At 62.8% G+C, this 57,671-nt stretch carries 34 protein-coding genes (2 of these 34 cut by a window edge); 16 read left to right on the top strand and 18 right to left on the bottom strand.

Annotated elements, in window-relative coordinates; all coding sequences use genetic code 11:
• Positions 1-210: the 3' portion of a transposase gene (locus B0D71_RS31995; RefSeq protein ID WP_240635653.1), read on the top strand. The gene continues 96 nt to the left of window position 1, outside the view; only the last 210 of its 306 coding nucleotides appear in the window; its start codon lies beyond the left edge, outside the window; its stop codon occupies positions 208-210.
• Positions 207-1,043, top strand: a complete 837-nt coding sequence (locus B0D71_RS28325; RefSeq protein WP_240635652.1) for an IS3 family transposase — start codon at positions 207-209, stop codon at positions 1,041-1,043. Before B0D71_RS31995 ends, B0D71_RS28325 begins: the two co-directional genes overlap by 4 nt.
• A 129-nt stretch (positions 1,044-1,172) precedes the next feature.
• Here B0D71_RS28325 and B0D71_RS28320 read toward each other — a convergent pair whose 3' ends face one another.
• The gene (locus B0D71_RS28320; protein ID WP_103397658.1) at positions 1,173-2,510 is read right to left on the bottom strand and encodes a lysine N(6)-hydroxylase/L-ornithine N(5)-oxygenase family protein; all 1,338 of its coding nucleotides are present in this window, start codon (positions 2,508-2,510) and stop codon (positions 1,173-1,175) included.
• 134 nt (positions 2,511-2,644) lie between these two features.
• Positions 2,645-3,127 carry a sigma-70 family RNA polymerase sigma factor gene (locus tag B0D71_RS28315; protein WP_103397657.1) on the bottom strand — a complete coding sequence of 161 codons (483 nt, stop codon included), beginning with the start codon at positions 3,125-3,127 and terminating at the stop codon, positions 2,645-2,647.
• Positions 3,128-3,512: 385 nt separating this feature from the next.
• Between B0D71_RS28315 and B0D71_RS28310 the strand changes: the two genes are divergently transcribed.
• From B0D71_RS28310 to B0D71_RS28300, 3 genes are read left to right on the top strand one after another with little or no spacing between them, the layout of a single operon-like run.
• Positions 3,513-4,685, top strand: a complete 1,173-nt coding sequence (locus tag B0D71_RS28310) for an efflux RND transporter periplasmic adaptor subunit (protein WP_103397656.1) — start codon at positions 3,513-3,515, stop codon at positions 4,683-4,685.
• Complete coding sequence (locus B0D71_RS28305; protein ID WP_103397655.1) at positions 4,686-6,659, top strand: MacB family efflux pump subunit; 1,974 nt, start codon at positions 4,686-4,688, stop codon at positions 6,657-6,659.
• Between the two features lie 7 nt (positions 6,660-6,666).
• The gene (locus tag B0D71_RS28300; protein WP_103397654.1) at positions 6,667-8,061 is read left to right on the top strand and encodes an efflux transporter outer membrane subunit; all 1,395 of its coding nucleotides are present in this window, start codon (positions 6,667-6,669) and stop codon (positions 8,059-8,061) included.
• A 131-nt stretch (positions 8,062-8,192) separates the two neighbouring features.
• Here B0D71_RS28300 and pvdP read toward each other — a convergent pair whose 3' ends face one another.
• Positions 8,193-9,812 carry a pyoverdine maturation tyrosinase PvdP gene (gene pvdP / locus B0D71_RS28295; RefSeq protein ID WP_103397653.1) on the bottom strand — a complete coding sequence of 540 codons (1,620 nt, stop codon included), beginning with the start codon at positions 9,810-9,812 and terminating at the stop codon, positions 8,193-8,195.
• Between the two features lie 242 nt (positions 9,813-10,054).
• On the opposite strand from pvdP, the gene pvdM reads away from it, so the two are divergent.
• The 5 genes from pvdM to B0D71_RS28270 all read left to right on the top strand — a co-directional run bounded on the left by pvdM (position 10,055) and on the right by B0D71_RS28270 (position 18,019).
• A complete protein-coding gene (gene pvdM, locus B0D71_RS28290; protein ID WP_103397652.1) occupies positions 10,055-11,404 on the top strand; it encodes a pyoverdine-tailoring dipeptidase-like protein PvdM in 1,350 nt (449 codons plus the stop codon).
• Positions 11,405-11,434: 30 nt separating this feature from the next.
• The gene (pvdN, locus tag B0D71_RS28285; protein WP_103397651.1) at positions 11,435-12,715 is read left to right on the top strand and encodes a pyoverdine-tailoring periplasmic protein PvdN; all 1,281 of its coding nucleotides are present in this window, start codon (positions 11,435-11,437) and stop codon (positions 12,713-12,715) included.
• Positions 12,716-12,744: 29 nt separating this feature from the next.
• Complete coding sequence (gene pvdO, locus B0D71_RS28280) at positions 12,745-13,644, top strand: dihydropyoverdine dehydrogenase (protein WP_103397650.1); 900 nt, start codon at positions 12,745-12,747, stop codon at positions 13,642-13,644.
• Positions 13,645-13,825: 181 nt separating this feature from the next.
• A complete protein-coding gene (locus B0D71_RS28275) occupies positions 13,826-15,475 on the top strand; it encodes a cyclic peptide export ABC transporter (protein WP_103397649.1) in 1,650 nt (549 codons plus the stop codon).
• A 126-nt stretch (positions 15,476-15,601) separates the two neighbouring features.
• Entirely contained in the window at positions 15,602-18,019 is a 2,418-nt protein-coding gene (locus B0D71_RS28270; protein WP_103397648.1) for a TonB-dependent siderophore receptor, read from the top strand.
• A 194-nt stretch (positions 18,020-18,213) separates the two neighbouring features.
• On the opposite strand, the gene B0D71_RS28265 is transcribed toward B0D71_RS28270, so the two are convergent.
• The 4 genes from B0D71_RS28265 to B0D71_RS28250 all read right to left on the bottom strand — a co-directional run bounded on the left by B0D71_RS28265 (position 18,214) and on the right by B0D71_RS28250 (position 20,347).
• Entirely contained in the window at positions 18,214-18,489 is a 276-nt protein-coding gene (locus B0D71_RS28265) for a hypothetical protein (RefSeq protein WP_103397647.1), read from the bottom strand.
• A gap of 89 nt (positions 18,490-18,578) precedes the next feature.
• Entirely contained in the window at positions 18,579-19,085 is a 507-nt protein-coding gene (locus B0D71_RS28260) for a PaaI family thioesterase (protein WP_103397646.1), read from the bottom strand.
• A 66-nt stretch (positions 19,086-19,151) separates the two neighbouring features.
• Positions 19,152-19,688, bottom strand: coding sequence for a glyoxalase superfamily protein (locus tag B0D71_RS28255; RefSeq protein WP_103397645.1), 537 nt, complete (start codon positions 19,686-19,688; stop codon positions 19,152-19,154).
• A 209-nt stretch (positions 19,689-19,897) separates the two neighbouring features.
• Positions 19,898-20,347, bottom strand: a complete 450-nt coding sequence (locus tag B0D71_RS28250; protein WP_103397644.1) for a hypothetical protein — start codon at positions 20,345-20,347, stop codon at positions 19,898-19,900.
• A 452-nt stretch (positions 20,348-20,799) separates the two neighbouring features.
• Here B0D71_RS28250 and B0D71_RS28245 point away from each other — a divergent pair, with 452 nt between their 5' ends.
• Positions 20,800-21,081 (top strand): DUF6124 family protein, encoded by a 282-nt coding sequence (locus tag B0D71_RS28245; RefSeq protein ID WP_103397643.1) that lies wholly within the window; start codon positions 20,800-20,802, stop codon positions 21,079-21,081.
• 192 nt (positions 21,082-21,273) lie between these two features.
• On the opposite strand, the gene B0D71_RS28240 is transcribed toward B0D71_RS28245, so the two are convergent.
• The 7 genes from B0D71_RS28240 to B0D71_RS28210 form a co-directional block, all read right to left on the bottom strand.
• Positions 21,274-22,239 carry an alpha/beta hydrolase gene (locus B0D71_RS28240; RefSeq protein WP_103397642.1) on the bottom strand — a complete coding sequence of 322 codons (966 nt, stop codon included), beginning with the start codon at positions 22,237-22,239 and terminating at the stop codon, positions 21,274-21,276.
• Between the two features lie 261 nt (positions 22,240-22,500).
• Entirely contained in the window at positions 22,501-34,305 is an 11,805-nt protein-coding gene (locus B0D71_RS28235; RefSeq protein WP_103397641.1) for an amino acid adenylation domain-containing protein, read from the bottom strand.
• The gene (locus tag B0D71_RS28230; protein WP_103397640.1) at positions 34,302-37,400 is read right to left on the bottom strand and encodes a non-ribosomal peptide synthetase; all 3,099 of its coding nucleotides are present in this window, start codon (positions 37,398-37,400) and stop codon (positions 34,302-34,304) included. Before B0D71_RS28230 ends, B0D71_RS28235 begins: the two co-directional genes overlap by 4 nt.
• 11 nt (positions 37,401-37,411) lie before the next feature.
• Positions 37,412-38,470, bottom strand: a complete 1,059-nt coding sequence (locus tag B0D71_RS28225; RefSeq protein WP_103397639.1) for a TauD/TfdA family dioxygenase — start codon at positions 38,468-38,470, stop codon at positions 37,412-37,414.
• A 52-nt stretch (positions 38,471-38,522) separates the two neighbouring features.
• Complete coding sequence (locus tag B0D71_RS28220) at positions 38,523-47,756, bottom strand: non-ribosomal peptide synthetase (protein ID WP_103397638.1); 9,234 nt, start codon at positions 47,754-47,756, stop codon at positions 38,523-38,525.
• A 244-nt stretch (positions 47,757-48,000) separates the two neighbouring features.
• A complete protein-coding gene (locus B0D71_RS28215) occupies positions 48,001-48,735 on the bottom strand; it encodes a thioesterase II family protein (protein WP_103397637.1) in 735 nt (244 codons plus the stop codon).
• A gap of 236 nt (positions 48,736-48,971) precedes the next feature.
• The gene (locus B0D71_RS28210; protein ID WP_103397636.1) at positions 48,972-50,144 is read right to left on the bottom strand and encodes an MFS transporter; all 1,173 of its coding nucleotides are present in this window, start codon (positions 50,142-50,144) and stop codon (positions 48,972-48,974) included.
• Positions 50,145-50,400: 256 nt separating this feature from the next.
• Between B0D71_RS28210 and B0D71_RS28200 the strand changes: the two genes are divergently transcribed.
• Both B0D71_RS28200 and B0D71_RS28195 read left to right on the top strand, forming a co-directional pair.
• Entirely contained in the window at positions 50,401-52,224 is a 1,824-nt protein-coding gene (locus B0D71_RS28200; RefSeq protein WP_103397634.1) for a glycoside hydrolase family 15 protein, read from the top strand.
• 311 nt (positions 52,225-52,535) lie between these two features.
• Positions 52,536-52,925, top strand: a complete 390-nt coding sequence (locus B0D71_RS28195) for a hypothetical protein (protein WP_103397633.1) — start codon at positions 52,536-52,538, stop codon at positions 52,923-52,925.
• On the opposite strand, the gene B0D71_RS28190 is transcribed toward B0D71_RS28195, so the two are convergent.
• Positions 52,897-53,928 (bottom strand): GlxA family transcriptional regulator, encoded by a 1,032-nt coding sequence (locus tag B0D71_RS28190; protein WP_103397632.1) that lies wholly within the window; start codon positions 53,926-53,928, stop codon positions 52,897-52,899. The genes B0D71_RS28195 and B0D71_RS28190 overlap by 29 nt on opposite strands.
• A gap of 88 nt (positions 53,929-54,016) precedes the next feature.
• Between B0D71_RS28190 and inhA the strand changes: the two genes are divergently transcribed.
• The gene (gene inhA / locus B0D71_RS28185) at positions 54,017-54,703 is read left to right on the top strand and encodes an isonitrile hydratase (protein ID WP_103397631.1); all 687 of its coding nucleotides are present in this window, start codon (positions 54,017-54,019) and stop codon (positions 54,701-54,703) included.
• A gap of 267 nt (positions 54,704-54,970) precedes the next feature.
• Here inhA and B0D71_RS28180 read toward each other — a convergent pair whose 3' ends face one another.
• Together B0D71_RS28180 and B0D71_RS28175 are read right to left on the bottom strand one after the other, a co-directional pair.
• Positions 54,971-55,771 carry an aminoglycoside phosphotransferase family protein gene (locus B0D71_RS28180; RefSeq protein WP_103397673.1) on the bottom strand — a complete coding sequence of 267 codons (801 nt, stop codon included), beginning with the start codon at positions 55,769-55,771 and terminating at the stop codon, positions 54,971-54,973.
• A 7-nt stretch (positions 55,772-55,778) separates the two neighbouring features.
• Positions 55,779-56,267: an SRPBCC family protein gene (locus B0D71_RS28175; RefSeq protein ID WP_103397630.1), complete on the bottom strand. Its 489-nt coding sequence runs from the start codon at positions 56,265-56,267 to the stop codon at positions 55,779-55,781.
• A 198-nt stretch (positions 56,268-56,465) separates the two neighbouring features.
• On the opposite strand from B0D71_RS28175, the gene B0D71_RS28170 reads away from it, so the two are divergent.
• On the top strand, positions 56,466-56,867 hold the full coding sequence (locus B0D71_RS28170; RefSeq protein ID WP_103397629.1) for a GFA family protein: 402 nt from the start codon (positions 56,466-56,468) through the stop codon (positions 56,865-56,867).
• Between the two features lie 78 nt (positions 56,868-56,945).
• Complete coding sequence (locus B0D71_RS28165; protein ID WP_103397628.1) at positions 56,946-57,350, top strand: lysozyme inhibitor LprI family protein; 405 nt, start codon at positions 56,946-56,948, stop codon at positions 57,348-57,350.
• A 140-nt stretch (positions 57,351-57,490) separates the two neighbouring features.
• Here B0D71_RS28165 and peaD read toward each other — a convergent pair whose 3' ends face one another.
• Positions 57,491-57,671, bottom strand: partial view of a quinohemoprotein amine dehydrogenase subunit beta gene (gene peaD, locus B0D71_RS28160; RefSeq protein ID WP_103397627.1) — the end only. The gene runs 938 nt beyond the window's last position; the window shows 181 of its 1,119 coding nt (coding positions 939-1,119); its start codon lies off the right edge, out of view — the gene reads right to left on this strand; it ends in the stop codon at positions 57,491-57,493.

The following is a 57,671-nucleotide window of genomic DNA, read 5'->3' as shown; positions in this document are numbered from 1 at the left end:
CTGGATATTGGGCCCACCGCTTTACGGCGCTGGGTCGATCAGGTTCGCAAGGAACGCGAGGGACAGCCAGTCAAAGGCACCAAGGCGATTACCGAGGATCAGCGCCAGATCCAGGAGTTAAAAGCCAAGATCAAGCGCATGGAGATGGAAGCCGAGATCTTAAAAAAGGCTACCGCTCTCTTGATGTCGGATCCCGATCGTTTTCGATGATTGCGGAGCTTAGAGAGTCATTCCCGACCGCCTTGCTGTGTCGTGTTTTCGATGTGAAGCGCAGCAGCTTTTATGAGTGGCTTCAGCGGCTCGCCAAGCCGCAGGTCAGACGCGAGGAGCTCAAGCTGAAAGTGGTTGAGCTTCACAGCGAAAGCCGTGAAGCCATGGGCTCCAGGATGATCAGCAAGGGCCTGAATTCGCAAAACATAGCGGTCGGAAGGAGTCTTGTCAGAGCGCTGATGAGGGAGGCAAACATTGTCAGTAAACAACGCCAGCCGCATCCATTCAGGTCCAAGGGGGTTGAAGCATTTGTTGCGCCTAATCGACTCAAACGCAACTTCAAACCGACTGCTGTTGATCAGGTCTGGTGTGGCGACGTTACCAGTTTGATGGTGGGCAAGCGCTGGGTTCACCTGGCCATCGTAATTGACCTGTTTGCTCGTCGAGTCATTGGCTGGGCATTCTCTCTAGTCAATGACGCCAACTTGGTCAGCAAGGCGCTACGCATGGCGACAGAGGTACGAACCTGCCCGCCGGGGCTGATGTTCCACTCGGATCAGGGCTGTCAGTACACCAGCCGCAAGTTTCAAGAAGAACTGGCCCGCCACGGCATTTTGCAAAGCATGAGTCATCGCGGACAGTGCTGGGACAACGCTCCAACAGAGCGTTTTTTCGGCACACTGAAATCAGAATGGGTTCCCCGCAGCGGCTACAGCATGGTCGAGGAAGCAAAAACCGACATGGTGCGCTTCTTCATGTACTACAACCGCACCAGGCTCCACAGCTATAACAACTACCTGTCGCCAATAGCTATGGAGCAAAAAGCGGCATAAACACCGTAATCGGTGTCCGGGATTACTTGACCAGTTCAAGCCGGCTCCTACAGGGAATATTCGTTGCGACGCAAATCTACTGTAGGAGCCGGCTTGCCGGCGATGACACCCTCGCGGACGCTACAAATCTCAGCTGGCCGTCGCCAACAACAAATCCACCACCGACCGCCCATGCCCGCGATGCTTGCCGTGCTCATACAAGGAGCCGGCAATTTCATCGGCACGGATCGGCAGGATCGACAGCAAGGTATCGCTCAGACCATGGCTGGCCTGGCAGAAGCCCTGCATGTAGAGGCCGGCCTTGCAGCGTTCATCAGTGATCAGCTTGTAGTTGCGATCGACCTCGAAATCACCCAGGTACTCTTCCAGCGGCGCCAGCAACTTGCGGTGCATCTGCCGCTCGTAACCGGTGGCCAGGACAACGGCGTCGTAGTGACGAACCGAGACCTCACCGGTGGCGTTGTTGCGCAACACCAGGTCGATGCCGCGCTCGCTGGCCGTGGCTTTTTCGATAGTGGTCAGGGTGTGGAACGCATGACGGGCGATGCCCGAGACTTTCTGCCGGTAGAAAATGCCGTAGATGCGCTCGATCAGATCGATGTCCACCACCGAATAGTTGGTGTTGTGGTACTCGTTCACCAGTCGCTCGCGCTCGCTGTCGGGCTGCTGGAACACCAGGTCGGTGAACTCCGGCGAGAACACTTCATTGACGAAGGGGCTGTCGTCGGCTGGCTTCAGTGCCGAGCCGCGCAGGATCATGTCCACCTGCACCGACGGGAAGCTGTCGTTCAAATCGATGAAGGCTTCCGCCGCGCTCTGCCCGCCACCGATGATCGCAATGCTCATCGGCTGGTTGTTTACGCACGGCTGTTTGGCCATCTGCGCCAGATACTGCGAATGGTGGAACACCCGGCCATCATCCTTGAGCGCCTTGAACACCTCGGGAATACGTGGCGTGCCACCGGCGCTGACCACCACCGAACGGGTAGTGCGCACATGCTGGTGCCCGCTCGTATCGCGGGAAATCACCCGCAGCGCCTCGACCTGATGGTTGTGCAGCACCGGCTCGATGGTCAGTACTTCCTCGCCGTAACGGCTTTGCGCGGTGAACTGCCCGGCGACCCAGCGCAGATAGTCGTTGTACTCCATGCGGCACGGATAGAAGGTGCCCAGGTTGATGAAGTCCACCAGGCGCCCATGGGCCTTGAGGTAATTGACGAACGAGTAAGGGCTGGTCGGATTGCGCAGGGTCACCAGGTCCTTGAGGAAGGAAATCTGCAACTCGCTCTGGGTGACCAGGGTGTTGCCGTGCCAACGGTAGTCGGCCTGTTTGTCGAGAAACAGCACATCCAGGTTGCCCTGGCTCGCCCCGCGCTCTTGCAACGCGATGGCCAGTGCCAGGTTCGACGGGCCGAAACCGACGCCGATCAGGTCGTGAACGAGGGGCGATGCAATTGCCTGTGTCATTTCCAGTGTCCTCTGGATGTTCCCCTCAAAAGCGGGGGCATTGAACCTAAGTGACCTGACCGGCCTTGGGCAGGACAACAGGTCGTCTGTTGAGTAGGAACGAGGACAATGAAAAGAAATTTAGCCGTACGGGTTCAGTGGGCATCCCACAGTCGCATTCGTGTACGGCAATGCTTCATGGCATTAACAATGTGCTTTTCGACCAGGGCTTTGGAAATACCCAGTTGCCCGGCGATTTCCGAATGGGAAAGGCCCTCGATCTTGCGCAGCAGAAAGCTCTCGCGGCACAGCCGTGGCAGTTCCGCCAAGGCACGCTGGAGCATGTCCAGGCGCTGGCCGTGATCGAGGACCTTGTGCGGCGAAGGCGTAAAGCAGCTTTCTTCGCTGTCGAGTACGTCCAGCGGCTCGGCGCGCCGCAAGGCGTTGCGTCGGTGGTCATCGATGACCAGATTCAAGGCGGTGCGATAAAGGAATGCGCGGGGCTGCTCGATCGGCGCATCGCTGGTCCGTTCCAGCACGCGCAGATAAGCGTCATGAACCACATCTTCGGCCACCTGGCGGTTGCCCAGCTTGGCGTTCAGGAAACACACCAGCTCGCGATAGTAGTTTTCCAACATGACTCCCGTCCGCACGGGGGTGCGGTTTCATTCCTTGAGCCCTTTGTACGACCGCTGAAACAAGCAGTGGCACGATAGTGGCAGTTCGAGTCGCGTAATTTATAGTAATTCTCATATAGATTTAAAGTGCTGCGTCGCCTTGCCCGACAAATAGTCTCGATCCATGTAGGAGCGAGCTTGCTCGCGATGGTCGTGAACGAAGATGCGTACTTTCTGATTTAACGTGTCGTCCTTGCGGCCATCGCGAGCAAGCTCGCTCCTACAGTGGTTTGTGTCGTCGCCTAAATTCCGCGCTCGGTTCATCGTTAACAGGACAGCTCCCCGTCTGCGCCCCGGTCTCCCCGCCGCTAAACGACGGGCCGATTTTCCTAGGCCGGAACCCTGCATGAAACGTCCCCGACAGACCCGACGCGCCCTGCTCGCAGCACTTTGCCTGATCCCTGTAGTTGCCGTCGCCGCCTGGCAATTCATCCCGCCGGGACGCGACCAGCTCGCCACCGTCCAGGTCAGCCGCGCCGACATTGAAAGCAGCGTCACGGCATTGGGCACCCTGCAACCGCGACGCTACGTCGACGTTGGCGCCCAAGCCTCCGGGCAGATCCACAAGATCCATGTGGAAGTCGGTGACGTGGTCAAGGAGGGCCAGTTGCTAGTGGAGATCGACCCTTCCACGCAACAGGCCAAACTTGATGCCGGGCGGTTCTCCATCGAAAACCTCAAGGCGCAGCTGCAGGAACAACGGGCGCAACACGAACTGGCCCGGCAGAAATACCAGCGCCAACAGAACCTCGCCGCTGGCGGTGCCACCCGTGAAGAAGACGTGCAGACCGCCCAGGCTGAATTGCGCGTGACCCAGGCGCGCATCGACATGTTCCAGGCACAGATCCGCCAGGCCGAAGCCAACCTGCGCAGCGATCAGGCGGAGCTGGGCTACACGCGGATCTATGCACCTATGGCCGGCACTGTGGTCGCGCTGGATGCCCGGGTCGGCCAGACCCTCAACGCCCAACAGCAGACGCCGCTGATCCTGCGCATCGCCAAGCTGTCGCCCATGACCGTATGGGCCGAGGTCTCGGAAGCCGACATCGGCCACGTCCAACCCGGCATGCACGCCTGGTTCACCACCCTGAGCGGCGGCACCCGACGCTGGACCAGCACCGTGCGGCAGATCCTCCCCGTCCCGCCCAAGCCGCTGGACCAGACCAGCCAGGGCGGCGGCAGCCCCGCCAGCACCAGCAAAAGCGGGAGTGCCCGCGTGGTGCTCTACACCGTGTTGCTGGATGTCGACAACGCCGACAACGCGTTGATGGCGGAAATGACCACCCAGGTGTTTTTCGTCGCCAACCAGGCGCAGAACGTCCTCACCGCGCCGATCGCCGCCCTGCAGGCGGGCGCTCAGCCAGACCTGCAGACCGCGCAAGTGGTCGCCAGCAATGGCAGCATCGAACAGCGCAACGTGCGCACCGGCATCAGTGACCGCCTGCGGGTGCAGATCCTCGATGGCCTGCAAGAAGGCGATCACCTGCTGATCGGCCCGGTCGACGGGAGTGGCGGCTGAATGCAGACGCCCCTGATCGACCTTTCGGACATCCGCAAAGCCTACGGCGGTGGCGACGCGCCTGAAGTTCACGTATTGCGCGGCATCGACCTGTCGATCCATGCCGGTGAGTTCGTGGCGATAGTCGGCGCTTCCGGTTCCGGCAAATCCACGCTGATGAACATCCTCGGTTGCCTCGACCGCCCGACCTCGGGCGAGTACCGCTTCGCCGGGGAAAACGTCGCCGCCCTGGACAGTGACGAACTGGCCTGGCTGCGTCGTGAAGCCTTCGGTTTCGTGTTCCAGGGCTATCACCTGATTCCGTCGGGTTCGGCCCAGGAAAACGTCGAGATGCCGGCCATCTACGCAGGCACCCCGGCCGCCGAACGCCACGCCCGCGCCGCCGCCCTGCTCGACCGTCTCGGCCTGGCTTCGCGCACCGGCAATCGCCCGCATCAGCTCTCCGGCGGGCAACAGCAGCGGGTGTCGATTGCCCGTGCACTGATGAATGGCGGCCACATCATTCTGGCCGACGAACCCACCGGTGCGCTCGACAGCCACAGCGGCGCCGAGGTCATGGCCTTGCTCGACGAACTGGCGAGCCAGGGCCACGTGGTGATCCTCATCACCCACGACCGCGAAGTGGCGGCCCGGGCCAAACGCATCATCGAGATCCGCGACGGCCTGATCATCAGCGACAGCGCCCGGGACAACCCTGCCGCGCAACACTCGGCCAACCCGGGTGCGCTACAGGCCGTCGACCTGCGCAAGCGCCTGAGCGAAGGCGCAGAAGCCACTGGCGCCTGGAAAGGCGAATTGGTCGATGCCGTGCACGCGGCGTGGCGGGTGATGTGGATCAACAAGTTCCGCACCGCGCTGACCCTGCTCGGGATCATCATAGGCGTCGCCTCGGTGGTGGTGATGCTGGCCGTGGGCGAAGGCAGCAAGCGCCAGGTGATGGCGCAGATGGGCGCGTTCGGTTCCAACATCATTTACCTCAGCGGCTCGGCGCCCAACCCGCGCACGCCGATGGGCATCGTCACCCTCGATGAGGTCGCGGCGATTGCCAGCCTGCCCCAAGTGATGCGGATCATGCCGGTCAACGGCCAGGAGGCCGGGGTGCGCTTCGGCAACCTCGATCACATGAGCTATGTCGGTGGCAACGACACCAACTTCCCGGCCATTTTCAACTGGCCGGTGGTCGAAGGCAGCTACTTCACCCACGCCGATGAACAAAACGCCGCAGCGGTCGCGGTGATCGGCCACAAGGTGCGGACCAAGCTGCTCAAGGACGTGGCCAATCCGATCGGCCAGTACATCCTGATCGAAAACGTACCCTTCCAGGTGGTCGGCGTGCTCGCGGAAAAAGGCGCCAGCTCCGGCGACTCCGACAGCGACGACCGCATCGCCATCCCCTACTCCGCCGCGAGCGTGCGCCTGTTCGGTACTCACAACCCGGAGTACATCGCCATCGCCGCCGCAGACGCACGCAAGGTCAAGGAAACCGAAAAAGCCATCGAGCAACTGATGCTGCGCCTGCACAACGGCAAGCACGATTTCGAACTGACCAACAACGCGGCGATGATCCAGGCCGAGGCACGCACGCAAAACACCCTGTCGCTGATGCTCGGCTCGATTGCGGCGATTTCGCTGCTGGTGGGCGGGATCGGTGTGATGAACATCATGCTCATGACCGTGCGCGAACGTACCCGCGAGATCGGTATCCGCATGGCCACCGGCGCCCGCCAGCGCGACATCCTGCGCCAGTTCCTCACCGAAGCGGTGATGCTCTCGGTGGTGGGCGGCCTCACCGGGATTGCCCTGGCGCTGATCGTTGGAGGCGTGCTGATTTTCAGCGAAGTCGCAGTCGCCTTCTCTCTGATAGCGGTGCTGGGCGCCTTCGGCTGCGCCCTGGTCACCGGTGTTGTTTTCGGCTACATGCCGGCCCGCAAAGCTGCCCGACTTGACCCGGTCACGGCCCTTACCAGTGAATGATCTCTCCATGAAGCCGACACTCAGTGTGTTAACCCTGTGCCTGCTGCTCGGTGCCTGCGGCAGCCCGGCCCAGCGCCCCGACAGCGGCATTGCGCCACCGGCCACCTGGCAATCGCCGCACACCGCTGGCGCCACCCATGACAACCAGCAGTGGTGGAATCGCTTCGGCAGCCAGCAACTGGGTCGCCTGATCGAACAGGCGCGGCTTGGCAGTTACGATTTGGCTGCGGCCATCGCGAGGGTGCGCCAGGCCCAGGCCGATACGGTGATTGCCGGCGGCTCGCAACTGCCGGAGGTCAAGGCCGGGGCCAACGCCAATCGCCAGAAACTGCTGCGGGGCAACGGCTACAGTCAGCTCGATGCCGACAGCGATAACAACGCTGTCGACTACTTCAACGCGAACCTTACCGCCAGCTACGAAATCGATTTCTGGGGTGGCCAGCGCGCCACTCGCGACAGCGCGAAATTCAACCTGAAAGCCAGCGAGTTCGATCAGGCCACCGTGGAATTGACGTTGCTCAGCGGCGTGGCCAACACCTACGCGCAAGCCTTGTCGTTGCAGGAGCAGGGCCGCATCGCCGAGTTGAACCTGGCCAACGCCCAGAGCGTGTTGAAACTGGTGCAGACCCGTTTCGATTCGGGCTCGGCCACGGCCCTTGAACTGGCGCAGCAAAAAAGCCTGGTAGCGGCGCAGCAACGCCAGTTACCGCTGGTGCAGCAACAGGCCGAGGATGCGCGAATCAGCCTCGCCGCCCTGCTCGGCCGCCCGGTTCAGACGCTGTCGCTGGGTCAGGAACGCTTCGATCAGTTGACCTGGCCCGCCATCGACGCCGGGGTGCCCAGCCAGTTGCTCAGCCGCCGTCCGGACATTGCCCGGGCCGAGGCGCAACTGGCCGCAGCACAAGCCGACGTCACCGTCGCCCGTGCCGCGATGCTGCCGACCGTGACCCTCACCGCCGAAATCGGCTCCGGCGCCGACCGGGCCGACGACATCCTGCGCAGCCCCTTCTACAACCTCACCGCCGGGCTGCTCGCGCCGGTGTTCAACAACGGCCGCCTCGGTGCCCAGCGCGACAAAGCCACGGCGCATCAGGAAGAACTGCTGGAGACCTATCGCGGCGCGATCATCAACGGCTTCGCCGACGTCGAAAAAGCCCTCAACAGCATTCGCGGACTGGATGAACAGCGCGGGTGGCAGAGTGAAGAGCTGAGCCAGGCGCAGACTGCGTTCAACATCGCGCAAAGCCGCTACCAGGCGGGGGCCGAGGATCTGCTGACGGTGCTGGAGACACAGCGCACGCTGTATGCGGCGCAGGATCTGAATGTGCAACTGAGATTGTCGCGCATGCAAGCGAGTATTGCCTTGTACAAGGCGTTGGGTGGGGGGTGGCAGGTTCTTTAATTGTGGCGTCCGAGAGGACGCCATCGCTGGCAAGCCAGCTCCTACAGTGGGGTTTTGTTGTTCGCAGATTTCGCGTACACCCACTAACCCTGTAGGAGCTGGCTTGCCAGCGATTGAACGATAATGCGGTATCAAGCCTGGCTCTGTTTAGCCTTCAGATTACGCGCATACCACGGCCGCTGCGGCACCTTGCGGAACAAGTCCTTCAGCTTCTTCTCGTCCTCACCAAAGGTGATGCGCAGCGCCAGCTTCATGGTTTCCGGGTCCATTTCCACTGACTTGCCGGCCTGCAACCCCGGCGTGGTGCTACAGCCATGGGTGCTTGGGCCGAGCCACGGGTCATCGATTTCCACCCAGCGCCCCGGCGCGAACCATTGCACGCCGTTGACCTCCTGCCGGCTGACCTGCCCCGGATGGAAGCGCTCGTGGGCGCGGAACCAGTCCTCGAGGCGATCATCGATCCAGCCGTGGAAATGCCAGAACATCGGGTTCACATGGGAGGAAAACGGGTCGCCGAGGAAGTCGTTTTCCGCGGCGAACCAGCGTGCGGAAAAATCAGAGGGATCGCGGGCGAACGGCACCGGCTGACCGTTGGACGGATCGCGCGGCACCGAAGCCCAGCGCATGTGCAGCCAGTCGTGCAGGCCCAGCTCGACCTCCGAGCCGAACTGGCCGAGGGTCAGCTTCGACAGATAACGCGGGTCGCGGTACTGCGATTCCCAGACCTGGAAATTACTGTGATACGTCTCGCGGGTCTTGATGTCGCTGACCCATTGCGTGTACTCGTCATCGTCCTCGGCCAGCCAGGTCGGCGGCAGCGCCGTGCCGTCGTGGTTGTCGAAGTAACGCGCAAAACCGCGCCGGTCCCGCGCCAGTTCCGGCTGCGGCAACGGGAAATGCGTCCAGGACGGCAAATCCTGCATCGACCGCGCCGTGCCGAGCATCTGCCGGTGCATGAAGAAAAAGTCCACGCCCGAACCGTTGCGATCCTTGCGCTCACCCCGGGCATCGCGCTCCTTGTCCCGTGGACCGGGCTGCCAGCCGATACCGCGCAAGGCATCGCGCTGGTCGTCGGACAGCTTGTGCCACTTGTCCCGGGTGGCATGCCAGAGCTGGTGGAACAACCGATGCTGCGGCGAAACCAGCCAGGCCAGCAGGGTCGGATTCAAGCCGGCACGCTCGCGCGCTTCGGGGAATACCCGTTTGACGGCGATGAAGCGATTGTCCTGGGCCGTCAGCATCAGCGGGCGATTGAGGTCCAACACGCGCCCACTGAGACTGCCGCTGCCGGCGTTACCGAAACCGGCCCAGACCTCGTCCAGGGTCATGTCGAATTCGTAATCGCAACAACCACTGGCGCCCAGCAATCGCCAACTCAGCTGTTTCGGGTTGGCCCCGGACAGATCGCCGAGCACCCGGTAACGGGGCTCTTCGGCGGAGCGCAAGCGCTCGGCGGTGTCGAAGAAGCCCACGACGCCGCGGCCTTTGTGGCCGATGTCGAGAAACAATTCCAGGCCTTCTCGCGGCAAACCTTCGATACCGGCGTCACGACCTTCGAAACGAATCTGCCAGACCCCGCGCAAGGTATCCGCCAAGCGCTGACCGGCAACATCCGCCACGTCGAACGAAGCTTCGCCGGGGGTGATCGTCGGGTCCGGTTTGGTCAGTTCGCGATGCCCGTAATACACCGCCGGCACGGCGGCACCGGTCAGCGCCAGGCCCGCGAGGAACCATCGTCGAGAAATCGTCATTGCCCTACCTGTGTCAGCCATGGAGCAGGCTTTATCCAAGCTAGAACGTTTGTTGTATCGGTAAATTTAAGAGCATCGCTGGCAAGCCAGCGCCTACAGGACGGCGTGATCCCCTGTAGGCGCTGGCTTGCCAGCGATGAGGTCGGTACAAACACCTAAATTATTGGATCAGCCATACGTTCCCCCCAGATAGCAAAGGCCCCTGCGCCTGATCCGGGGCGGCGAACCTGACTGAGACGGCAATGACAAAACCACGTTCGAAAAAGGCTCTTTTCATCGGCCTGCCGCTGGCCCTGGCGATCAGCGCGGGCGCAAGCTTCGCGGCCTGGGATTACGGGTTCAGGGACAATCCCGGCTACCCGGTCAAGGTGATGAAACAGGCCGATCAACTGCAGGAGCGCATCCTCTCGTTCGACAGCCACATCACCGTGCCGATGGACTTCGGCACCGCCGGCAACGAAGTCGACAAGGACGGCGAAGGCCAGTTCGACCTGGTCAAGACCGGCCGCGGGCGTCTGTCCGGGGCAGCGCTGACAATCTTTGGCTGGCCGGAAATATGGAACGGCCCCAACGCGCCCCATCGCCCTACCGAAGGGTTCATCGACGAGGCCCGCTTTGAGCAGGAAACCCGCTACAAGATCATCAGCGCGATGGTCCGCGACTTCCCCAACCAGGTGGCCATCGCCTACACCGCCGACGATTTCCGTCGCCTGCACGGCGAAGGCAAGTTCGCGGTGTTCATCAGCATGCTCAACGCCTACCCGCTGGGCAATGACCTCAACGCCCTGGACAAGTGGGCCGCGCGCGGTATGCGCATGTTCGGCTTCAGCTACGTGGGCAACAACGCCTGGGCCGATTCGTCGCGACCGCTGCCATTTTTCAACGACTCGCGCGATGCCCTCGGCGGGCTGTCGGACATGGGCAAGCAAGCGGTGCATCGCCTCAACGACCTGGGCGTGATCATCGACGTGTCGCAGATGTCGACCAAGGCCCTGGAGCAAGTCGCGCAACTGAGCCGCACGCCGATGGTCGCCTCGCACTCGGCACCGCGTGCCCTGGTGGACATCCCGCGCAACCTCAGCGATGCGGAAATGCAGCTGATCAAGAACAGCGGCGGCGTGGTGCAGATCGTCGGCTTCCCGACCTACATCCGCCCGCTGAGCCAGGCCACCCTGGACAAGCTCAACGCCCTGCGCGCGCGCTTCGACCTGCAACCGCTGCAAGGCCTGGAGATGGCCTTGATGCCCGGCGATCCGGTGATCACCGTCTGGCCCGAGCAACGTTTCGGCGAGTACGCCAGCCAGCTCTACTCGATCCTCGACGAAGAACCCAAGGCCAGCCTCAAGGATTACGGCGATGCGATCGATTACGCCGTGAAGAAAATCGGCATCGACCACGTCGGCATCAGTTCCGACTTCAACGACGGTGGCGGCCTCGACGGCTGGAAAGACGTCAGCGAGAGCCGCAACGTGACCGCCGAACTGATCAGCCGTGGCTACAGCGAGGCCGACATCGCCAAGCTCTGGGGCGGCAACTTCCTGCGGGTCTGGGACCAGGTGCAGAAGTCTTCCCAGCCTGTGGTCCAGAACTGATTTTTTCCTTTTGCCAAAGCGAACCGAACCATGACCAACCGTCGTTCATTCCTCAAGCAGGCCGGTATTCTGGCGGCCGGCATTCCCCTCGCCTCGGCCGTCAGCCTGCCCGCACAGGCCGCAAGCCCCGCGCCGTTGCCCAAGGACAAATGGGACCAATTGCGCCAACTGTTCACCCAGGACCCGAATTACCTGCACTTCGCCAATTTCCTCGTGACCTCGCATCCCCGCCCGGTGCGCGACGCCATCGAGATGCATCGTGTGAACCTTGATCGCAACCCAGGCCTGGCCATGGACTGGCATCGCGGCGAAACCGAACGCCGCGAAGAAGACGTGCGCGTGTGGGCCGGCCGTTACCTGAAGGCCAAGCCGTCGCAGATCGCCCTCACCGGCAGTACCACTGAAGGGCTGGCGATGATCTACGCCGGCATCCACGTGCGCCCGGACCAGGAAATCCTCACCAGCGAACACGAGCACTACGCCGCCAACAGCGTGTTCGAATACCGCACCCAGAAAGACGGCACCCAGGTCCGCAAGATCAAATTATTCGAAGACCCCTACAAGGTTTCGACCGCCGAAGTGCTGGCCTCGATTGAGCGCAACATCCGCCCCGAAACACGCGTACTGGGCATGACCTGGGTGCATTCCGGCAGCGGTGTGAAGTTGCCCATCGGCGAAATCGGCAAGCTGGTGGAAGAGAAAAACCGCGGCCGCGCCGACAAGGACCGCATCCTCTACGTGATCGATGGCGTGCACGGCTTCGGTGTGGAGAACGTCGATTTCCCGGACATGCACTGCGACTTCTTCATTGCCGGCACTCACAAATGGATGTTCGGCCCACGGGGAACCGGGATCATCTGTGCCCGTTCCGACGAGCTCAAGGACGTGACCCCGACCATCCCGACCTTCTCCGAAGCCACCCAGTTTTCCACGGTGATGACCTATGGCGGCTACCACTCCTTCGAACACCGCTGGGCGCTGACCGAAGCCTTCAAATTGCACCTGGACCTGGGCAAGGCCGAGGTCGCGACGCGCATCCACGACATCAACAGCTACCTGAAGAAGCGTTTGCAGCAGCATCCGTCGGTGGAGCTGGTCACACCGCTGTCGCCGGAGTATTCCGCCGGTTTCACCTTCTTCCGCATCAAGAACCAGGACTGCGAAGAGGTCGCCAATTACCTGATGGACCGCCGCGTGGTGTGCGATGCCGTGGACCGTGATGTCGGACCGATCATTCGTGTTTCGCCGGGGCTGCTCAATACCGAAGCGCACATCGACCAGTTGATGGAACTGATGGCCAGCAAGCTCTGAACCACCGATTCCCCTTAGCGAGAACCCTTATGAAAAACATCCTGAACAGGCAGCACCTCAAGCGCCTGGGCGCCGTGACGCTGCTGGCATTGCTCGGCAGTATCGTACCGAGCCTCGCCCAGGCGTACACGGCACCGTTGCCGGGCAAGGTCTTCAAGGATTGCCGCCATTGTCCGGAAATGGTGGTGCTGCCCGCCGGCACCTTCACCATGGGCACCGCGGAAGACGAAGTCGGCCGCGAGCCCGATGAAGGTCCGATGCATGAAGTGACATTCGACAAACCGTTCGCCATGAGCCGTTACCAGATCACTGCCGGCGAATGGAACCAATACATGAAGGAAACCGGGATCACCCTGCCCGATGGCGACACCCGCCCCGGCCGGGCCTGCACCAACGGCAAACCGAGTTACCCCCAGGGCCCGCGTCAGCCGGCGGTGTGCATGAACTTTGCCGAAGTCAGCGCCTACGTCGCCTGGCTGTCACTGAAAACCGGCCAGCACTACCACATCGTCAGCGAGGCCCAACGCGAATACGCCGCCCGTGCCGGGTCAACGGGACCGTTCCCCTTCCCGTTCGACCCCGGCACCGAATACAGCATCGCCACCCACGCCAACACCTACGGCCCGACCGATGGCTACAGCTACAGCTCGCCGGCTGGCAGCTACCCGCCCAACGCCTTCGGCATGTACGACATGCATGGCAACGTCTACGAATGGATCGCCGACTGCTACCACCCGGACTATGTCGGCGCCCCCACCGATGGCAGCGCCTGGACTGAAGCCAATTGCGACACCCTGCGTATCCGCGGCAACGACTGGGGCGAAGCACCGGTGTTTTCCCGCTCGGGCAACCGCAATGACATCGATCCGCAAACCCGTGGCGACTGGATCGGGTTCCGTGTCGTACGCGACCTGACCCCCAACCTCTGACCCTTGTGGGAGCGAGCCTGCTCGCGAAAGCGGTCTGTCTGTCGCAGTAGAAGTTGACTGAAAGTCCGCCTTCGCGAGCAGGCTCGCTCCCACAGGTTTTGTGTCGCCTCTCCTTTAAATTAAGCCCTCCATCAGACGTTCTACTGGGTATCTGCCTCAATACCCAAGGAACCCTCTGCTCATGACCCAGCCAACGCGCGGTGCAATTCATGAATTGTTCAGCCTCCTGAAACCGTTCCGGCTCGTTGTCAGTCTGTCGATCCTTCTGGGCATGGTGGGCGGCCTGAGCGTGACGGTGCTGCTGGCCACCATCAACAACGCGCTGCATTCGCCGGACGGCCTGACCCAGGGCGTGGTCGCACTGTTCGCCGGCCTGTGCCTGCTGGCCCTGGGCAGTTCGATCTGCTCGGACATCGGCACCAACTACGTCGGCCAGCACATCATTGCCAAACTGCGCAAAGAGCTTGGGGAAAAAGTACTCTCGGCGCCCATCGAGCAGATCGAGCGCTACCGCAGCCACCGGCTGATCCCAGTGCTGACCCACGACGTCGACACCATCAGCGACTTCGCCTTCGCCTTCGCGCCGCTTGCCATCTCCCTGACCGTGACCCTCGGCTGCATGGGTTACCTGGCGATGTTGTCGTGGCCGATGTTCCTGATGATGGTGCTGGCGATTGCCATCGGCACCGGCATCCAGTTCTACGCGCAGGGCAAGGGCATCCAGGGTTTCATGGCCGCACGCGACGCCGAAGATGATTTGCAAAAGCACTACAACGCCATTGCCGGCGGCGCCAAGGAATTGCGCATCCACCGTCCGCGTCGCCAGCGCATGTTCGTCAAGGGCATCGAGGGCACCGCCGATTTCATCTGTAACACCCAGGTGCGTTCGATCAACACCTTCGTGATCGCCAAGACCCTGGGCTCGATGCTGTTCTTCGTGGTCATCGGCCTGGCGCTGGCCCTGCAATCGTTCTGGCCCAGCGCCGACCAAGCGGTGATGAGCGGTTTTGTGCTGGTGTTGCTGTACATGAAAGGCCCGATCGAGCATCTGGTCAGCACCTTGCCGATCGTCAGTCGCGCGCGTATCGCCTTCCGCCGCATCGCGGAATTGTCGAGCCAGTTCTCCTCGCCAGAACCGCACCTGCTGCTCAACGACAGCGGCATCCGCCCGACCGTGGTCAACAGCCTGCAACTGGACAACGTCAGCTACGCCTTCCCGGCCGCACCGGGCAGCGAGGCGTTTCGCCTGGGGCCGGTGAACCTGACCATCGAGCAAGGCGACATCGTTTTCATCGTCGGCGAAAACGGCTGCGGCAAGACCACGCTGATCAAATTGCTGCTGGGCCTCTACGCGCCGCAACAGGGTTCGATCCTGCTCAACGGCCAAGGCATCGATGCGCAAAACCGCGACGACTACCGCCAGTTGTTCACCACGATTTTTGCCGACTACTACCTGTTCGATGACGTGGTGCAGGGCGACCAGCACATTCCCGAAGACGCCAATACCTACCTGCAACGCCTGGAGATTGCACACAAGGTCAGCGTCAGGGACGGCAGCTTCACCACCACCGACCTGTCCACCGGCCAGCGCAAGCGCCTGGCGCTGGTCAATGCCTGGCTGGAAGAACGCCCGGTGCTGGTGTTCGACGAGTGGGCCGCCGACCAAGACCCGACCTTCCGCCGCATCTTCTACACCGAGCTGCTGCCGGACCTCAAGCGCCTGGGCAAAACCATCATCGTCATCTCCCACGACGACCGCTATTTCGACATGGCCGATCAACTGGTGCGCATGGAATCGGGGCGGGTCGTCACCGAGCGCGCCACCGCCTAACCGCGGTGGCTGCACGCAGGTTGTTGTTTTTTGAAGTTTGTTTTCCGGTTTAGTCAAAGTGGTCCGTCTAATAATAATTATCATTAACTAAAAAACTGCACACACCATTCTGGAGCGATTCGAGCAATGCAAAGCCTTACTCTGTCCCGCGCACCGTTGGCATTAGCCATCGAACGGCAAAAGAAATTCCGCACGGTCGTGCCGGGAGCACTGCTGACCCTGTTGCTGCTGGGAACCTCCCAGGTCGAGGCAGCCCCGGTGAACGTCAATGTGCCGGCCCAATCGCTGGCCAGTGCATTGCGCCAACTGGGCCAGCAGACCAACCTGCAGATTCTCTACAGCCAGGACATGGTCAACGGCATCAAGTCCACGGCGGTGTCCGGCAGCATGGAACCGGAACAGGCACTGAAAACCTTGCTGCTGGGGAGCGGCATCAATTTTCAGTTGAATGGCAACACCGTGTCGCTGGTGCCAGCGGTCGGTGACTCCAGTGCATTGCAGTTGGGTGCGACGTCCATCACCGGCGTGGCGCTGGGGCCGAACACCGAAGGTACGCACTCCTACACCAGCGATGAAGTGACCATCGGCAAAGGCAACATCAAGCTCAAGGACATCCCGCAGTCGGTGTCCGTCGTCACGCGCCAGCGCATGGACGACCAGAACATGAACAGCCTGCAGGACGCCATGCGTCAGGTCACCGGCGTGACCATCAAGACCTACAACTCCGGCTCCAGCCTCAACGACGTCTACATGCGCGGTTTCCTCGTTGACCAGGTGCAGGTCGACGGCGTCTCGCAACCCACCGGCCAGGGCGACATGGCCACCAGTTTCGACCTGGCGATGTACGACCGCATCGAAGTGTTGCGCGGTCCGTCGGGTCTGTACCAGGGCGCTGGCGAACCCGGCGGTACGATCAACGTGGTACGCAAGCGTGCCCTGAGCAAGTTCGCCCTCGGTGGCGAACTGGCCGGCGGCTCCTACGATCACTACCGTTCCTCGGTGGACGTTACCGGCCCGCTGAACGACCAGGGCACCGTGCGCGGTCGCTTCATCACGGCCTACGAGAACAACAAGTCCTTCGTCGACTACGCGCAAAACGAACGCCCGATGGTCTACGGTCGCCTGGAATTCGACCTCGACCCGTCCACCACATTGTCGGTCGGCGGCGCCTACCAGAAGAACAACTCCACCCCGGCGTTCGGCTTGCCGGCCTATGCCGACGGCACGTTGCTGGACGTTCCGCGCTCGACCTTCGTCGACGCCAAGTGGAACACCCTGAACGAGAAGGTCTGGGAGTCCTTTGCCGAAGTTGATCACGCGCTGGACAACGGCGGTCAGTTCAAGACCACCGTGACCTACCGCGACGCCGAAACCCCGCAGCGTAACTTCACCTGGGCCGACGGCGCTGTCGACCCGGCCACCGGCGACAGCTGGGCCGTGGCCTACGACTACTACACCCACATCAAGTCCATTGGCGTCGACAGCTTCGTCACCACGCCTTTCGACTTTGCCGATCGTCAACACGAGTTCACCGTGGGCGCCGAGTACCAGCACCTGGACAAGGACTTCACCTACGGCGGCGGCGAGTACTTCCCGATCAACGTGTGGAATCCGGGCAGCATCGACATTCCCCGCAACGACTATGCGCACGTCAACGGCAACTGGTCCAAGTCCGACCAATACGGTGTCTACACCCGTGCCAAGCTCAACGTCACCGACTGGCTCGACGTCATCGGCGGCAGCCGTGTGACCTGGTACGAAAGCGACGCGAAGAACGCGAACGCCTTCTTCAACAACTTCGGCGAAGCCCACACCAGCATCAACCACAAGGTCGTGCCATACGGCGCTGTCATCGGCAAGATCACCCCGGAACTGTCGACCTACTTCAGCTACACCGGCGTGTTCAAACCGCAGAGCGAAATCGGCACAGACGGCGAGCCGGTCGGTCCGCGCAAAGGCAAGCAGTACGAGATCGGTCTCAAGCGCGAATTCTACGACGGCCGCCTGAACGCCAGCATCGCTGCCTTCCGCATCTACGATGAAAACCGCGCCGAATACGACAACAACTCCGGCGCCTACATGACCGAAGGGCGGGCACGCAGCGAGGGTTGGGAAACCGAGCTGAGCGGGAACCTGACCGAAAACTGGAGCATCGTCACCGGTTACGCCTACACCTCCACCAAGTTCCTGGACGGCGATGACGCCAACAAAGGCAAGACCTTCAGCACCATCACGCCCAAGCACAACTTCAACCTATGGACCAAGTACGAATTCACCGACGGTCCGCTCAAGGACTTCAGCGTCGGCGGCGGCGTGCGTGCGGTCAGCGACACCTACTACCAGCGTGACGTGAAGTTCCAACAAGGCGGCTTTGCCATCACCACGGCGCAAGTCGGCTACAAGTTCAACGAAAACCTGTCGTCGACACTGACCGCCAACAACCTGTTCGACCGCAAGTACTACGACCGCGTCGATGCCTCTTGGGGCACCAACTTCTACGGCGACCCGCGCACCCTGACCCTGAGCCTGCGCGCGCAGTACTGATTGCGACCGGCTTCATCTGCAACAAAAACCGGGCCGTTGTAGGAGCGAGCTTGCTCGCGATGGATTCAAGAGCGCTGCGTTTAGCCAGTAAACACGCGTTATCGTTAACGACCATCGCGAGCAAGCTCGCTCCTACAGGGGATCAGCATCAGCCGCTTGCGGTCCGGTTCTGTTTTCTGCTGCCAATCCGGCGGTTACCGCGTCGCTTCGGCTTCGTCCTTCGAGCCGCTTGAGGACGCTGCGTCCTTTTCCATCTCGTGCGATTCGGCGCCGGAGTTTGAACCCGACGCCTCTTCGCCCTTCTTGTCGGCCTTCTCGTCTTTGGATTCACCGCCCTGAGGCTGGTTGATACCGGGAATGGCTGCCGGTGGAACGGCGGAGCCGGCAGCTGCTTTCTCGGCGAGCGGCGCAAAAAACGAGCCCGTCGACAGCAGACCCGCAGCAGTGAGTACAAGCATTTTTCTGTTCATCGTCTGGGTCTTCCCGGTGGGGTATAAAACCTTGGAAGACCCGGCATCGGAAAAGGTGCTGGCTTGCTGACGAACGGCAAAGGTCGGGTTCAGGGCTCTACCTTGTTGTCGTGCGCGGCGGCCCTGAGTTGCTCGGTATCGACGCGAACGAAAACCGAGTCGCCGACAGCGGTCAGGACATCCCCGGCGAAGACCTCACAGATAACCCGACTTTTGCGCCCGACCTCGCCCTCGACTTTTGCACGCAGTGTCAGGAGGACGCCCATCGGGGTGGGCTTGATGAACTTGATGCCCAGGTTACCGGTGACGCAGGTGATGTGGGGCAAGCTGCCCACTTCGCGCTGTTCTGCGCGGTAGTGATAAGCCATCGCGGCCCAGTTGGAGTGGCAATCGACCAGCATCGCGATCAAACCGCCGTAGACCAAGTCAGGCCAGCCGCAATACTTGTCATCCGGCATATGCTCGGCCATGACATGCACCCCGTCTTCATGCCAGAAGCTCTTGATGTGCAGCCCGTGCGGATTCTGGCTGCCGCAGCCATAACAAACGCCTTCAGGCGCGGCGATGTCTTGAAGCGAAATGTCCTGCGTGGTCATAGCCTGTCCATCCTCAATGCCGGGTGGTTGAAAGCGGACCGGGTCGCCCCGGTCCGCTGCGCCTGATCAATACTGGCAGAAGCGAATCCGGTTGCCGAACGGGTCGTGGACTTGCAGCTCCTTGCCCCAACCTTGCTGAACAATATCCGGGCGTCCGTAGCCGTAGCGCTTGCCCTGCAATTCGTCCCTGAGCAGTTCGATATTTTGCATGGGCACAAATACCGTCGCGCCTGGGCTGGCATCGCCGTGATGTTCGGAAAGGTGCAGTTGCAGCCCGTCGCGACTGATGCCCAGGTACAGCGGCAGATTAGCCTCGAAGCGGTGCTCGAACTCAACGCTGAAACCCAGGAAATCCAGATAGAACTCCCGCGCCTTGGCTTCGTCGAAACTGCGCAAGATGGGGACAGGTTTATCGAAGGTAATGCTCGGCACTGGCGGGGTGTTGACCTGGGCAAGCATCGCCGACGCAGTGTTCCAGTCCTTGTAGCCCAGTTGCTGCGCGACCAGTTCCAGCGCGGTGGAATGGGACACTGCCTGATTGCGTTCCTCCAGCGAGGCGCGCAACTGTTTGGCCATTTGCTTGGCTTGCTCGATTGAAAACATGTCTGCTCCTGTGGCCGAGATGCTCTGGTGCTCGCATTGCCAAACCTCGACCGTCAAGAGAGGCGACAGGGTTTGCAGAAGAAGGAGATGCTTTCACCTTTCCCAACGGGAGCGAGCGGCGGGCAGCATCGGCCCGATGCCGATCATACATAGCCGATAGGGGATGCGGAAGATGTGCCCCGCTGCTGCCCGCACCCGAGGCCTGCGGCCTACTCCTTCAGGCGTGAGCATTGCTGAAACAGAAATGCGCCCGCGCTTGCTGCACAGGCGACCCACGCGCACGCCACCTGCCAATGCCTGAATGGCCCCAACACGTCTCCCATCAGGAAACCGCTGGACAGCACAAACAGAAACAACGCAACAACCGCCAGGATGACGCGTGGAATCGCCATCAGCCACCGCCACCAGGCACCGGGTTCAAAGCGCCGCGTGCCCCAACGAGTCAAGGCCGTCAGCCCCGCCAGCAAGGGGGCAACAATGAGCAGCAAAAGCGGAATGATAACGAGCGCCAGCGTTGGCTCGACTTCTCCGCCGTCCTCGCCGGGTGTGTAGAAGCTATCAGCCCAGATCTCCTGGCACAGAGCGAAGGTCAGATAAATGACTGCCACCGGGGCGGTGGGAAATACCAGGCAACTGATGAGGTTTTTTCTAAGTTCCATCCTTGAATCGTCCGTGGTTTTCAGAACGCTGATTATCCGGAAAAAGACGATGGTGAGTGCAAGTGATCGTGAGACGGGAGGAAATTCGCCCGGCTGAACACCGCCCGACAGTGCTTGTTTAAGCGGACTACAGGTTACTTCGTGAAAGCCACAACGCCTTGCGTCGTTGCCTACAGGTACGCCAGAATCCGCCGGCTCGTGCGCCTTGGGGTCCGTCGGTAACTTGATTCGGGTCACTGATTGTCAGTGATCGGGTTTAGTAGCCCGTGGTTTTTATCAGCAAGGTGTAAAAGCTCTATCAGTCAGGCTTGCCTGAATTTGATGGCGGCTGTACGCAGGGCGCTTCGGCGCGCCGGTAAATGCTGATCTCCCCGGTCTACTAACCTGCGTCCAGCCGCCACCCTTCTTTTAGTAGAGAAGAATGAGCGGCTCCCTTCAGGAGTAATCAGCACATGTTCAAAGTCAAACCCAATCCGCCGGACTCCGACCCGGGCGCCAACATCATGGCCACCCCGCGCACACCCTGCTCCATGTTCATCGTCAACCCCGAACTCAGTACCGAAACCCTGCTGGTGCACGCCTGCGAATCGCTGGCGTCGGCCAATGTCATGGCCAACGACCTGGTGGATCATCTGCAGGGGACGAGCCGCAATGCGCTGTTGGGGATTGCTCAGGTCATCATGCTGGGGGAACTGGCCGTGAATCGGGCGCTGGATCGGCTTGATCCGCCTTAGTCGCCATCACACTGATGGTGAAGGCACTCACCTGTGGCGAGGGGGCTTGCCCCCGTTGGGTCGCGAAGCGGCCCCAAAATCGGCCATCGCGGTTCTTCAGGCATACCGCGTTGTTCGGGTTTACGGCTGCTGCGCAGCCGAACGGGGACAAGCCCCCTCGCCACAACAGCCCCGCCAAGGAGAATTCAGCGGTCAGGCCAGGCTTTCGCCGATCTGCGCCGCCAATTGCACCAGCATCCCCGGTACTTCCTGGACCATTTCGCCCATGCGCGCAAAGTCGTGGGTCATGCCGGCCTTTACCTCCAGCACCAAGGGTTGCCCCGCGGTACGCAGTTTCTCGGCCCAGGCCAGACCTTCATCGAGCAACGGGTCGTACTCGGCCAGCCACAGCACCGTCGGCGCCAGCCGTTGCAGGCTCTCGGCGTACAGGGGTGAAAAACGCCAGTCGGCGCGATCCGCTTCACTGCGTTGGTATTGCTGGTAGAACCACTCCAGCGTGGTGGCTTCGAGCAGATAACCTTCGGCGAAGCGCTCCAGGGACGGGCGTTTTTTTACTGCGTCGATAACCGGGTACAGCAGCACTTGCAGGCGCGGTACAAGCGGCCATCCCAACGGGTCCTGGGCAATGGCGATACACAGCGATGCCACCAGGCTGCCGCCGACGCTGTCTCCGGCCAGCGCTATCCGATTCGCATCCAGCCCCAACGCTTTGGCTCCGGTAACAGCGAGCCAGCGCGTCACGTCTTCGGCATCGTTGTAAGCGGTCGGAAAACGGTGTTCCGGCGCCCGGCGATAATCGGCCGACAACACGGCAAACTCCCCCGCCAGCGCCAAGCGCCGGCACAGGGTGTCGTGGGAATCGAGGCTGCCGACCACGTAGCCGCCACCATGGAAGTACAACAACACCGGGCGCAGTTCGCTGTCCGGTTGCGGTTTGGCGTACAGCCGCGCATTGAGCCAATGCCCGTCCCGCACCGCAATGCTGACCGCCGTCACCGTCAACGCGCCCGTCGGGGCCGCATCGAGCAACTGTGAGGTCTGTTCGAATTGCTGCCGCGCGTCCCGAGGGCTCAGCTCATGCATGGGCTGGCTTTTGCCGCTGAGGCGGCCGAACTCGGCCAGTTCCAGAAAACCTTCGATGTCCGGGTGCAGTGCCATGGGCGGTAGTCTCCAAAAATAAAAAAGCTCGCCCAATAAACGAACCGCGAAGACCGTTCATTAGGGCGAGTTCAAGATCTCTGAAGCCGAATTGAATCCCGTGGCGAGGGGGCTTGCCCCCGTTCGGCTGCGAAGCAGTCGCAAACCCGAACAATGCGGTATCCCTGAATAACCGCGGTGGCTGGTTTCGGGGCCGCTTCGCGACCCAACGGGGGCAAGCCCCCTCGCCACAGGCAAGCCCCCTCGCCACAATTTATTGGTTTAGAACTCTGCCACTACCTCCCGTCCAAGCGCCGCCACCATGGCGTCCAGGCACTCTTCCTGTTGCAGGATATCGAAGTGGCCAGCCTGCACTGTTTGCACCTTGCGCAGCGTAGGTTGCTGACGTTCCAGGGTCGCGCGTTCGGCCGTCGGGTTGCCATCGGCCCACCAGCAATGCAGCCCGGCTTGCGGAATCGGCAGGGTTTCGACCTGCCGCGACAGCGCCTTCAAGCGCGTGCTGACCATGAACGTCTGGGCCAGCTCGTCGGCACCGAGCAGCGCGTAACCGCTGGCCTGGTCGCTCTGGCTGTCGATCACCGCGCGAATGATCCGCGCCACCGCGTCGTGATCCCCCGCCGACTCGGTACTCAACGCCCGGGCAATCACCTCGCCCTCCATGCCCAACGTCGCACCGAGGAACTCGGCCAGATCCACACGCCACTCATCCGGGCTGGCGACAGCATTGGCCTGGGTCGGCACAAAGCTGTCCACCAGACCGACGAACGCCACACGCAGGCCCTGCTGTTCGAACAGATCACTCACCAGCAAAGCCAACGCCCCGCCCAACGACCAGCCCAGCACGTGGTACGGCCCCTGAGGCTGCCGGGCACGGATCGCCTGGACATAATCGGCGGCCATCTGCGCAAGCGAAGTGTCATGCCACTGCCGGTCGAGCAGCATCCGGCACTGCACGCCATACACCGTGCGCTCGCCATCCAGACGCCGCGCCAGCGGTTCGTAGTCGAACACCGTGCCGAAACCGGCGTGCAGACAGAACAGCGCCGGCTGGTCATCAACCGGCTGATTGAGCAGCAACAGCGGTTGCGGACTCTGGGGCACAGGTTGCTCATCGACACCGGACAAGCCGGCAATCGTCGGCTTGGCCATCATGTCGCGCAGCTTGAGCTGGAAGTTCGGCTCGTTCAGGGCGCGCACTTTCGAGATCACCTTGAGGGTGCGCAACGAATCACCGCCCAACTCGAAGAAGTTGTCGGTAATGCCGACCTTCTCGATGCCCAGTACCTGCTGCCAGATGTCCGCCAGCGCCCATTCCAAAGGCGTGCGCGGTGCCACGTAGTCGCGGCCCGTGAAGGCCGGATCCGGCAAGGCCTTGCGATCGAGTTTGCCATTGGGGGTCAGCGGGAAGCGCGGCAACACCACGACCTGTGTCGGGACCATATAGTCGGGCAGACTTTCGCGCAGGGCGGCCTGACAACGCGGGCCGAGGCCATCGTCTTGCGCCGCCACCACATAGCCCACCAGCTGCGGGCCCTGGCCATTGTCGCGCACCACCACCAGCGCATCGTTGACCCCAGCCTGCTCGCGCAAGCGGGCTTCGATTTCGCCCAGCTCGATGCGGAAACCTCGCACCTTGACCTGATGGTCGATGCGCCCGACGTAATCGAACACGCCATCCTCGCGACGGCGCACCAGGTCACCGGTGCGGTACAGGCGCCCGCCCTCGGTGCTGAACGGATCGGCAACGAAGCGCTCGGCGCTCTGCCACGGGTGGCGATGGTAGCCGCGCGCGACGCCGCGCCCGCCGATGTACAACTCACCGACCATGCCCACCGGTAGCGGGTTGAGGTCCATGTCCAGCACATGCAGGCTGCGAGTGCCGACGCGTTGGCCAATCGGCGCGTACATCGCCTGGCAATGGCCGTCGGCGGCGATTTTCCACAGCAGTGGCGTGACCACGGTTTCCGTCGGGCCATAGCCGTTGACCAGGTATTGCGGCTTGAGCCTGTGCTTGACCCGCTCGAACGTGGCGTCTGGCACCGCATCGCCACCGAAGCAATAGATGCGCACCGGCGGCGGATCGCCGCCCTGCAACTCGGCGTGCTCGGCCAGTTGCAACAGGTACGCCGGCGGGAAGCAGGCGACGCTGATGCGCTGGCGGTGCAGCACGGCCAGGGTCTGTTCGGCGGTCCACAAGGTGTTATCGCGGATCACCAGGGTCGAGCCGCTGATCAGCGCGGTGATCCAGCGTTCATGGGCGCCGTCGAAGGCGAACGACATGAAATGCAGTTCGCGATTGTCCGGGTCCATCTCGTACAGCTCGGCGATGGCTTGCACGTGCATGCTCAACGGCCCGTGGGCCACGGCGACGCTTTTCGGTTTGCCGGTAGAGCCCGAGGTGTAGATCAGGTAGGCCAGTTGCTCGGCGTGCACCGCGCACGAAGGTGCCGCCACATCGACGTCGAGATTCAATCGGTCGACCGCGACCATGGCCGTGCCGGGGTTGAGTTGCGCCGAATCGCGCAGGCGTTCCTGGGTCAACAACAGGCGCATGTCGCTGTCGGCCATCATGTAGCGCAGGCGTTCCTGCGGGTATTGCGGGTCCAGCGGCACGTAGGCGGCGCCGCATTTCATCACCGCCAGCAGCGACACCACCAGCTCCAGCGAGCGCTCCATGAATACGCCGATCACGTCTTCGGCCTGCACGCCCTGTTCCAGCAAATGCACCGCCAGGGCATCGGAGCGCCGGTCCAGTTCGGCGTAGCTCAACTGCTCGGCGTCACGCTCGGCATAACTGAGCACCAGCGCCGTGTGCTCCGGTTGCAGTCGCGCACGCTGACGGATCAGTTCGTGCACGGGCATCTCGTCACCGTCCGCCACCACCGGCAGTTCGCCGTCCAGCGCCCGGCCTTCGTCCAGCGTCAGCAAGCCCAGCTCACCGACGGCGCGTCCGGCGTCGTCGCACAAGCGCTGCATCAGGCTTTCCATGTGGCTGCGCAGGATTTCCACGGTGGCCAGATCGAACTGATCGCGCTGGTGCATGTACTCGATACGCAGCCCCTCGTCGAGGCTGACCATCAGGTCCATGGCGAAACTGGTCAGGCCGAAATCGGAAACGTCCTCAAAGCGTAGGGAGTCACCGTTCCACTCGCGCAGCGTGCGGTCCACCGGCTGGTTTTCGAACACGATGATGCTGTCGAACAACGACTGCCCGCCCTGCCCGGCCCAGCGCTGGATATCACTGAGCGGGGTTTGCTGGAAGTCGCGGATGTCGAGGTTGTAGGCCTGGAGTTCGCGCAACCAGTCACCGACGTTCACGTCAGTCGGTACCGTGTTGACCACCGGCAAGGTGTTGATGAACAGCCCGAGCATGTTCTCCGAGCCGTTGAGGGTTTCCGGACGCCCGGACACGGTGGCGCCGAATGTCACCGTGCGCTGGCCGGTGTAGCGCTGCAACAGCAGCAGCCACGCGGCTTGCACCAGGGTGTTGAGGGTCACTTGCTGTTGCTGGGCAAAGGCCTGCAACCGCGCGGTCTGCCCGGCACTCAGGTGTGTGTAGATCGCGTGATAACCCGCTTGCGGCGCCTTGACCGGCAAGGCGCGAGCCAGGTGCGTGGCGCCTTCGAGGTTGCTGAGCTTGCCTTTCCAGAACGTCTCGCTGGTCTCGGCCACTTGCTGCCCAAGCCAGTCGATGTAGTCGCGATAGGCGGCCACCGGCTCGTGCTCCTCACCACTGTAGTGGCGCAGCACTTCACCGATCAGGCGCGACACGCTCCAGCCGTCCATGAGGATGTGGTGGTAGGTCCAGATCAGGCGATAGCGGTCGTCGTCCAGACGCACCAGCAACAGACGCAACAAGGGCGTGCGATTCAGCGAGAAGCCGCGTTCACGCTCCTCCAGGGCCAGCTGGCGGACGCGTTCTGGCTGATCATCCAGCCCGCGCCAATCCAGCTCGGTCAGCAGCGAAGGCGCGTCGCGCAACATCACTTGCAGTGGCTCCTTGTCGCCTTCCCAGAGGAATGCGGTGCGCAAAATCCCGTGACGCCGGGCGGCATCGGCCCAGGCCTCGCGCAAACGCGGGCCGTCAACGCCGCGCACGCCTACTTCGATCTGGTTGACGTACAGCCCCGAATCGCCGTCCTGCACCGAGTGGAACAACATGCCCTGCTGCATCGGCGACAGCGGATAAACGTCCTCGACTTCGTCCGCCGTCAATTCCAGCGCCTGATACTGCGCTTCACTCAGCTCGATTTTCAGTGCCGGTGCGACCAGCGCTGGCACGGCTTCATCCGCCACGACCGGTTGGGCCACCGTGGCCAGTTCGGCAAGGGTCGGATGGCTGAACACGTGCTTGGGCGAAATGCTCAGACCGGCCTTGCGTGCGCGGCTGACGGCCTGGATCGAGACGATGGAATCGCCGCCCAACTCGAAGAAATTGTCCTGCATGCCGACCTGCGGCACTTCGAACAACGCTTGCCACACCGCTTGCAATGCAGCCTCCACTGCATTGCGCGGCGCGACATATTCGCGAATTTGCTGATCCGGCTGTGGCAGCGCACGGCGGTCGAGCTTGCCGTTGGGCGTCACCGGCAACTGATCGAGCAGCAACACATGGCTTGGCTGCATGTGCTCGGGCAGCGCGTTGCGCAGGTGCTGCCTGAGTGGATCAAGGGCAGCATCACCGGTGACGTAGGCCACCAGTTGTTTGGACTTGCCAACGTCGAGGGCGATCACCACGGCCTCGCGCACCGATGGATGCTCCAGCAGACAGGCTTCGATTTCCCCGAGCTCAATGCGCAAGCCGCGGATCTTCACTTGATGGTCGATGCGCCCGACGTATTCGATCACGCCGTCTTCGCGATAGCGCGCCAGGTCGCCGGTGCGATACAGACGCTCGCCCCGCTCACCGAACGGGCTGGCGACAAAACGCTCGGCCGTCAGCTCCGGACGGTGGTGATAACCACGCGCCAGACCGACGCCGCCCAGGTACAGCTCACCGACACAACCCTGCACCTGCGGTTGCAGGCTGTCGTCAAGGATGTAGGTCACCAGGTTGGCAATCGGATAACCGATCGGCACGCTGACGGCGCCGTCGTCGGCACAGGTCCAGTGGGTCACGTCAATGGCCGCTTCGGTCGGGCCGTACAGGTTGTACAGGCCAACGTTCGGCAGCACGCGGAACAGGTTGTGCTGCAGATCCGCCGACAAGGCTTCGCCGCTGCACATGATCTGCCGCAGGCTGGCGCAACGCTCGAAGCCTTCGCCCTGGACAAACGCCTGCAACATCGACGGCACGAAATGCAGGGTGCTGACCTGGTACTGCTCGATCAGGCTGACCAGTTGCGCCGGATCGCGATGGGCACCCGGTGCGGCTACCGCCAGGCGCGCGCCGGTCATCAATGGCCAGAAAAACTCCCAGACCGACACGTCGAAACTGAACGGGGTTTTCTGCAATACGGTGTCGCGCCCGTCCAGTGGGTACGCGCCCTGCATCCACGCCAAGCGGTTGTACAAGGCCTCATGGTGGTTGGCCGCGCCCTTGGGTTTGCCGGTGGAGCCGGAGGTGTAGATCATGTAGGCCAGCGATTGCAGCCCGACCACGCAGGGCAGGTTTTCGTCGCTCAGGCCGTCCAGCAAACCGGCCATGTCATCGAGGAAAATCGCCGTGGTGGCGGGCGGAATCGGCAACTGCTCAAGCAAATGACGCTGGGTCAGCAGCAGGTGTACGCCGCTGTCGTCGAACATGTGCTCCAGGCGCTCGCGCGGGTAGTCCGGGTCCAGCGGCACGTAGGCGCCACCGGCCTTCATGATCGCCAGCAGGCCGATCACCAGTTCCAGCGAACGCTCTGCGGCAATGCCCACCAACACTTCGGCGCCGACGCCCTGGCTGCGCAGGTGATGCGCCAGCTGGTTGGCCTGTTGGTTGAGTTCGCGATAGCTGAGGGTCTGGCCGGCAAACACCAGGGCCGGGGCCTGCGGCGTTTGCAGTGCCTGGGCTTCGAAGCACTGGTAGACCGGGCGCACATCCGCCCAGGTCTGTGCGGTGCGGTTGAAGCCTTCGACCTGCCGAGCGGTTTGCGCGGCATCGAGCAGGCTCAAGCGACCCAATGGCTGTTGCGGTGCACGGACCATGGCATCGAGCAACGCCACAAGTCGCGCGCCCAAGCTTTCGATGGCCTCGGCGCTGAACAGTGCGGTGTCGTAGTTCAAACGCAGGTCCAGGCATTCGCCCAGCTCGGCGGCGATGGCCAAGGGGAAGCTGGTCTGGTCGTGGTTACTGATACCGGAGAACTTCAGCGCGCTGGAGTTGCCCTCCTCCAGCGCTTGCGCCACCGGGTAGTTTTCGAACACCAGCAGGGTGTCGAACAGCGCCTCGCCGGCGTTCCCGGCCCAGCGCTGCACGTCCGCCAGCGGTGTGTATTCGACGTCGCGCAACTTGAGGTTGAGCGCCTGGACTTCGTCGATCCATTGGCTGACCGTGCGCTCAGGGTGCGGCGTGGCGATCACCGGCAAAGTGTTGATGAACAACCCGATCTGCTGCTCGATGCCTTGCAACTCACTCGGACGCCCCGACACGGTGGCGCCGAACGCCACCGTTTGCTGCCCGGTGTAGCGTTGTAACAGCAACAGCCATGCCGCTTGCAGCAGGGTGTTGGGCGTGACGCGGGCCTGACGGGCGAACCCGCTCAGGCGCTCGGTGGCCGCGCGGTCCAGGCTCAGGTGCAGGGTGCGATGACCGTCGCCCTGCCCTGCGACCGGTCCTGGCAAGGCCCCGGCCAGTCGCGTCGGCTCGGCGAACGAGTGCAATTGCTCCAGCCAGAACGCTTCGCAGGCGGCACGGTCGCGCGTGCCCAGCCAGCTCATGTAGTCGCGATAGCGGCCAACGCCCGGCGCCGGTATCACGCCGCCATACCGCTGCAGCACCTCGCCGAACAACTGCGAGGTGCTCCAGCCGTCCAGCAGGATGTGGTGGTTGGTGAAGACCAGGTGATAAATATCGCTGGCCGTCCGTACCAGGGTCAGGCGCAGCAACGGCGCCGCCGTCAGGTCGAAACCGCGCAAGCGATCTTCATCCGCCAACTGATCCAGCGCCTGGGGCAGGCCCGACTGATCGCGCCAGTCGAGCACGGTCAGCGGCAGCGTGGCGTCGGCCAGGATCACTTGCAGCGGACGTGAACCGTTGCTTTCACTGAAGAACGCCGCGCGCAACACTTCATGGCGCGCCAGCGTCTGCTGCCAGGCATTGCGAAACGCCTCGACGTCCAGACCCTGCACATCCACACGCATCTGCGGGACATAAGCGCCGGCATCCGGGGCGAACAGGCTGTGGAACAACATGCCTTGCTGCATCGGCGACAGCGGCAGGATGTCTTCGATCTGCCCCGCCGCCAGCGGCAAGGCATCCAGTTGCGCCTGATCGACGCGCACCAGCGGCACGTCGCTCGGGGTCAGGCCGCCGGCACCGCCCAGGCAATGTTCGATCAGCCGTTGCAGCTCCAGGGCGTAGGCATCGGCCAGACGCTGCACCGTTTGCGCTTTGAACACTTCACCGCTGAAAGTCCAGCTCAGGCGCAATTGCCCGGCGTAGACCTGGCCGTTGATGCTCAGGCCACGGTCCAGTTCGGCCGACGTGCCCTGCTCGGCGCCGCCGCTTTCCTTCGCCGGGCGCCATGGCGCCTGTTCGTCGAAGCTTGCATCGAACTGGCCCATGTAGTTGAAGGTGACCTGCGGCGACGGCAAGTCCTTGAGGCCAACGTCGGCCAGATACCGCAGGATGCCGAAGCCGATGCCTTTGTCGGGCACGGCGCGCAGCTGTTCCTTGACCGCTTTGATGCTCGCGGCCAGATCGCCCGTCGGAGTGAGTTTCACCGGGAAGATCGAGGTGAACCAGCCCAGGGTGCGGGTCAGGTCGATGTCGTCGAACAGGTCTTCGCGGCCGTGGCCTTCCAGTTTGACCAGCGTTGAAGACTGACCGGTCCATTGGCCCAGCACTCGCGCCAGCGCCGTCAGCAACAGGTCGTTGACCTGGGTACGGTACGCCGCCGGAGCGTCTTGCAGCAGTTGGCGGGTGAAGGTGCTGTCGAGCACGGTTTCCACACTGACGGCATGCTGGCTGGCGAGGCTGCCTTGCGGGTTGTCGGCAGGCAGCTGCACCGCCACGCCGTGGTACTGGGCTTGCCAGTAAGCGGCTTGCGTCGCCAGTTTCGGGCTCCGGGCGTGCCGTTGCAAACGCGCAGCCCAGGCCTGATAGGCGCTGGTTTTCGATGGCAGAAGCAGGGGTTGTGCTTGCTGTGCTTGTTGATACGCGGTTTGCAAATCTTCCAGCAGCAATCGCCACGACACCCCGTCCACCGCCAGGTGATGCACCACCAGCAACAGGCGTTGGCCCTCGGCCCCCATGTCCACCAGCAAGGCACGCAGCAACGGGCCGTCCTGCAGATTCAGGCTGGCTTGCGCAGCGTTGCACTGTTCAAGCAGTTCATCGGCATTGGCGGCCTGACGCTGCCACAGCACCTCGGCACTGTTCCACTGCTCGGCCTGTGCCTGTTGCCAAACACCGTCGACATTACGCAAACGCAGGCGCAGTGCGTCGTGATGCTCCACCAATGCGGTCAAGGCCTGTTGCAGGCTGGCGCTGTCCAATGGCTCGTGCAGTTCCAGCAACAGCGACTGGTTCCAGTGATGACGGGCCTCGATCGGTTGTTCGAAGAACCAGTGCTGGATCGGTGTCAACTGCACCTCGCCGCACACCGGTCCCTGATCAATGACCAACCCGGCGCTGCGTACCGCGACCTTCGCCAGGCTCTGCACGGTCTGGTGCTGGAACAGGTCGCGCGGGGTGATGCGGATGCCGGCCTGACGCGCGCGGCTGACCACTTGGATCGATATGATCGAGTCGCCGCCCAGTTCAAAGAAGTTATCGTCGATGCCCACGCGCTCAAGCTTGAGCACGTCTTGCCAGATCGCCGCCAACTCGCTCTGCAAGTCGTCCATCGGCGCCGTGTAAGCCTGCTGCGCCAGCGCCGCGTCGGGCTTGGGCAATGCACCGCGATCGAGTTTTCCGTTGCTGGTCAGCGGCCAGTGGACGAGTTTGAGCAGATGAGCCGGCACCATGTAGTCCGGTAAACCGGCCTGCAAATGTTCGCGCAGGGACTGGCGCAAATCGCTGTCGTCGCCGGACGCGGTGAACCAGGCGACCAGTTGCTGGCTGCCATTGACCTGCGGCGCCAGCACCAGTGCTTGCTCGATGGCCGGATGGCTTTGCAGGCGATCCTGGATTTCTCCCAGCTCGATGCGGAAGCCACGGATCTTCACCTGATGGTCGATACGCCCGGCGTACTCGATGCTGCCATCGGCGCAGTAACGTGCCAGATCGCCGGTGCGATACAGGCGTGCGCCCGGCGCAGCGGCGAACAGGTCCGGCACAAAGCGCGTGGCGGTCAGGTCGGGCCGCTGGTGATAACCACGAGCCAGGCCGGCACCGCCGACGTACAGCTCACCGACGCAACCCTTGGCCACCGGGTTCAGGCGCGGGTCGAGCACGTACCAGCGCAGGTCGGCGATCGGCTCGCCCAGCGGCGAGCTATTGGCGCCATCGAGGTCGGCGCGGGCCAGCGGGCGGAAAGTCACGTGCACCGTGGTTTCGGTGATGCCGTACATGTTGATCAACAACGGTTGCTCGTCGTCGAAGGCGTCGTACCACGGACGCAGGCTGGCCACGTCGAGTGCCTCGCCACCGAACACCACGTAACGCAGGGCCATGCCTTGCGCATTGGCGCAGGCAAACGGCATCAATTGGCGGAAGGCCGAGGGCGTCTGGTTCAGCACCGTGACGCGCTCGTCTTTCAGCAAACGGGCGAAGTCTTCCGGCGAGCGGCTGACCGCGTGGGGCACCACCACCAGCTTGCCGCCGTAGAACAACGCGCCAAAGATTTCCCACACGGAAAAGTCGAAGGCATAGGAGTGGAACAGGCTCCAGACATCGTCCGCATTGAAACCGAACCAGTGCTCGGTGGCGCTGAACAGCCGGGTCAGGTTGCTGTGGGGCAGCAGCGTACCCTTGGGTTTGCCGGTGGAACCGGAGGTGTAGATGACGTAGGCCAGGTTCTCGGGAACAGTCAGGTTCGACAGGTTGTCGGCACTGGCCTCAAACAGCCAGTCGCTGGCGTGATCGAGGCAGATCACTTCGATCTGTTCGCTCAACGGCAGGCGTGGCAACAGCGCGGAGTCGGTCAGCAGCAGGCGCGTGCCGCTGTCGGCGAGCATGTAGGCCAGGCGATCCTGCGGGTATTCCGGGTCCAGCGGCACATAGGCACCACCGGCCTTGAGGATCGCCAGCAGGCTGACGATCATATCCAGCGAACGCTCCAGGGCGATGCCCACCAACACGTCCGGGCCGACGCCGCGCTCGCGCAGGCGATGGGCGATGCGGTTGGCGCGACGGTTCAGCTCGGCGTAAGTGAGGGTGACGCCGTCGCAGGTCACGGCAACGTTGTGCGGGTGCGCGGCGGCCTGGGCTTCGATCAGTTGATGGGCGCACAAAGCGTTCGCCTGATCGACGTTCAATACGGCGCTGCGGTTCCAGTCGAGCAAAGTGGCCTGCTGCTCGGAGGCGTCGAGCATGCACAGGTCCGCCAAGGCAACCGTGCTGTCAGTGCAAATCGCCTGCAACAGGTTCAGCCAGTGCCGGCCGAGACGCTCGATGGTCGAGGCGTCGAACAGTTCGGTGGCATACACAAACGAGGCGTGGATGCCCTCGTCGCCTTCGACGGTGTCGAGCATCAGGTCGAACTTGGTGGTCTTTTCGTCCCAGATCAGCGGTTCGACGCTCAGGCCCGGCAAATCCCAGCGTTGTGGATCGCCGCTGTCGCGCTGGTGGTTGAACATCACCTGGAACAACGGCGTATGACTCAGGCTGCGTTCGACGCCCAGGCCATCGACCAGTTGCTCGAACGGCAGGTCCTGATGGGCCTGCGCGCCGAGTGCCGCGGCCTTGATCTCGGCCAGCAACTGCACAAATGACTGGTCGGCCCGGGGCTGGCTGCGCAGCACCTGGGTGTTGACGAAAAAGCCCAGCAGGTTTTCCACATCCTGGCGGGTACGGTTGGCAATCGGCACGCCGACGCGAATGTCCTGCTCGCCGCTGTAGCGGTGCAACAACGTCTGCACGGCGGCCATCAGCAGCATGAACAACGTGCAGCCTTCGCGGCGGGCCAGCTCACGCAGTTGCGCGGTCAACGCGGCGCAGATCTTCAGTTCGACGCTGGCACCCTGCTGGCTCGGGATCGCCGGGCGACGGCGGTCGCTCGGCAGGTTCAGCGGCGGGTGTTCGTTGCCCAGCTGTGCGCGCCAGTAATCAAGCTGGCGCTCGGCCTCACCGGCCTCCAGCCACAGGCGCTGCCAGCGGGCGAAGTCGGCGTATTGAATGCCCAGCTCCGGTAGCTGCGCGGCCTGCCCGGCACTGAGTTGTCCATAAAGCTGGGTAAATTCCTGCAGCAGGATCGGCAGCGAACCGCCATCGGTGACGATGTGATGGAAGGTCAGCACCAGCACATGCTGCTGTGCATCGAGGCGGATCAAGCGGCAGCGCATCAACGGGCCGTGTTGCAGGTCGAACGGCTGCTCGGCATTCAGGGCAATCTGACCTTGCAGCTCGATTTCATCAGCGGCCACGACCTCAACCAGCGGCGCATCCATCTGCGGGTGAATCTTTTGCAGGACCTGCTGATCATCGAAGACAAAGGTGGTGCGCAGCACTTCATGACGCCGCACCAGTGCGCTCAGGGTTTGCGCCAGTGCGTCGCGGTTCAGCTCGCCGTTCAGGCGAAAGGCACCGGTCAGGTTGTAGGCGGTAGCCTGGGGCTGCATCTGCCAGAGAAACCACAAGCGCTGCTGCGCGTAAGACGCCGGCAACGTATCGACGCTGCGGTCCCGTGGCGGGATCGGCAGCAGTTCCAGGGTCAGCCCCTGAGCGTGCATCTTTTCTTGCAACGCACGCCGGGCGTCGGCGCTCAAGCCGCAGAAACGCTGGGCCAGGGTCATCATTCTGTCCGGTGCAGCACTCATCGCGCGTGTTCCTCATCCACTTCGTCGAACAACGCTTCGAGGGCGTCTACATCGTTTTCTTTGTGCTCGCTTTGCTGGCGGAACTGCTCGATTTCCGCCGCCAGGCGCTCCAGGGTATCGCCGTCGAAAAACAGCTTGAGCGGGATCGCCAGGTTCAGTTCTTCCTGGATCCGTGCACGAATGCGCGTGGCCAGCAGCGAGTGACCGCCGAGTTCAAAGAAGCTGTCGTGTACACCGACGCGCTCCACGTGCAGCGCTTCGGCCCAGATCGCCGCCAGGGTTTTCTCCAGGTCGTTGCGCGGGGCAACGAAGGCGCTGCGGCGCACGTCGAGATCGAGCAGGGCCTGGCGATTGAGTTTGCCGTTGGGCATCAGCGGGAACCGCTCCAGCACCTGCAAGCGTGCCGGCTGCATGTGCTCGGGCAGCGCCTGCCCCAGATGGCTGCGCAACTCGTTGAGGCGGATGTCGGCGGTGTCGGCCGGGGACACCACGAAACCCAGCAGTTGCGGGCCGTTAGGGGTTTGGTGGGCAATCACGGCGGCGTCCTCGATACCCGGCGCGCTGCGCATGGCCGCTTCGATCTCGCCCAACTCGATGCGGAAACCACGGATTTTCACCTGGTGGTCGACCCGGCCCAGATACTCCAGCACGCCATCGGCGCGATAGCGCGCCAGGTCACCGGTGCGGTACAGGCGCTGGCCCGCGCTTGCGGTGAATGGGTCCGGAACAAAGCGCTCGGCGGTCAGCGTGGCGCGCTGCAGATAGCCCCGGGCAATGCCGGCACCGCCGACATACAACTCGCCTTCGACGCCCACGGCCACCGGTTGCAGGTCCGGGCCGAGTACGTGGATGCGCATGCCGGCAATCGGCTGGCCGATGGGAATGCTGTCGTCAGCATTGCCCTGGGGCAGCTCCCAGGCCGAGCACCACACGGTGCCTTCGGTCGGGCCGTATTCGTTGACCAGTGCCACTCCCGGCAATGCCTCGCGATGTCGCTGCACCAGCGCATTGCTGCACGCTTCGCCGGCGACAATCACACAGGCAAGGGCCTGTTGGTCGAGGTGTTCGAGAATCTGCGCGTGGTACGACGGCAAGGTCAGGTAGTGGGACACTTCTTCGCGCTGGATCAACTCGGCCAGTCGGGCCGGGTCCTTGTAGCTGTCTTCGTCCGGCAGGCACAGGGTCGCGCCCTGCCCCAGCGCCCAGAAAACCCCGGCCACCGAGCTGTCGAAGGAGAACGACGAGAGCATCAGGAATGCGCGCAGCGGCTGGCGATAGAAAGCATTGCGCGCCAGGGTCGAGGCCACGGCGTTGGCGTGGCTGATCATCACGCCCTTGGGTTGGCCGGTGGAGCCGGAGGTGTAGATGACGTAGGCCAGATTGGCGCTGTCGCCTTGTGGTTCAGGCCGGGTTTGCGCGGCGGACCAGACCTCGGCCCCCGGCATCAGGGAAATTGTCCGCTCACTGTGCAACGCTTCGGGCAGTGGCTGGCAGCCCAGCACCTGGCGCGCGCCGGTATCGGCGAGCATGAACGCCAGACGCTCGATCGGGTAGTTCGGGTCCAGCGGCAAGTACGCCGCACCGGCCTTGAGCGTACCCAACAGGGCGATGACCATTTCCAGCGAGCGTTGGCCGTAGACCGCAACGATTTCATCCGGGGTCACGCCTTGGGCACGCAAGGTATTGGCCACCTGGTTGGAGCGCACATCCAGTTCGGCATAGCTCAGGCGCTGGCCGTTGACGCTCAGGGCGATGCGTTGCGGATGCAGGCGCGCCTGTTCGCTGAACAGCTCTTGCAAGAAACGAAACGGCAATGCCTGCTCGGTGGCGTTCGGGTTGAAGCCTTCGATCAGGCGGGTTCGTTGCGCAGCACTCACCCGATCGGCCTGACCCAGGGTCAGTTCGGGCGACGTCAACAGCTGGCGACTGAACTCGGCAAACTGCTCCAGCCACTCGGCCAGCATCGATTCTGGCAGCGCGCCGTCAAGACACGACAACTGCAACTGCTCACCCTGCACTCGCAGACGCAGGACTTCGGGGTTGGCGTCGTCCACCTCGATACCGGCCTCGATACCGGCCTGATAGACGAAGCCATAGCGCAACGGCGCGGTGCCTTCGGCGCTCAACTCGAACTCGTTGAGGCAGTCGAGCCAAGACAGCGACTGCTCGACGCTGGCCGCAAAGGTTGCCAAAGCTTGCGTCAGTGTCTGCTCGCTACGGTGCTCGAACGCCACCGGCAAACGTCGGGCGAAGCGTCCGAGGGTGGCGGCGGTTTGCTCGTTGCGCCCGTCCACCTGCCAGCCCATCAACAGCTTTTCCTGATGGCCGATGCGCGCGACGAACGCGCTCCACAGCAATAACGCCAATGGCTCTGCCTCAACCCCAGCTTCACCAGCGGCCCGTTGCACTTCGGTGAACCAGGTGGCGTCGGTGAGCGCAGCCTGACGGCGAGCCTGGGATACTTCGGCAACTTTTTCGAACGGCAAGCGATGGGCCACGGCGAACGGCTGTTGCAGGTTGCGCCAGAACGCCGCGCCCTGGTGGCCGATGTCCTCTTCGCGCAGTTCTTCCTGCCATGCGCTGTAGTCCAGGTATTGCAGCGCGTCCTCGTCTTCAGCCAGGGTTTCGCCGCGCAGCAGGCTGGCGAGCTCGCTCGACAGCACCCGCAGCGAGGCCTCGTCGAAGCTGCATGCCGGGGTCAGCAGAGTGATGAAAGGCTGCCCTGCTTCGCCTTCGACCTGCGCCACCACCAGCGCTTGGTTCGAATCTTCAACCATTGCTTCGCGACTGCGGCTCAAGGCCTCGGCCAGCGAAGGCTGGTTGCTCAACAGCGTGAGCGGCAGCGCATCGCACAGGCTCTGCACCGGCCATTTCATGCCCGGCAAACGGCGGTACAGCGTGCGCAGGATTTCATGGCGCCGGCCGAGTGTTTCCAGGGCTCTGCGTAACACCTGAGCTTGCACCGGCCTGGCGAGCGGCAATGTCAGTGCGGCGAACAGTGGCCGGGCACCCAGCTCCTGGGCGCGCAAATAAAAGGCCTGCTGGGCCGAGGTCTGGAATACGTCTACCGAAGGTTCGAGGGCGGTGGTGTTCATGTCGGGTGTCCTTATTCCTGATCCAGGTCGGCGCTTTTCTGCGCGATGGCCATGGCCGTGAGGATTTTTCTGTAGCCGGTGAATTCGTTGCGCGCATGCACGCTGAGGATGTTGTCGAGCAGGACCACGTCGCCCTTCTCCCAGGCGAACTCCACCATCACCTCGCGGTAGATGCCTTGCAGGTGGCGGATCACCTCGTCGGGAATCGGCGAGCCGTCGCCGAAGAAGGTGTTCTGCGGCAAATCCTGCGGGCCGAATTCACGCAGCAGGTTGTCGCGGATGCTGTCCGGCAGGGTCAGCGCATTGAAGAAGGTGCCGTGGTTGAACCAGATACGCTCGCCGGTCAGCGGGTGGCGCACGATGGCCGGACCGTTCTGCCGGGTGCGCAGGCGGTTTCCGGACTTCCACTCGGCCTGGATGCCGATTTTGGCGCAGTAGGCTTCGACCTCGGCGCGATCCTCGCTTTGGAACACGGTCTGCCACGGCAGCCCCATGCCGTCGCCGTAGTTGCGCACGTACATGATGCGTTTGAGGGCAAACGCTTCGCGCACCGCCGGGTCGATCCGCGCGAGGATCTGGCGGGTATCACCGAACGGCGTTTCACCGCCGGTGGTCGACGGGGTGTCGCAGTAAAAGTACAGGTGACGCGGGAATACCGGCGAATACGAGTGTTCGTTGTGCGGGAAGATCTTCTCCGGCGCCGGGTAATCGGTGGAGCTGTAGATCTTGAACTGGCCGCTGATCTGGGTCCGTGGCGAGGCACGGAACAGGTACTCCAGGGCACCGCCGGAAATCGCGTCGACGCAGCGATTGAACTCACCAATATCGGCCACCTGGAAACCGCGGAACAGGATCACCGCGTGTTCCAGCAGCTTGTTCTCGATCAGCGCGCGATTCTGGCTCGCCCACTCCACCAGGCTCACGCCGGATACGGCCGGACGGCACACCAGCGGCATGCTGTGGCCTTCGAACATCGGCGCAAAACTCACCAGCCGCGTCGGATCGGTGGACAGGCTCTTGCGGGCACCACGACCCATCTTGGGAATGGACTTGGTCGTTGAAACGGTCATAAACCCCTCCAGAAAATGATGACGGCGGCGCCTAAAGGCGCCGCCGGCTGAATCAGTCCGCTGCGATCTGTGGTGCCGGCGCGCTACGGTTCGACGAGCGACGCTTGATCCCCATGGCGCCGCCGAGCAAGGCCTTGCGTTGCTCGCTCAAGCGCACATCGGCGCGGCGTTGCACGTCGCTGGCCAGGTTCAACAATTCGCCCACCTGCAACTGATCACTGCGCAACAGCGCCTCCAGTACCGCCTGAATCTGCTCGAACAGACTTTCCAGCGTGCTCGGCAGGTACTGACCCGCCGGTGTCTCGAAGCTCAGATGGATGTGCTGTGCGTCGTTGTAGAACGCAGCGACCATGCCGATCTCGGCGGCCTGCCGCCCGGACGGGAAGTCCTCGACTTGCAGGCCCTCCATCGACGGCAGGCGACCAACGCCTTCCTGGTAAATCAGCTTGATGTCGAACAGCGGCGAACGTCCGGCGCGGCGCGGCAGGCGCAAGGCCTCCACCAGGCGCTCGAACGGCAGGTCCTGATGGTCCGAAGCCTCCAGTACCGCCCGGCGACAAGCGTCCAGCAACTGCGCCGCCGACTGCTCGGCATCGACCTCCACTTGCAGTACTAGTTGGTTAACGAAGAAGCCGACCATTTCTTCAAGCCCGGCTTGATTTCGGTTGGCGATATCGGTGCCGATGCGCACACGACTGACCTCGGTACGCTGGCGCAGGACCAGGGTGAAACCGCTCAGCAGCAGCATGAACAGCGACAAATCGCGCTGCTGGGCAAAGTCGCGCAACTGCTGGCTCAGTTCGCCGCTGAAGGTGAAATGCGCGCCGGCACCTGCTTGCGCCGTGCGCTGGTCACCGTCGGCGGGCAACTCCAGCACCGCTTGTGGCTCAGCGAGGCGCTGCTGCCAGTAATCAAGCTGGCGTTGCAGCTCACCGCCCTGCTCCAGCCACTGGCGCTGCCATTTGGCGAAGTCGGCGTACTGCACGCTGTGCGCCGGCAGTTGCGGGATTTCGCCACGGCTGAGGGTTGGATACAGCGTGACGAATTCATTGATCAGGACGCGGAATGACCCATCATCGGCGACGATGTGATGCACCGTCAGCAACAGCACATGCTCATCCTCCGCGACCCGCAGCACCCTCACCCGCAGCAATGGACCGTGGCGCAGGTCGAATGGCCGGGCGACTTCTTCGCGGGCCAGCTGTTGCGCTTCTAGGTCCGGTGCTGGCAGATGCCGCAGGTCGCTGGCGTCGAAACTCAACGGCAATTGCCCGTGTACCCGTTGCCAGGTCTGGCCGTCTTCTTCGTAGAAGGTGGTGCGCAACACCGCGTGGCGCTGCACCAGGGTTTCGAAGGTCTGGCGCAGGGCGTCGAGGTTCAACTCGCCCCGCAGGCGCAAGGCACCCGGCATGTTGTACATCGAACTGTCCGGCTCCAGGTTCCACAGGAACCACAAACGCTGCTGGGCAAAGGACAACGGCTGGCGCTCGCCAGAGGTGTCCGCCACCAGCGCCGGGCGTTCACAGCTGTGTTGCAGCGCTTGCACCCGGGCGGCGAAATCCTCAAGGCGCGGATGTTCGAACAGGCTGCGCAGGCTCACCGACAGGCCCAGGCGCTGGCGGATCTGCGAGACGATTTGCGTCGCCAGCAACGAGTGTCCGCCCAGTTCGAAGAAGCTGTTTTCGCGGTCGACGCGACTGACCTGCAGCACCTGCTGCCAGATCTGCGCCAGTTCGGTTTCCAGTGCACCCTGTGGTGCGCTGCCGGCTTCAGCTTCCCAGACTTGCGGGGCCGGCAGCGCGGCGCGGTCGAGTTTGCCGTTGCGGTTGAGCGGCAACGCGGCGAGCAGCACCAGTTGCGCCGGGAGCATGTAGTCCGGCAGGCGCTCGCCCAGGGCGCGGCGCACGGTGTCGGTGAGTTGACGCGCATCCGCCGCCAGCAGTTCATCTGAAGCCGGCACCACATAGCCGATCAACTGCTTGCCGCCGACACCTTCGTGCACCAGTACCGCGGCTTCGCTGATCATCGGCAGGCCTTGCAAGTGCGCTTCCAGCTCACCCAGCTCGACCCGGAAACCGCGAATCTTCACCTGGTGATCGATACGCCCCAGGTATTCCAGCGCACCGTCTTCGCGATAACGCGCCAGGTCGCCGCTGCGGTACAGCCGCGCACCCGGTGTGGCGGAAAACGGATCGGCGATGAAACGCTCGGCGCTCAGGCCCGGTCGCTGGTGGTAGCGCTGGGCAAGGCCGGCGTCACCGCCGATGCACAACTCACCGACGCAACCGGTCGGCAGCAGGTGGCCCTCGCTGTCCAGTACATACAGTGCGCGACCCGGCAGCGCTTTGCCGATCGGCACGCCAATGTGATTGCGGGTATCGGCCAGCGTGCATTTGTGGGTGCTGGAAACGACCGTGGCTTCGGTCGGGCCATAGGTATTGAGCAGGCGCACTTCGCCCAGACCGGCGGCGTGCCACAGCTTCAGGCCTTCCAGCGACATGGCTTCGCCGCCGACATGAACCTGACGCAAGCGCCCTTTCTCACGCTGCGGTTGCGCGGCCCACTCCTGGGACAACAGGAACCAGTAGGCCGCCGGCAAATCCGCCAGGGTCACGCCCTGTTCGATGATCTGGCGATAGAGGGTGTCGGTGTCCCACAGCTCATCGCCGCGCATCACCAGTGCCGCGCCCACGCACAGCGGCGGATAGCACTGCTCGACAAAGCCGTCGAAGCTGAAGGTGGCAAATTGCAGCACGCGGTCTTGCGCCGTGAGTTGCGAATAATCCGCCGCGATCACGCAAAACTCGCGCAGTGCGGCATGGGCCAGGCACACGCCTTTCGGTCGTCCGGTGGAACCGGAGGTGTAGATCAGGTAGGCGAGGTCTTCGGCGCTGGCGAGGTTTTCCGGGTTTTGCGTGGAGTAACCGTCGGCGCTCGCCTCCAGTGCCAGACGCGGCAAACCTTGCGGCAGCGCGACATCGGTCAGCAGCCCCGGTTGCGCCAGCAGCACGTCCATGCCGCTGTCTTCGATCATGTAGGCCAGGCGCTCGGCCGGGTAATCCGGATCAAGCGGCACATAACCGGCGCCGGCCTTGAGGATCGCCATCAGGCTGACGATCATCTGTGCATTGCGCCGCACCGCCAGGCCCACCCGCTGCCCCGGCGCCACACCGTGGGCACGCAGGCGATGGGCGAGCTGGTTGGCTTGTGCGTTGAGCTGGGCGTAGGTCAGGCGTTCGTCACCGACGATCACAGCCAGCGCATCGGGCGTGCGTGCCGCTTGCTGTTCGAAGCGCTGATGGGCCAGCAACGGGCTGTCGATCAGCGGCGCGGGTGGACGGGAACCTGCCAACACCTTGGCTTGCGCCATAGGGTCCAGCAGGCTGACCGCGCTCAGCGCCTGTTGTGGCTGCGCGACGAACTGCTCCAGCACCTGCAACAGGCTGGCGCCCAACTGGCTGATCTGCGCGGCACTGAACAGGGTTCGGTCGAAACTGAAGTCCAGACGCAGGGTGGCGCCGACTTCAATACCGAGGGTCAGCGGGTAACTGGTGATTTCGTGATTATGCAGCGCGCCAAAAGTCAGGCCGGCCGGCGCCCCTTGCTTGAGGGCTTCGGCCACCGGGAAGTTTTCGAACACCAACAGGCTGTCGAACAGCGCCCCCTGTTGCCCGGCCCAGCCCTGAATGTCGTACAGCGGCACGTGCTCGAATTCACGCAGCCTCAGGTTCAGGGCTTGCAAGTCGTTGAGCCACTGGGCCACCGACTGCCCTGCTTGCGGTGCGGCGATGATCGGCAAGGTGTTGATGAACAGGCCCAACTGCTGCTCGATGCCCGGCAGCGGCGCGGAACGTCCGGCAATGGTTGCGCCGAACGCCACACAGGACTGGCCGGTGTAGCGCTGCAACAACAGGCCCCAGGCGCCTTGCAGCAGCGTGTTGAGAGTAACTTTTTGCTGGCGGGCGAAATCGCTCAGGCGCTGTAGCGCGGCGCTCTCAAGGGTCAATTGATGTTCACCCATGCCCCGCCCTTCGGCGGGCGTCGGCAAGGCTTGCGCCAGCCGCGTCGGTGTTTCCAGCGGCGCCAACGCTTGTTTCCAGAACTGCTCGGCGGCCAGCAGCGGCTGCTGTTGAATCCAGCCGAGGTAGTCGCGGTACTGCCCCAACGGCTTGGTCAGCGACTGGCCGGCATAGTGCTGGATCACTTCGCCAAGCAATTGCGCGTTGCTCCAGCCGTCCATGAGGATGTGATGGCTGGTATGGATCAGGTGCCAGTCTTCATGGCCTCGACGCACCAGCAGCAGGCGGAACAACGGTGCGGTGCCGAGCTCGAAGCCGCGACTGCGTTCTTCAGCCGCCAGGGCATCGAGATCGATGTCAGCCGCCTCAATCACTTGCAGTTGCAGGTCGACCTGGCGATGAATCACCTGGTGCGCGCACTCAAGCCCCAGCCAGTGGAAGCTGCTGCGCAGAATGTCGTGACGATTGATCGCCGCCTGCCAGGCCCGGCCGAACGCCGCCAGCTCCAGCCCCTGGATGTCCAGGCGCAACTGATTGATGTAGGCCTCGGCCTGGGGTTCGTACAGGGTGTGGAACAGCATGCCCTGTTGCATCGGCGTCAGCGGGTAAACGTCCTCGATCGCCGGTGCCGGGACGGGCAAGGCATCGAGTTGTGCCTGGGTGATGCGCGCCAGCGGGAAGTCCGACGGCGTGACCTGGCCTGCCGCTGTCGCGCAGCAATGCTCGATCAGTGTCTTGAGTTCTTCGGCGTAGGCATCGGCCAGTTGTTGCACGGTGGACTCGGCAAACATGTCACGGCTGAAGCCCCATTGCAGTGAGAGTTGCCCGCCATAGACCTGGCCTTCCACGGTCAGCCAGTTGGCCAGCGGCGCATCGTCGCCCCGGGCCTGGCCGCCGCTTTCCGAGGCCGGGACGAACAGCGCAGCCTCATCGAACTGACGGTCGAACTGCCCCAGGTAGTTGAAGGTGATGCGTGGCGCCGGCAAGCCTTGCAGGACCAGGCGCTGCGCCGGTTCGCCGAGGTAGCGCAGCAATCCATAGCCCAGGCCTTTGCCGGGAATGGCGCGCAGTTGTTCCTTGATCGACTTGATCGAATTCGCCGTCCCGGCATCGGGTTGCAGGCGCACTGGAAACAGGCTGGTGAACCAGCCGACGGTGCGGCTCAGGTCGAGGTCGTCGCCCAGGTCTTCGCGGCCGTGGCCTTCGAGCTGGATCAGTGTCGAGCCCTGCCCACTCCAGCGGCAGATGACCCGCGCCAACGCTGTGAGCAATAGATCGTTGACCTGGGTGCGATAGGCCGCCGGCGCCTGTTGCAGCAATTGGCGGGTCAGTTCGGCGTGCAGTTTCGTTTCGACCTTGTGCCCGTGGCGCTGCTGCAAGCTGCCCTGCGGGTTGTCGCATGGCAGGTCTCGGGCATCCGCCAGTTGCGCCTGCCAGTACGGCATTTGCGCAAGGATGGTGCCGGCATGCTGGTGCAGGTGCGCGGCCCAGGCTTGATAGGCGCTGGTTTTCTCGGGCAAGGCCACTTGCCGGTAAGCCTGTTGCAGGTCTTCGAGCAACACCCGCCACGACACCCCGTCCACCGCCAGGTGATGAACCACCAGCAGCAGGCGCTGGCTGCCATCGTCGAGGCTGACCAGCAAGGCGCGCAGCAACGGACCGTTTGCCAGGTCGAGGCTGCGTTGCGCTTCATCACAGGGAGCGGTCACGGCTTCGGCCGAAGATGCATGACGCAACCACAACTCAGCGGACTCGACTGGCGCAGCATGGCACTGCTGCCAGCCTTCGGCACCCTCGATAAAGCGCAGGCGCAAGGCATCGTGATGGTTGATGACGCTGACCAACGCCCGTTCCAACGCCTCAGGATTCAACGCTTCCCGAGGCGTCAGCAGCAGTGACTGATTCCAGTGCTGACGCCGGGCGATGGCTTGCTCGAAGAAGTAATGCTGCGCCGGCGTCAGGATCACCTGGCCACTGACCGGGCCTTGATCGATGGTGCTGCGGCTGTCGAATACCGCGACCAGCGCCAGGCTGCGCACGGTCTGGTACTGGAACAAGTCTCGCGGACTGAGACGGATACCGGCCTGACGGGCGCGGCTGACCACCTGGATAGAAATGATCGAGTCGCCACCGAGTTCGAAGAAGTTGTCTTCAAGCCCAACACGCTCAACGCCCAGCACCTCTTGCCAGATCTGCGCCAGCGTGGTCTGCATCGTATCTTGCGGTGCGACGAATGCCTGTTGCGGCGCGGCGTCGGGTTGCGGCAAGGCCTTGCGGTCGAGCTTGCCATTGGCAGTCACCGGCAAGGCGTCCAGCGGCATCAGGTAGGTGGGCACCATGTATTCCGGCAGGCTGCTGAGCAGCCAGGCCTTGAGGGTTTGCGGCCACTGCCCGTCGGCATCGGCGCTTTCCAGCACCAGATACGCCACCAGATGCTTGCCGCCCTGCACCAGCACCACGGCTTCACGTACCAGCGCGTGCTGCATCAGGCGCGTCTCGATTTCCCCCAGTTCGATGCGCAGGCCGCGCAATTTGACTTGATGATCGAGGCGTCCAAGGTATTCGATCACGCCATCCGCACGCTGGCGTACGCGGTCGCCGGTGCGGTACAAGCGCGCACCGTCATGGAAGGGGCACGGCACGAAACGTTCGGCGGTGAGTGCCGGACGCCGGTGATAATTGCGCGCCAGGCCGGCACCGCCAAGGTACAACTCCCCCGCCACGCCGGCCGGAACCGGCAGCAATTGCGCATCCAGCACATGGGTGCGCAGGTTGGCGATGGGCCGGCCGATGGGCACGCTGTCGGCGCCTTCATCGATACAGGTCCAGTGGGTCACGTCGATGGCCGCCTCGGTCGGGCCATACAGGTTGTACAAGCCTGCGCCCGGCAGTTTTTTGAACACCTGCAATTGCGCATCCAGCGGCAAGGCTTCGCCACTGCAGGCGATACGCTTGAGGCTGGTGCACGCCTCGACACCCGACTCGTGGATGAACGCCTGGAGCATCGACGGCACAAAGTGCAGCGTACTGATGCCGTAGTCAGCGATGAGGCGGATCAACTGCGCCGGCTCACGATGTGCGCCCGGCGGCGCCACCACCAGGCGCGCGCCCGTCATCAGCGGCCAGAAGAACTCCCAGACCGACACGTCGAAACTGAACGGGGTTTTCTGCAAGACCGAGTCGCTGCCATCGATGGCGTAAGCCTGCTGCATCCAGCACAAACGGTTGACCAGCGCCGCGTGACTGTTGCCCGCGCCCTTGGGCTTGCCGGTGGAACCTGAGGTGTAGATCACGTAGGCCAGATTCAACGGATGCACGTCCACCTGCGGGCAGGTGTCGCTGTAGCGGTCGAGCCAGTCTTGCTCCTGATCCAGGGCGATGCATTTGATGCGTTCGGCGGGCAAGGCGTTGAGCAGGGAGCTCTGAGTGAGCAGCAGGCCGATCGCACTGTCGTCGATCATGTAGGCCAGGCGTTCGGCCGGGTACTCAGGGTCCAGTGGTACATAAGCACCACCGGCCTTGTGAATCGCCAACAGGCCGATGACCATTTCCAGGGAGCGCTCGACGCAAATGCCCACCAGAACATCCGGACCGACGCCTTGCTCGCGCAAGTAGTTCGCCAGTTGATTGGTGCGGGCATCGAGTTGCACGTAGCTGAGCTGGCGTTCGCCAAACACCAGCGCTGGCGCCTCAGGGGTGCGGCGGGCCTGGGCCTGAATCAGCTGATGCATGCACTGCTCGACCGGATAGACCTCGGCGGTACGGTTCCAGTCCTGCACGAGCACCTGTCGCTCCTCGGCCGTCAGCATCGGCAATTCGCCGATTTTTTGCGTCGAGTCGTCGACTAACGCCTGCAACAGGCGCGTCCAGTGCCGGGCCATGCGCGCGATGGTATCGGCTTCGAACAGGTCATTGGCGTAGGTCAGCGCGGCGTGCAGCTTGCCGCCCTTTTCCCAGGTGTCGAGGGTCAGGTCGAATTGGGTGGTGCGGCTTTGCCAGTCGATGCTGCCCAGTTCCAGGCCGGAGGCGGTGCTGACCGAGGCCATGTCGGCCACATGCGGTTGGTGGTTGTACATCACCTGGAACAACGGCGTGTGGCTGAGACTGCGCTCAAGTTTCAGCGCTTCGACCAGGCGTTCGAACGGCAAGTCCTGATGGGCCTGTGCGCCGAGGGCGGTTTCCTTGACGGCACGCAGCAAGTCGTCGACCCGGGTCTGGCCGTCCAGCTCGGTACGCAGCACCTGGGTGTTGACGAAGAAGCCGATCAGGCCTTCGATTTCCGCGCGGTTGCGGTTGGCGATGGGCACGCCGACGCGGATGTCGGTTTGCCCGGTGTAGCGATGCAGCAACGCATTGAAAGCGCCGAGCAACAGCATGAACAAGGTGATGTTGTGCTTTTGCGCGGTACTGCGCAGTTGCTCGGCCAGTTGCGCCTCGACCGCGAATTCGTAGCGAGTGCCGCGATAGCTCGGCATCGCCGGGCGCGAATGGTCCAGGGGCAATTCCAACACCGGATGTTCATCAGCGAGTTGCGCCTGCCAGTACGCCAGTTGCCGCGCCTGCTCGCCCGCCTCCAGCCAGCGGCGCTGCCACAGGGCGTAGTCGCTGTACTGGATAGGCAGCGGCGTCAGCTGCGGTTGTGTGCCCGCATCGAAGGCGTCGTAGCAGCGGATGAATTCGTCGATCAGCACGTTCATCGACCAGCCGTCGGACACGATGTGGTGCAGGGTCAGCAACAGCACGTGCTCTTGGTCGGCGAGCTTGAGCAAGGTGACCCGCAGCAACGGGCCGGCCGCCAGGTCGAATGGCAGCAGCGATTGCTGCTCTGCGGTTTGCGCCACGGCCCGTTCGCGTTCTTCGGCAGGCAGCGCGCTGAAATCCGTTTGTTCGATCAGCAGCGGCGCCGTGGCAGGAACCTGCTGCAAGCTGTCGTCGGCCTGACACTGGAACACTGTACGCAGGGTTTCATGCCGCGCCACCAGGCTGGCGAACGCCTGCTCCAGCGCCGATAGATTCAAGTGCCCGGTCAGCCGTACCGCGCCCGGCAGGTTGTAGGCGCCGCTGTGCGGGTCCAGCTGCCAGAGGAACCACATGCGTTGCTGGGCGTACGACAACGCCTGGCGATCCTCGGCCTCGATGCCGGCCGGAATCGGGAAACGGGCGAAATCCACGCCCTCCTTGTGCAAGGCCGCAAGGAACACCTGGCGCTTTTCCAGGGGCAACCCGATAAACCGGCGAGCAAGTTTCAAGGAGTCTTCAGCATTCATCTATCGGCATCCGCATCAGTAGGCAGCAGGCGCAAAGGCGCGTCGTCCCTATAAAACGAATGCAGACGGGAAAAATTAGCCAATCAGGCGGGAGGTGAAACGCGGAATGCAGAACGATGAAAACCACTGTGGGAGCGAGCTTGCTCGCGATGGCGGAGTGTCAGTCACATCCATGCTGAATGTGCCGCCGTCATCGCGAGCAAGCTCGCTCCCCACAGGGATCGGGTGAAATTTGGGAGTGGTGTTAACCCACGGCAGCCATGGAAAGCCGCCGATGATGCACCTCAAGCTGATCCTTGATCACCCGCAGCACCTTGGCCTCTTGCTCATGGATAAAGAAGTGCCCGCCAGCCAGCATGTCCACCGAGAAACTGCCGCGGGTTTCCTGGCTCCAGCCGATCAGTTGCTCGGTGGTGGCGCGGTCGGCCTTGCCGCCGAGCACATGCACAGGGCACTTGAGCAACGGGCGCTGGATCGGCTCGAAACGCCCGCACAACAGGAAGTCCGCGCGCAGTACCGGCAGGGTCAGGCTCATCAACTCTTCATTGGCCAAAATCTCTTCGCTGGTGCCGTTGAGGGTGCGCAGTTGTTCGATCAGTTCGGCGTCGGTCTTGGGCTGGGCAAAGCCCCGGTCGTAGTCGACGCGCAGGGTCGGCGCGGCGGTACCCGAGGCGAACAGCGCCACCGGTTCCGGGCAACCCAGCGCGCGAAATGCGTGGGCCATCTCGCAGGCCAGCAACGCGCCCATGCTGTGGCCGAACAGCGCGTACGGCGTCTTGAGCGTGGCTTTCTGCTCATGGGCCAGTTGCAGCGCCAGGCGGCGCATGTCGGTGTGCAAGGGCTCGCCGTAGCGCGCGCCACGGCCCGGCAACTCCACCGGTTGCAGCGTGAGCCACTGCGGCAGCTTGCGTCGCCAACGGCTATAGACCATGGCACTCGCGCCCGAATAGGGCAGGCACAGCAATGTCAGCTGGGGCACCGGGCTTTCCTCGAAAGTTGTCTGCTTGGAGAACGGATGAGGTAGGCCGGGAATTAGTCGCAGATCAAAGTTGAATTGCACAAGGACCTGTGGCGAGGGAGCTTGCTCCCGTCGGGTTGCGCAGCGACCCCAAAACCATTCACTGTGATTGCCCAGTTGCACCGCTCTCGCCAGGTTTACGACTGCTGCGCAGCCGAGCGGGAGCAAGCTCCCTCGCCACAGGTACTGTGTTGGCCTTACCTCAAATGGCGATAGCTCGGTATCGCGGAACCGAGCACCACCGCCCCCGCCGCAATCGCCAGCCAGAACCCGCTGCGTGCGCCGAAGGCGTCCACCAGCCAGCCGGAGCCGGCGGCGCCGATCGCCACGCCGATGCTCAGGCCGGTGACCAGCCAGGTCAGGCCTTCGGTGAGTTTGGCCGGCGGCACGATCTGTTCCACCAGGGCCATGGCGACGATCAGCGTCGGCGCAAAAAACAGCCCCGCGACAAACACCGCCAGGGACAAGCCGAAAATGTTCACCGCCAGCAGCAACGGCAAGGTAGTCACCGCCGTCGCTACCCCGCCGTACAAGAACAGGCGCGCTAGCGGCACTTTCGAGCGCAGTGCGCCGAACGCCAGCCCGGCCAGGCACGAGCCAATGGCATACACCGACAGCACAATGCTCGCCGCCGCCGGCTGGCCCTGCTGCTGGGCAAAGGCGACGCTGACCACGTCCACCACGCCGACAATGGTGCCCATGGCCACCATCAACAGCATCAGTAACTGAATATCGCGGGAACGAATGATCGAGCCTTGGTGATGATCCTCATGGGGATGCACCGGCGGCTCTGTGCTGCGCTGCAAGACGAACGCGGTGACGCCGATGGCCAGTGCCAGCAAGGCCGCCAACGGCCCGGCCTCGGGGAATGCCACCACGCACAGGCCCACCGACAGCGGCGGCCCGACGATGAAGCAGACTTCGTCCAGTACCGATTCCAGGGCGTAGGCGGTTTGCAGTTCAGGGCGACCGCGATACACCTCGGTCCAGCGCGCCCGCACCATCGCCGACATGCTTGGCATGCAACCGGCCAGCGCGGCGAAGACAAACAACGTCCAGTGTGGCGCCTGCAATCGCGTGCACAGCAACAGCAGCAACAGTGCCCCGCCGCCAAGCAGCGCCGCCACCGGCAATATCCGCCCCTGACCAAATCGATCCACCAATCGGGAAACCTGCGGCGCACAAAACGCCGTGGCCAGGGCGAACGTCGCCGCCACCGCGCCCGCCAGACCGTAGCCACCCTGCAATTGCGAAAGCATGGTGATCAGGCCGATACCGGTCATGGAAATCGGCATGCGCGCGATCATTCCGGCCAGCACGAAGGCGCCACTGCCGGGGGCTTTGAACAACTCGCGATAGGGGTTTGCCATGGGTCTGGTCTCATCAGGGGACTGCACGTTGCCATAACGGCTGATTGTGGGGGAAGCGTGGATTTGTTGGTTGAATGTGAAGGCCCCATCGCGAGCAGGCTCGCTCCCACAGTAGATGTGGTGTACGCCGTCCAGGGTGGGAGCGAGCCTGCTCGCGAAGAAGCCCTCACAGCCACCTCGACATCCCGCCAAATGAACTCTCACCGGCCCCAACCAGTCAGCTATTTAGGCCCCAGATTCCCGGAGTTTCGCGACAATGGCTGATCAACCCGAACGCCAAAGCCCCATCGACGCCCACGGCATCATCGGCGACATGCGCAGCGCGGCACTGGTCAACGACAAGGGCAGCGTGGATTTTTTCTGCTGGCCGGAGTTCGACAGCCCATCGATCTTCTGTTCGCTGCTGGACACTCCCGAGGCAGGTATTTTCCAGTTGTCACCGGATTTGCCGGACGCCCGCCGCGAGCAGATTTACCTGCCCGACACCAACGTGCTGCAAACCCGCTGGCTCAGTGACCGCGCGGTGGTCGAGGTCACCGACCTGCTGCCCGTCGGCGACACTGAAGACGACCTGCCGCTGCTGATGCGGCGGATCCGTGTGGTCAGCGGCCGCGCCACGTTCCACATGCGTTGCGCTGTGCGCCATGACTACGCCCGCGCCAACACTCGCGCTCGCATGGACAAGCAGGACGTGATCTTCGACGCCGCCGATCAACCGTCGCTGCGGCTCTCATCCGATCAGGCGCTGCGTATCGAAGCCAACGGGGCAGTTGCCGAATTCACCCTCGAACAAGACCAGACGGGCGAATTCCTGCTCGGCGCCCTCGACGATCCGCGCTTCAAGGACGGCGCCGCCGAACTGTGCCTGGAACGCAGCCTGAAGTTCTGGCGCGACTGGATCGGCCAGTCCAACTATCGCGGGCGCTGGCGCGAGATGGTCAACCGCTCGGCCCTGGCGATGAAACTGCTGACCTCGCGCAAACACGGCGCCATTCTCGCTGCCGCGACCTTCGGCCTGCCGGAAAGCCCCGGCGGCGAGCGCAACTGGGACTACCGCTTCACCTGGATCCGCGACGCCTCATTCACCGTCTATGCGTTCATGCGCCTGGGTTTCGTCGAAGAGGCCAACGCCTACATGCGCTGGTTGCGCGGGCGGGTCAGCGACTGTCAGGGCAAGCCGATGAAGCTCAACATTCTCTACGCCATCGACGGTCGCCAGGAGTTGCCGGAGATCGAACTGGCGCACCTGGCCGGCCACGGTGGCGCTCAACCGGTGCGCATCGGCAACCAAGCATACGAACAGGTCCAGCTCGACATTTTTGGCGAGCTGTTGGACGCGATTTACCTGGTCAACAAATACGGCGAAGCCATCTCCCATGAAGGCTGGAAACACACCGTGGAGGTGGTGGATCAGGTCTGCGAGACCTGGGAGCAAAAGGATGTCGGCATCTGGGAGATGCGCGGCGAGCAGTACCATTTCCTGCATTCACGGTTGATGTGCTGGGTCGCCCTGGACCGCGCCCTCCGCTTGGCGTCGAAACGTTCACTGCCCGCCCCGTTCGCTCGCTGGGACCAGACACGCCAGGCGATCTACGCCGACATCTGGGAGAACTTCTGGAATGAAGAGCGCGGGCATTTCGTCCAGCACATCGGTGGCACCGGCCTGGACGGTTCGATGCTACTGATGCCGCTGGTGCGCTTCGTCAGTGCCCGCGACCCGCGTTGGCTGGCGACCCTGCAAGCCATCGAAAAAAGCCTCGTGCGCGACGGTTTGATCTACCGCTACCGCAACGACGACAGCCAGATCGACGGCCTGCCCGGCAGCGAAGGCGCCTTCGCCGCCTGCTCGTTCTGGTACGTCGAATGCCTGGCCCGCGCCGGCCAATTGGACAAGGCCCATCTGGAGTTCGAACAGTTGCTCAGGTACGCCAACCCGCTGGGGCTGTATGCCGAAGAGTTCGACAGCCATGGGCGGCATATGGGCAACACGCCGCAGGCGCTGACGCATCTGGCGTTGATCAGTGCGGCGTGTTTTCTGGATCGGAGGTTGAGTGGGGAGAAGGTTGTTTGGCAGCCGTGAACACCAGCTTCCAACACTACCCACACCTGTGGCGAGGGGGCTTGCCCCCGTTGGGCTGCGCAGCGGCCCCAAAACGGCCTATCGAGTCTCTCGCAAAGACAGTGTTGCCTGACTTTACGACTGCTGCGCAGCCGAACGGGGGCAAGCCCCCTCGCCACAGGTCTTGTGCAATCCGAGCCCTACGCTTCTTAAACAAAACCGCTTGCAACACCCCGAAAATACCCTGTTGCCAGCCGCTACATCCCCACCTAACATCCTGCACAACGGGTACAGCGGAGCTGTCCAGAACCACCCGAATTCAAGGAATCAGAATGACCCAACGCATCCATCGCAGCATCGACTCCCCGCTCCGAACCGGTTTGAACCGCGAAGAACTCTGGGAAGCCGCCGACAAGGGCCTGATCAAATGCTGGGAGGTAGGCCGCCAGCGCGCCGCCCGTTTCCCCGATCTCGCCCGACAGTGCCTCGCCGGCGAGTTACCGGTACTGGGCTGGAAAGGTGGCGTCAGCCGCAGCCTGAAGAAACTCGAAAAATACGGCTCCCTCAAATACCTCGCCCAGTGGCAAGGTTTGCGCGGGGAAGATCTGGACGTGGACCTGGCGCAAGAACGGGCGCTGACGTGTGCACGGACAGGCATGGTGGTGACGTTTACGCCGGATCGGGCGAAGTATTTTAATCAGGTGACGGAAGCGGAAGCCTGATAGTGCGGACGACGTTGTCCGAAAACATTACGGAGTCTGCGCCAGCACTCACCGAAAACCGCTCCCGATAAGCCTGCGGCGTTACGCCTATGGCCCGCAGGAAGCTGCGGCGCAGGGTTTCTTCGCTGCCGAAGCCGCATTGCACCGCCACCCGCTTGATCGGCACGCCGGTATCGCTGAGCAGGCGACGCGCGGTTTCGACGCGGATCAGTTCGATGGCCCGGGCCGGGGTCTGGCCGGTGTCGGCGCGGTAGTGGCGCACGAAGCTGCGTTCGCTCATGCCAGCCTGCAGGGCCAGGGTCGGGATGCCCAGGTCCTGGGTGAGATTTTCGCTGATCCAGGCGTGAAGGTCGTCGAAACGGTTGCCTTCCTGTTGTAGGGACAGGGTCACGCTGAATTGCGACTGGCCACCCGGGCGCTTGAGAAACACCACCAGTTGGCGGGCGACTTCCAGGGCCATGTTGCGCCCCAGGTCCTGTTCGACCATGGCCAGCGCCAGGTCGATGCCGGCCGTCACCCCGGCCGAGGTCCAGACTGGGCCGTCATTGATGAAGATCGGATTGGGCTCGACCTGCAAACGCGGATGCTGCTGCGCCAATTGTTCGCAGCGGGTCCAGTGGGTGACCACGCGCCGGCCATCGAGCCAGCCGCTGGCCGCCAGCAGAAACGCGCCTGTGCACACCGAGGATACCCGGCGGCAGCCACGGGCATGCTCGCGCACCCAGGCGACCAACGGCGCATCTTGCGCCGCCGCGTAAACACCCCAGCCACCGGCGATGATCAGGGTATCAGTGCCCTTGTCCGGCAACGGTTCAGCCAACAGCGCCAAGCCCGCCGACGACATCACCGCCCCGCCGCCGCTGGCAATCACCGTCGGCGCATAGGGCGGCGGCAGACCTTGCTGGCGGGCAATGTCGTTGGCCGAGGCAAATACCTGCAACGGCCCGGTGACGTCGAGCAATTGCACGTTGGCGAAAGCGAGTACGTGGATGGTTTTCGACATTTGGCGTAATTCGTGGGGATATTGGCGTATACGCCAAATCCTACGAGCCTACAGTTAAGCCGTCCACCCACTTCACGAGAAAAACACCATGACGTTGCAGATCGGCTTTCTGTTGTTTCCCCAGGTCCAGCAACTGGACCTGACCGGCCCTTATGACGTGCTGGCTTCGCTGCCGGATGTGAAAGTGCATTTGATCTGGAAGGACCTGATGCCGGTCACCGCCAGCACCGGCCTGCTGTTGAAACCAACCATCACCTTCGATGATTGCCCGGCGCTGGACGTGATCTGCGTGCCCGGTGGCGGCGGCGTCGGCCCCTTGATGGAAGATGAGCAGACCCTGGACTTTCTCAGGACCCAGGCCGCCAACGCCCGGTACGTCACTTCGGTATGCACCGGTTCGCTGGTGCTGGGCGCGGCAGGATTGCTCAAGGGCAAACGCGCCACCACTCACTGGGCCTATCACGAATTGCTCAAGCCGCTGGGCGCAATCGCGGTGAAAGATCGGGTGGTTCGCGACGGCAAGCTGCTGACCGGAGGCGGCATCACCGCGGGTATCGACTTCGCTCTGACCTTGGCCGCCGAACTGTTCGACCCGGCCACCGCCGAGCGGGTGCAGCTGCAACTGGAATACGCCCCTGCCCCGCCCTTTAGCGCGGGCAGCCCCGAGACGGCTCCGGCCAGTGTGCTGGAAGAGGCTCGCCAGCGGGCTGCCGTCTCGTTGAAGCTGCGGGCGGAAATCACCGAGCGGGCGGCGGCGAAACTCGACCTACAGTGAAAAAACGGCGGCAGGAGCCCGTTCCTGCCGCCCCGGTTTTTCCTGCGCCCACAAAAAAACCCGCCGAAGCGGGTTTTTCCAAGACCATGACGACTCCCTGTCGCAGCGTTCCTTGCATATGGTCGATCATCCATGATCCTGAGCACATCCTGTGCTTCAGTGGGTGAGGCCAGAATACGCAACGGATCCAAATTGTAACAGGCGATATCACTACCATCGCGTGTAAGACATTCGCTATAAGCCACCTTCCGAAAACCCTTAGACACCTCAGGCTTCGAGCCTGGAAGCCGCGAGCTTTGCGACTTCCAGCTGACCTTGCGCCGCCTGGCTGTTGCCGTCTTCGAGAAACCAGGCCGCCGACAGCCCGGCAAATGCCAGCACCCATTGCAGCAAACGCCGCGGATCAAGGTCGGCGGCCTGCGCCACGACGGCGAGCTGCCGATCAAAACGCCCGGGATCGGTCGCCGTGGGCAGGTCGGGATTGCAGATCAGGTTGGCGTAATCGAAGCCGCGCTCGCCGCTCACCCGCTTGGGGTCGATGGCCAGCCAGCCGCGCGCGCCGAAATCGAGGACATTGTCGTGATGCATATCGCCGTGCAGTACCACCTCGTCCTGTGGGCTAGCCAGCAGGGCCTCGGCGCTCGCCAGACTGAGGGAAAACGCACCGCCCTGTTGTGCGGCCGCCACACGCAGTGAGGCAAACCAGCGCACCAGAGGCACCAACGGCGGTAGCGGAGCGGCACGTGGGGCATGCAGCCGTGCCAGCGCCGCACAAAGGATGCGGCTGGCGTCATCATCCTGTCCGCTGAGGGCCATGTGCATCAGTGATCGCCGGCCCATGGCGCGCTCCATCAGCAGCCCGTCGCCGTGATGGGCAAAGACCCGGGCGGTGCCGTCACCATCCCACCAGGTCATCAGCAGGTTGCCGAACTTTTCTTCGGTATCTACGGCGATTTTCAACATGGCCGGCACATCGCCCAGACGTACCGGTAACAAACGGCTGCCAGGCGTGATGATCGGCTCACCGTCCGACACCAGCGCCCAGCGTTTCAACCATGAATCGAACAGATCAACTTCAGCCACTCTGTTGCTCGTGGGCTTTGGCACTGTCGATCAAGAACTGCTCGATATTGTTCATTTGCTCTTCCCAGCCACGACTGTCCATGCGGAACGCCTTTTCACGACGGGCCTGGGGAACGTGATCGAAACCGGATTCGGAGACCTTGAGCAGCGTGCCGTCGTCCATGTCTTCGAGCTCGAACTTCACCAGGGTGGTGGGTTCCTGGGAGTAATCGACTTCAGGGTTCACGGCATAAGGGTGCCAGCGAAACGAAAACAGCCGCTCCGGCTCGACCCGCTCTACCAGTACGTTCCAGCGCAAATGCTCATAACCAGGATAGGTAATCTGCCCCTGGGTCCACTCGCCTGCCACAAAACGCTTGCCCTCCAGCGCCACGCCAAACCACTGTCCGAACAATTCGGCATTGGCCAGCACACGCCAGACCTGTGAACGCTTGGCCTTGAGCAGGACTTTCCTTTCGATGCGATCAGATGCTGGGTTCATAAGTCACCTCCTGTATTTGAACAGTAGGTCAGTAAGACCACACGACCAACCCTAAAGTTGTACCAATCGGGATGTGCAATCAACCATGCCCGAGATATTCGGTTGCATTTACGCGGATTAGTTCTGGGGCAACCACAAAGTCAGAAGGTCGAAACTGCTAACGTTGTGCCTCGAAACAGCATCGAAAAGGATAGCGACATGAAGGAAAAACTACGCGGCAGTTGCCTGTGCAAGGCCATCGAATACGAACTCGACAGCCTGGACATGCCCATCAGCCACTGCCATTGCCAAACCTGCCGCAAGGCACACGCGGCGGCTTTTGCATCGACCGCCGGGGTCATGCGCGAGCACTTTCGCTGGATCAAAGGCCAGGGTCACCTGAGCCGCTACGAATCGTCGCCGGGCAAGTTTCGGCATTTCTGCACGGTCTGCGGCTCACACTTGATGGCGGAGCGATTGGCCCAACCTCACGTGATTGTCCGGGTAGCGACACTCGATGATGACCCGAAAATGACGCCACAAGCGCATATCTGGACATCCCATGAGCAGCCTTGGCTTGAACATGAGTCGGTAAAAAAGTACCCACAATGGCAGACGTAGATGGCTGAACCTGCCACAGCGCTACACTGCATCCCAAACCTGCATCCCAACCTTCCCCTGACACAGCGAGTTACTGCCATGCACGCACGCTTTCTCCTGGCGCTGACGCCTTTGTTGTTCACCTCCCTGGCCCATGCTGCCGTGAACTGTGACAACGCCACCAACCAGGCCACGATGAACCAGTGCGCGTCGCTGCAGCAGGCGGCGGCGGACAAGGAGTTGAATACGCTTTACCAGCAAATCACTTCGCGCCTGAAGGGCAACCCCGACGGCAAGAAGTTGCTGGTGGGTGCGCAGCGGTCGTGGGTCGCGTTTCGCGATGCCGAGTGCCAGTTCTCGGCGTCCGGGGTGGAAGGCGGGAGTGTGTATCCGCTGATCTACAGCAATTGCGTGACGCAATTGACCAAGGCGCGGGTGGAAACGTTCAAGACTTACCTGAAGTGTCAGGAGGGGGATTTGGGGTGTCCGGTGCCGGGGGTTTGATTTTGTGCTGTTCTTGAGGGCGCTATCGCGAGCAAGCTCGCTCCCACAGTGGATTTTTGGTGATCACAAATTTTGTGAACGATCGAAAACCCTGTGGGAGCGAGCTTGCTCGCGATTGGCGTCAGCCCGGACGTCGCAATCTACCGGACAAATATCTGTGCCGTGGTAATCGCCATGTCTCCGCCCGGCAACTTGATGCTGCCCGTCTGCTTCAGGCTGTCGGCATCGAAGATCGCCACGTCGTTGAACGTCCCCGCCAGGTAGATCTTACTGCCGTCCTTGTTGAAGGAAATGCAGTAATACGAGTGATCGAGCGTGGCG

It is taken from the genome of Pseudomonas laurylsulfativorans (genome assembly GCF_002906155.1).
Taxonomy (GTDB): domain Bacteria; phylum Pseudomonadota; class Gammaproteobacteria; order Pseudomonadales; family Pseudomonadaceae; genus Aquipseudomonas; species Aquipseudomonas laurylsulfativorans.
Note: the sequence above shows the minus strand (reverse complement) of the source record. Positions and strands in the feature narration are given on the sequence as shown.

Coding starts and splice junctions, on each gene's coding strand:
- B0D71_RS28245 (WP_103397643.1), top strand. CDS start 20,800: ATGTTCAAAGTCAAACCCAATCCGCCGGACTCCGACCCGGGCGCCAAC.
- B0D71_RS28320 (WP_103397658.1), bottom strand. CDS start 2,510: ATGACACAGGCAATTGCATCGCCCCTCGTTCACGACCTGATCGGCGTC.
- B0D71_RS28325 (WP_240635652.1), top strand. CDS start 207: ATGATTGCGGAGCTTAGAGAGTCATTCCCGACCGCCTTGCTGTGTCGT.
- B0D71_RS28175 (WP_103397630.1), bottom strand. CDS start 56,267: ATGAACCCAGCATCTGATCGCATCGAAAGGAAAGTCCTGCTCAAGGCC.
- B0D71_RS28260 (WP_103397646.1), bottom strand. CDS start 19,085: ATGACCACGCAGGACATTTCGCTTCAAGACATCGCCGCGCCTGAAGGC.
- pvdN (WP_103397651.1), top strand. CDS start 11,435: ATGACCAACCGTCGTTCATTCCTCAAGCAGGCCGGTATTCTGGCGGCC.
- B0D71_RS28305 (WP_103397655.1), top strand. CDS start 4,686: ATGCAGACGCCCCTGATCGACCTTTCGGACATCCGCAAAGCCTACGGC.
- B0D71_RS28250 (WP_103397644.1), bottom strand. CDS start 20,347: ATGGAACTTAGAAAAAACCTCATCAGTTGCCTGGTATTTCCCACCGCC.
- inhA (WP_103397631.1), top strand. CDS start 54,017: ATGACGTTGCAGATCGGCTTTCTGTTGTTTCCCCAGGTCCAGCAACTG.
- B0D71_RS28315 (WP_103397657.1), bottom strand. CDS start 3,127: ATGTTGGAAAACTACTATCGCGAGCTGGTGTGTTTCCTGAACGCCAAG.
- B0D71_RS28275 (WP_103397649.1), top strand. CDS start 13,826: ATGACCCAGCCAACGCGCGGTGCAATTCATGAATTGTTCAGCCTCCTG.
- B0D71_RS28200 (WP_103397634.1), top strand. CDS start 50,401: ATGGCTGATCAACCCGAACGCCAAAGCCCCATCGACGCCCACGGCATC.
- B0D71_RS28210 (WP_103397636.1), bottom strand. CDS start 50,144: ATGGCAAACCCCTATCGCGAGTTGTTCAAAGCCCCCGGCAGTGGCGCC.
- B0D71_RS28225 (WP_103397639.1), bottom strand. CDS start 38,470: ATGACCGTTTCAACGACCAAGTCCATTCCCAAGATGGGTCGTGGTGCC.
- B0D71_RS28195 (WP_103397633.1), top strand. CDS start 52,536: ATGACCCAACGCATCCATCGCAGCATCGACTCCCCGCTCCGAACCGGT.
- pvdP (WP_103397653.1), bottom strand. CDS start 9,812: ATGACGATTTCTCGACGATGGTTCCTCGCGGGCCTGGCGCTGACCGGT.
- B0D71_RS28300 (WP_103397654.1), top strand. CDS start 6,667: ATGAAGCCGACACTCAGTGTGTTAACCCTGTGCCTGCTGCTCGGTGCC.
- B0D71_RS28310 (WP_103397656.1), top strand. CDS start 3,513: ATGAAACGTCCCCGACAGACCCGACGCGCCCTGCTCGCAGCACTTTGC.
- B0D71_RS28240 (WP_103397642.1), bottom strand. CDS start 22,239: ATGGCACTGCACCCGGACATCGAAGGTTTTCTGGAACTGGCCGAGTTC.
- B0D71_RS28230 (WP_103397640.1), bottom strand. CDS start 37,400: ATGAACACCACCGCCCTCGAACCTTCGGTAGACGTATTCCAGACCTCG.
- B0D71_RS28255 (WP_103397645.1), bottom strand. CDS start 19,688: ATGTTTTCAATCGAGCAAGCCAAGCAAATGGCCAAACAGTTGCGCGCC.
- B0D71_RS28165 (WP_103397628.1), top strand. CDS start 56,946: ATGCACGCACGCTTTCTCCTGGCGCTGACGCCTTTGTTGTTCACCTCC.
- B0D71_RS28170 (WP_103397629.1), top strand. CDS start 56,466: ATGAAGGAAAAACTACGCGGCAGTTGCCTGTGCAAGGCCATCGAATAC.
- B0D71_RS28265 (WP_103397647.1), bottom strand. CDS start 18,489: ATGAACAGAAAAATGCTTGTACTCACTGCTGCGGGTCTGCTGTCGACG.
- B0D71_RS28270 (WP_103397648.1), top strand. CDS start 15,602: ATGCAAAGCCTTACTCTGTCCCGCGCACCGTTGGCATTAGCCATCGAA.
- B0D71_RS28190 (WP_103397632.1), bottom strand. CDS start 53,928: ATGTCGAAAACCATCCACGTACTCGCTTTCGCCAACGTGCAATTGCTC.
- B0D71_RS28220 (WP_103397638.1), bottom strand. CDS start 47,756: ATGAATGCTGAAGACTCCTTGAAACTTGCTCGCCGGTTTATCGGGTTG.
- B0D71_RS28235 (WP_103397641.1), bottom strand. CDS start 34,305: ATGAGTGCTGCACCGGACAGAATGATGACCCTGGCCCAGCGTTTCTGC.
- pvdO (WP_103397650.1), top strand. CDS start 12,745: ATGAAAAACATCCTGAACAGGCAGCACCTCAAGCGCCTGGGCGCCGTG.
- pvdM (WP_103397652.1), top strand. CDS start 10,055: ATGACAAAACCACGTTCGAAAAAGGCTCTTTTCATCGGCCTGCCGCTG.